This is a genomic window from Aeromonas simiae (genome assembly GCF_000820125.1).
GTDB lineage: Bacteria > Pseudomonadota > Gammaproteobacteria > Enterobacterales > Aeromonadaceae > Aeromonas > Aeromonas simiae.
This window is the reverse complement of record NZ_CDBY01000027.1, coordinates 1-55,421: the sequence shown is the minus strand read 5'-3', so window position 1 is coordinate 55,421 and position 55,421 is coordinate 1. Positions and strand designations below refer to the sequence as shown.

Sequence of the window (55,421 nt, the reverse complement as noted above, 5' to 3'; positions counted from 1 at the left end):
TCCCCGCTCAGCCCCGCCCCCACCAGCACCAGCAACGGGCCGCTCAGACGTGGCGCCAGCAGGCGCGCCTCGCGCACCGAAAGCTGTGGCAGCACGGTCACGCTAAAGCCTGCCTCGCGGGCCGCCATGGCCGCGAGCGCCAACTCGAGGGGCGGCAGGCGGCCGGCTCCGGCCAGGGTGAGCGGCAATCCCTTGTCCTGGGCAATCAAGCGGCGGGCAAAATAGATCTCGAGAAAATGCAGGGCGAAGGCGTGCAGGGCGGCCCCGTCGGGTCGCGCCTGATGCTGTGCCAGCCGCGCCAGCCAGGGGCCCAGCACCTGACGGCGCAGCAGGGGTAAGGGGTAGCTGGCGGTCAGCTCGCCGAGCAGGGACTCGAGACGGCGCTGGTTGAGCGCCAGCAGGGCCGCATCGAGCGCCTCCACCCGAGCCTGCCAGTGATCCCCCGCCAACGCATCGGGCGGCGTCTCCTGCTCGAGCAGGGAGCGCACCTGGCCGATGCTGACCCCCAGCTCCAGCCAGGCCAAGATACGGCGAATGAGGGCGATGTCCTGCTCGCTATAGAGGCGGTGCCCCTTGTCGGTGCGGGCCGGCTCCACCAGGCCATAGCGGCGCTGCCAGGCACGCAGGGTGACCGGGTTGACCCCGGTCAGGCGGGCCACTTCGCGGATGGGATAGAGAAGGGGCTCGCTCACAGGCTGTACCTCAATTTCAGGGTCTCCGGGTGCGGGTTCAGATAGACCTGCTGCTCCAGATAGGGGTTGGGGTGTTCGCGCAGGTAGTGGCGAATGAGGGTGAGCGGCACCAGCAGCGGCAGCAGGCCGACCCGATACTTGTGGATGGTCTCGGCCAGCTCCTGCCGTTGCCCCACCGTGAGCCTGCGCTTGAAGTAGCCCTGCAGGTGCTGCAGCACATTGCTGTGCCCCTTGCGATTGGCGCGCCGGGTGAGCGCCGCCATCAGGCCCTGGATGTACTCATCGGCCACCGTTGCCAAGGCGCGCTCCTTGAGGCTGCCGAGCAGCCGCCCGAGGGCGCGGTAGGCCTCGGGATCGTGGGAGAGCACTAGGTATTTGTAGCGGGAGTGGAAGGCGATGAGGCGCGCCGCGCTGAGCCCGCCCCCCATTAACTGCTGCCAGTCGTGGTAGGCAAACACCCGCAGCACGAAGTTCTCGCGCAGTATGGGGTCATTGAGGCGCCCCTCCTCCTCCACCGGCAGCAGGGGGTGGGCCTCCATCAGGGCGCGGGCATAGAACCCCACCCCCTCCTTGGCCGCCCCTTGCGCGCCACCATAGACCTTGACCCGCTCCATGCCGCAGCTCGGCGATTTGGCGCAGAGGATGTAGCCCGAGATGAAGTGAAGCTCGCGCACCTTCTGCTCGCTAAAGGCGATGAGCTGATCGGTCACATCAAAGGCGCCGTTGCTTGCCTCGGCGCGCAACTGACCATCGCGCCTGACCAACCGAATGGTGGGGCGCGGCGCCCCCAGCCCGATCGCCATCTCGGGGCAGACCGGGTGGAAGTCGAAGTGCTCGGCCAGCTCCCGCTCGCAAAATACCGAGCGCTTGTGGCCACCGTCATAGCGAACCGGTGCGCCCAGCAGGCAGGCGCTGATCCCGACCTTAATCTTGTACATAGCCATCCTCCTTGTACAACTGATAATTGTTATAGCACTTGTACAAGAAAATGAAAGCTGTACAACTTTTCCTGCGGCAAACAAAAAAGCCCATGGCTGGGCCATGGGCTAGATGCAGACAGTGAGCCTTAATCCGGTACGCGACATCACGCCCGATCCGGTGATAACCCCTGTGGCGACAGGTGCAGCCGACGCTCTCGCTCAACTAAGGCCACGGGGGGGCCGCCGCGTCGAACGCCGTGATGCTGCGCCCCACCAGATTAAAGGGCAACACCGATTAGCGGAACACCACCTCACCGATCTCTACTCGTACCAGCGGAGTGCCGGTCAGGCCGGCCGGGCGAGCCAGCTCGACAAGGCGGGTCGCACGGGACTCCCCTTTGCGCAGGTAGGTCTCAGGCATGCGCGTCTCTGCAATCCAAAAACGCGCCGGCTCACGCGCCCACTGGCGGCCATCCTGGCTGAACAAGGTGATCCAACCACTGACCTGAATGGCGCTGCGATCACCCAGATTGGTCGCGGTAAAAGAGAGCGCCAGCGTGTCACTCCCGGTCACCTTGTCCAGCGCGAGGCGGATACCGTCGCGGGTCGCCTGCCCCAGCAGCTCGGGATGCGCCTTCGCTTGCTCGGTCAACACAGGCGCAGCAGCAACCGATGGGCTCCCGGTCGCAGAGGGCTGAGCAACCGGCTCAGCCGGCTTGACCACCAGATATTCCCAGGTGTGATCGTCGTTAAGCTGCACCTGGGTGCCATCGGGCAGGGTCACCTGGGTCAACGGAGCGGCCAGCGTCAGCATCGGCACCAGCAGCAATAAAGGTAGGATGTACATCGTCTTCACCTCTCCACAAAGCGGGCGCGCAGTATAACAGGGGAGCCCTTCACAGCACGCCCAATTCGGGGCTGTCATCGATGCGGTGCAGATCCAGGGTGACCAAATCAAAGCCACACATCTGCAATGCCGACATCAACTCATGCTGGCGGTCAAACGCCATGGCCCTTTCGCTATCGGGCAGGCGCACCCGACACAGCAGGGTCTGGCGATCGGCGAGGGTGTGAAAGAAGACCCTGGCATCGGGCATGCCGAGATCTTTGAGCATCTGCTCGGCCAAATCGACCATGCGCAGCCGATCCCCATCGATCTCTTCATCACTGGAGAAGCGCAGGCTCAGGCAGTCCGGCTCATTGCTGCCCCAGACGCCGAGCCGGTGCTGATGAAAGCCATAACAAAAATCGCGCGTGGTCATCCCGGCCTTGGCAAACAACCACCACGAGTCGAGGGGGGCTCGCCAAAGAAGTGCCGGTAGAGGGCCAGATCATCGATGGAGCCGGGCACCAATAGGGGCCATTTTGACCACTCCGGGTGCTCACTGCGGATCTGCAGCACCTTTTCGATGGGATTGAGGGGATCGTGCTTTTCACGGCCATGGGTCGAGAAGTAGAGCACCTCATCCGATTGCACGACCAGATGTGGGATGCCGTAATGGGCGCAGTAACGCTTGGCTCTGGAGACATCCCGCCGCGGCAAGGTCGGGTTATCGACCGTGATGGCCTGAATGGTGACACCGGCCTGGCGGCACAGCTCCACCGTATAACAAGACTCCATACGCCCGGAAAAAGAGACCAGCAGGGGGCCCCGCTCCCGCATCACCGCCAGCAGTTGTTTCTCACGCTCCCGGGTGGCGTGATCGCGCCCCTGATGCAGCGGAATAATATTGTTGCTCATTCCTTGTTCCTCACAGCAGTCCCGCCTCTTTCAGGGCCTGCCGGCATTGAACTTCACTTTCGAAGAGGATACCCCGCATCCCGATCCGCTCGGCAGCCGCCACATTAGCGGGGCTGTCATCGATGAAGGTGCACTCCCCGGCCTGGAGATCGTGCGCCACCAGCAGATAGCGGTAGATATCGGGCTCTGGCTTCATCATGCGCACCCGCGCCGACACCACCTTGCCACTGAAAAAATGCCAGAAGTTGCCATGTTGCTCCAGATAATCGATGCTGGCATGCCCCATGTTGGAGAGGGCAATCAGCCGCTCACCCCTGGCGTGCAACTCGCCGAGCAGGGCAACCATGGCCGGATCGGGGACTAACGATGGGGGCACCGCATTGAGAATGGCCAGGTTATCTGCCGCACTGAGGCGGGTTCGCGCCTCGGCGCGCTGCGCCATGGTGTGCAGTGAGAGAGTGCCGCGATCCACGTCCAGCCAATCTGGATGATCAAACAAGCGCCGCGCCAGCTCCTCGGCCCCCTGGGGTCCACGCACCCGGCTCACTATGCTCACCGGATCCCAACTGACGATGACGCGCCCCAGATCGAAAATCAGCGCCATACTCTTCCCCCATCGTGGATGCAGGCATCCATCATGCGACGAATCGTACACGCCAGCCAGCCATACCTCCCCTTTCTTTGATCCGAATGAGCTTGAACCTACTTTTTACTTGCAACCCTGCGCTAAATTCCGTAATGCTAAGCGTTCCATCTATCTGGAGTGACTCATGAATAACGTATTCCTCTTTGGTTTCTTCCCCTTTACCCGGCCCCAGTGAGGGTGGCTGCGTATCGTTCTTGCACCGAGACCAAAGACGAATCGAGCCTCCCCCTGCGGAGGCTCTATTTTTATGACCGTAATGAAGCAGCACGACCGGCCGGCGGCCGGCATAAGACAGGGAACAAGCAATGGTAATGCTCGAGCATATAAGAGAAGAGATCACTCAGCTGGATGAGGAACTGCTGGGATTACTGGCCCGCCGCAAGACCCTCAGTATCGAAGTTGCCAAGGCCAAGCAGGTCAATTCACGTCCCATTCGTGATCAGCAGCGCGAGCAGGAGTTGCTGGTGGCGCTGATCCAAAAAGGACGCCCACTCGGGCTCGATGCCCACTATGTCACCCGCATCTACCACACCATCATCGAAGATTCGGTGCTCTCCCAGCAGGCCTACCTGCAAGGGCTGCTCAACCCGAGCCAGCAGGAGCCGATGACCAGCGTCGCCTACCTGGGCCCGCGCGGCTCTTACTCAAGCCTGGCCGCCCGTAAATACCTGGCGCGCTACAAGGATCAGGTCATTGAGGTTAACTGCCACAACTTTCGCGAGGTGCTCGACGCCGTCGAGTCGGGCCGCGCCGCCTACGGGGTGCTGCCCATCGAAAACACCAGTTCGGGCTCCATCAACGAAGTCTATGACGTGATGCAGCACACCAGCCTCTCCATCGTCGGCGAGCTCACCTACCCCATCGAGCACTGCATCCTCAGCGCCGTGCCGACCGAGCTGGCTCAGATCAAGACCTTCTACGCTCATCCGCAAGTGTTCCAGCAGTGCTCCCATTACCTCGGCAAGCTGGAGGGGGTGCGCCACGAGATCTGCGACTCCTCCTCCAGCGCCATGATGAAGGCACGCGAACTGGCCAGCCCGGATGTGGCCGCCATCGGCAGCGCGGCCGGCGGCGAGCTCTACGGTTTGCAGGTAGTGGCCACTCACCTCGCCAACCAGAAAGAGAACTACAGCCGCTTCATCGTGGTGGCGCGCAAGCCCATCGAGGTGGCGCCGCAGATCCCGGCCAAGACCACGCTGATCATGTCCACCTCCCAGCAGGCGGGCTCCCTGGTCGAAGCACTGCTGGTGCTGCGCAACCACCACATCAACATGACCAAGCTCGAGTCGCGTCCGGTGCAGGGCAACCCGTGGGAAGAGATGTTCTATCTGGATGTCTCGGCCAACCTGCAAAGCTCCGACATGCAGGACGCCTTGGTGGAGCTGACCAAGATCACCCGCTACATCAAGGTGCTTGGCTGCTACCCGAGCGAAGACGTCAAGCCGACCGACATCCCGCCGGTGCTGCTCGGCAGCTGAGCAAACCGGCAATAAAAAAGGCGGGGAAACCCCGCCTTTTTCATGTCTGTCTATCAGTAGCCGTAGGCCATCTGGTTGATGTTGTAGAGATCGCGGGTATCGAGTTCCATCTCGGTGGCATAGGTGTTGCCATTGGGGTAACTGCGCACCACCCTGGCCCCGCGCACTATCCCCTCGACCGACACATCGAGCGCGTTGGAAACCTGGGTCAGGTCCTTGTAACGGGAGTGGGCGGTCACTTGCTGCCCATTGAGGGATTCCGCCAGCTCGCGATAGGCATCCATCTTGGAGGCGCGGATCGCTTGTAGCATCTTCTCATCCTGACTCGGCCCCGGCTGGATGTTGATCACCGCGTAACCCACCGCCCGCAGCACAGGAAAATCATCCGGCTCTTGGTTGGTGAAGTTGGTCACCCGGTTGTTGCTGCAACCGGCCAGCAGGGTCAGCAGCAGCAGGCTCAAGATCGCTTTCATCTCATCTTCCTCAATAGGCCGGATTCACCAGCCGGCCGCTCGGGCCGACGATGGCACTGCGATAGATGTAGCCGCGATTGGGCGACGCCCGGCCAAACGAGTTGCTGGCGCCGCTCAGGTATTGCTGGGGCACCAACACCTGGGCCGTGGTCTCGACCATCTTGGTGCGCAGATCCATGATGCGGGCATTGACCAGTACCCCGGCCTTGTTGCGACTGAAGGTCCCCACCAGGATGCGGGAGATCGGCAGACGGGTGGCCAAATCTTTATAGTTGCGGCTAAGCACGAAATCCCCCTGCGGGGTCACCTTGATGGCGCCGGTGAGCTTGAAGTCCACCACCACCTGGCCACGGCGATTGAGCTCGTAGATGAAGCTCTCTTGCAGTTGTAGCCCCGTCCAGTTGGTGTCTTGCAGGGTGTCGAGATCGACAAACGAGGCAACCGCAATCGGCTCGCTCAGGGTGCTCGGCGAGCGTTTTTCCATCATCTGCTCGGTCATGCGCGCCGCCAGCCAGTTGAGCTCCATGCCAGGAGCCGCCTGCCGTGGATCGCCCTGCTTGCGATCGATGGGCTCCGACGCACAGCCGGATAAGAAGAGGGCCAAAGCCAACGCTAGCATCACAGGTTTCATGAACATCCATCCTCAGGAACGCTTGTCTGGTTATCGGGCGGCGTGCCGATTCCTGAAGGGGGAAGCGCAATTTTAGAAACAGGCATGACTCTTGCTTTCTTTCTGCACAATCGAGCCAAGGAGATCGCCACGCAGCCATTGCGTCAAGATCCCGCCACCCGGACTATCAAGCAAGGTCATCATCATGAAACTGCCACTGCTGCTCGCCCTGCTGCTCGCCCTGCCGGCCCAAGCCGCCTGGATCCAGGCCAGGGGCAGCGCCGCCATCCTCAACGGCGATGAGGCTTATGCCCGCGAACAGGCGATCCGCGATGCCCTGCGCCAAGCCCTGCTCGACAGCGGCGCCTCGGTGTCGAGCCTGCAACGGCTGGAAAATGGCAGCATCACCCAAGATCGCTTCCAGATCCGCTCCGGCGGCGAAATTCGTCAATACCGGCTGCTGCGCGAAGAGGTGCGCGACAACCGCCTCTTCATCACCCTGCGGGCCGATATCCGAGCCGAGCAGCAGCTCTGCCCGACCCAGCGCTATGCCAAGGATCTGACGCTGGTGCGGCTGCACCTGCGCTACCCCGATCAAGCCAGCTATGGCGCCCTTGATGATCTCTCCCCGACCCTGTCACGCCGCCTGTTTGAGAAGCTGGCCGGTAACAGCCAGGCGGTGGTGGCCCGGCGCTGGCTCGATGAGAATCTGCGGCTCGACCCCCTCTATCTGCGTCAGGGCGATGGCCGCGATGGGGAGGAGCTCAAGGCGCTGAGCCTGCGCACCGACAGCCAGTATCTGGTGCTCGGCAGCATCGATGACATCTCGGTCGAGCCCCAGGGCAACCGCTTCACCTCCTGGTATGAGGACCCTCTGCGCCACTTTCGCATGCAGCTCTACCTGTTTGATGGCATCAACGGCACCCTGATCAGCCGCAAGGAGTATCAGGGGGCGGCCCTCTGGTCATTTGGCAAGCAGGAGCGGGTCGGCACGACAGACAGCCGTTTCTGGACGTCGGGTTACGGCCAGGAGGTCGATCATCTGCTCGGCCGCGCGGCGCAAGATCTGACCGGTGAACTGGCCTGTGTGCAGGTCACGGCCAGGGTGGTGGCCAGCAACGAGCGTGGCCCCCATATCAATCTGGGGCGCCGTAACGGCATCAAGCTGGGGGATCAATTCCGCATCCAGCATCGCGCCGATTTCGTCGACAGCAATGGGGATGCACGAGCACTGCGTAACCCGGCCGCCGGCCTGTTCGACGTGGTACAGGTGTTTGATGATGGCGCCATCCTGAGCAGCCAGAACCGTTATGAGCCATTTAACGTACAGATCGGCGATCTGGCCATATTGGAATAGAAATCAAGCCTTTAAATGCGTGCTCCATCTTGTATAATGCAGCCGTGCACCGCTCCCGTAGCTCAGTAGGATAGAGCGGCCCCCTCCTAAGGGGCAGGCCACAGGTTCGACTCCTGTCGGGAGCGCCATCTACAGCAAAGGGCCGGCACCATCATGGTGTCGGCCCTTTGTGCTTTAGCATTGTGATTCCATCAGAAAATGTCCCCTAGCTGTTCTGAGTTCACTTCTAGGGAAAAAGCGCAGAAGTCTGTGATGCTAGGAGGATTCACGCTAAGGTGGTATAAAAAACACCGGCTTTAAGCCGGTGTCAGGTGATGACTAGATCTGTACAGCCAACCCCATATACCCAAGGTGGGCACACTCTCAGATCATATCCATATAATTCCAGTTTGGGGATATGCCAAAATATAACCAAATAATTAATACGTATATAATAATTGTAATTAATCAGCATAATAAGATATTTTTAATGTAACAACATCTTTATCTCCACTGAATACAACCTGAGTTTCTCCACCAGCCATTGAACTAATTAATTTCATTGAATTATCCACTGAGAGATCATAACTTAAATATATTTCACTAGAATTTTCACTAGTGTTACCTTTAGAAGTTAAAATTTTTTCTTTTTTACTTTCAAATAGTGATAAAATATTTTCATACGTTGGCAATAAAGTTCGCCACCCGTCCTCATTTCTTTTATTAAAATAAAACTCTCTATAAGCAGATTTCAAGTCACCATTATAGATACAGTTGTCATGCCTTTCATAATCTACATTATCGTCATCTGCAATATAGCACTCTATCTTACCTATATTATATTTAAGATTACTTTTTATTTTAGAATCTACCATATCTATTTTTGATGTGTATACCACCCCCCACCCATTATTATCAAAAACCAAATCACCACCTATTTTTATGGCAAAATGATATAGCGGTTCACATTCCTTATTTTTACGCTCAACATTGCCAGCTCTAACAATGAAGTCTACCTCATCATTTTTTACATTCAGATATTCACCATTATCACCAGTATTTTTTTTGACGTACTCAATACTAGCTATATCATCAGCCTTTCTTTTAATTGGCAAGTCGGAACGTATGCTAACAACGCATACGTCAGGAATGGTGAGTTTATTACCAGCTAAATATATCTTATTATTAATCTGAGCCTCTTTCAGTGCACTCAGCTTACTTTCATTCGTAGCTGCCAATGAATTGGCTTCATTTGAATTATGCTCTGTTATTTTTTTGAAATGGTATTCATCCGAGTAAGATAAACACGGAAAAAATAAAACAGATAAAAGCAAAAATCTCATCATTATTTTTAACAACCTATTAAAACTAGTGTGCTATATCATCAATATATCTCTGCCAGGGGAAGTCATCTACTTCAACTCTTCAGATAGTACTGTCGCAATGGACTTTATGCGATATAGAATAGAACATATATAGATGTTCTCATTCGTGATATATAGACAGGAAATTCTTGCATTTATCACCAACAGCGTAATCGCCCCCCATCAACCACTTTGAGGTGAAAAACTCAAGAAAAATACAACTACAGCTATTCCCACGCACAAATGAATTACATATTATTGAATAACGTCAATAAGACACCGGTTTGAGGCCGGTGCCAGGCTAAAAATATACCTAAAAAATCTATATTACTGATATTAAATGGTGGCTATATATAACATAATATATCACCCACAAAAATAAACTCATGGAAATAATAATTTTAAAAAACTAATTCTTTCATTTGTTTTTTCTATCAGACAGCTTTTATATATAGTTCCATAGCCAGTCCCTGTCATTGATTCATATGTTTCTAAATCACAACCAGTATCTCTCATTTTAATCCATGCCTGCTGATTTTTTTTAAGGTAAAATGATATAGGTTTAACATCTGCCCCCTCACCATGAATATCAATCAAATCTAATTCTTTCATCTTCTTATTATAAATGTTATTCAATTCACGATCTGAGCGCTTATAAACATTGGAAATACATTCATACATTTCCCCTTCTGTATTTCTATCTGAACACTCCTCAGAAAATACAGAAAAAGAAACTATTACTGATAATAAAACAATTATTTTATCCATGACGCCCTCGCATTAAATCTCTCTCTAGGAACATTAAATATGTCGATCCAAACTTTTCTATTCTTCATTAAATTCTTAAATGCGGAATAGTCATTAGACTCTAAACAATCAACTAATGATGGGATTATATAATCCCTTGACTTAGAGTGATTATCTCCTCGAAATGTTAAATCTACCAAAACCTCTTGTACGTTAATAGGTAGTTTCTCCCATACAATTTTACCTATCGGGGCAAGGATTTCACGAGATCCTCGAGCCCCCTCCATCGTACGCTTTGTTGTACTTTCACGGTTGGAATATATAGACAAAAATAAAAAATGCTGTTGTTTTCTAGTTAAAACTTGCTCCTTCTCTGGAACATGTTCATTTACTAGCTTAAGATGTTCTTTAGCTAGATTTCGTTTTTTACCTGCAGCACCAATAAGCCACAACGACATATTATCTGATAATGGCATAGCCTGTTCACCTACCGATGTTAACAAACTAGAAATAAAGCCCTCTGTTTGCTGACCTACATCCAAACCCCGTCCATAAGTAATCCCTGACTGACCAATGACGCTACCATCTTTGTACATAGGTATATGAGGGATCCGTGAAAAATATATACTTGTATCGACGTCATTCCCTTCAGCATCAAATGTTAGCTGCCCTTTAGGAACAGTAAGCCATCTCAAATCCATTTCATCATCGGACACTGAAGGTATTGCCAATTCAAAAAACCACCCAGGATAAAAATTACAGACAGTACTCATCAGATTTAACTTGGTGGCACTCTGCATCCACTCCAGCTTATCGATACGCTGTTTTTCATGATCCACTAATTGATCAAACTCAGGTAACCCCAGCGCAACCTTTAATTTATCCAGCCATGTGTAGGCCGTCGACGATGACTTCTCATACCACTCGCTGGGGTGCTTGACGATCAGCTTTTGCAGCTGTTCCTTATGCTTGGGGTTGCGCAGCGCGGCACGAATTTCGGCGCTACTGAGCTTGCCGTCTTTATTCGTGTCAAAACTGTTCACCAGATCATTAAAAAAGGAGGGAGGGGCATCCGGATCGAGATAACCATCGGAGCCGCTTCCATCGACTTTCTTAAAACCAATTTTCAACCAGTCGTGCTGGCTCAGCAGCTCGACCTCAGCCTTCTTGACATATTTCCCCGCCCCAATGCCGACCCATTCAAGCTGAGCACTGTCTTTCTCTATCTGGGGAGATTCCACGAGTGCGGTCTGGCTCTTCGCCTGTGTCGCGACCCACTGTGTTTTTCCGTCCTGGGTTTGCTTCTCATGCAAGAGAAGATCGGCAGGCACCTTGGCATAGCGCGTCCCGCCCACCGTCTTTGCCTTGTTTGCCAGCACATCGTCCAATCGCGGGTCTTGCGTGAAGACTTCAAGATGCACCTGATGCTTGCTCTGCTTGCCCCCCATCAAGGAGCCCGGAGTTTCCACCAGCCCGAGATAACCTATGGTCTCCCCGGCGCTGATCGCCACGGGTTTTGGCAATACATAGAGCTGCCCCAGTTGGGTCGGGGCCTTGTCCACTACTTTGATGAAGCGATCTTCCACACACACCCAGGCCACCCCACGTAGGGAGGGAGCATCATCCCCGGCCGGGGTGATATAGCTGCATCTGGCCATCTTGCGTGCCTCGTTGCCGATCCAGTGAAACTCGAGTCGGTGGGCATCATACGTCACCCGGGTGCCCGCCGGCAGTGAGACGCACTTTTTTCCAGCCATCCATTGCCTTGCCGGGGACATGGTAGGATCGGCTCGCCCCATCATGTCCTGGGTCAACTCTGCCTCGATCTGGTCATAGAGCCAGCTCGGTTTCTGGGGCTTGATGCACTCCACCGCCTCAGGGCTATTGGCAATCCACACCTCACAGCCTTGGCCTATCACCACCCCGGCTTGCTCACCCTTTTGCTGCAAGGCGGCAGGCAGCGCGCTCTTGATGGTGACTCTGACAAAGTCATACTCCTTGCCCCCCACCGAACCTCTCTTCGTCTGCCCCCCACTGCACAATGCCAGCTCGGTGCCGGCCGGCAGGGTTATCTTGGGCAAGGCGGCATCGGCGCTACGCTGCTCAACATCGGGATTCGCATGGGGAACGGAATTGCGTGCATTCCACCCCTTCTTCAGCACTAGCGTCTCACCGCTCTGATAGTGGCGCCAGGGCAGCAGGTGCATGTAGAGGGAGTAGAAGGTGAACTCATTCGTGGCCTGGGTCTCGGGATTGATCTCGCAGTACTCATGCTCCACTAGGCAAAAACAGTTGGAGTAGCGCAATGACTCCCCCTGAAATGTGGAGGTGAGGTAATCCTCCAGCATACGAAATGCCACCACCTTGCCAGATTACGGTTGCTATTCCTCCTTATTCCGAAAGAATGTACATTTCGGAATAATGGCGATAAGACACCAGTTTGAGGCCGGTGTCAGGTGATAACTAGAGCTGTACAAGCTTTACATTCATACGCATGGAATAACAGACAATATTTTTCCATTCTGTATGACAGAGATCTCTCCTTTATCTGGTGATACATTATAACTCGTATTCTTATTCTTAAAGATAAATGTTTCACCTATCAATGAAAAATTATTAATAGATAACTCTTTTTCCTTTTTACCATAAACATATGTTATATCTCCTGAAAATGGAGAGTAGCATAAATTCAGATTTTTTCCTGATCTTGTCTTGCAATAATAAAAAACACGATCGTCTCTGTCACAGATTTTGCTTCCTGTGTTTTCTGATAACTCATCTATTTCTATATATCGCATTTCATTATATAGCTTAGATATATTACTATTTTTTTTCTCAGAAGGAATACTCATTATTTTTCTTATTATTGCGGCATCCTCACTTGCAACCCCGTCAAAATCAACGAGAAAAAAACCATTATTTTTTATTTCGCCGATACCACTTACTCGCTCCTCACCTGAGCTTGTTAAAATAGATGCACTACCTATATAATAAAGTTTATTAGCAACATCAAAATAATATACCTCTCTCATTTTAGGTCTATCGGCAGTGACTAATATTTTTATAAGTCCATTATCATTTAATCTTTCACATGAGCTGTTTCCAGATGTAAATGGAACTGTAAAAGACAGCTGAGCCTCCTCATTGTATTTTATCGAGAGAATACTAATCGGCTCACCATTTTCAATATTTGTATCAACTTTATAAATAAAGTTATCTGAACAACCCTCAACAGCATATGTCCATGTAGATACAAGACTAAAAACAACCCATATAAAAATCATCGATAACCTATTCATCAACAGACTCCAAAGCCTTTTTCGCTTTTCTAACTATTGAACCATCTTTATTTAATTTATACCATTTAGAATCTTTAATTTCACTTTGAGAAAAATCAAACTTTGAAAATTTAAGTTTAGAGAAGTCTACATTACTACAATTTATACTTTTGCTTAATCTCAGCAGTGATTCATTTCGATCTTTTACATGATTAAAACCGCCATTGACAGCAATAGTTACCTTTAAGAAATCGTTGCTTTTGGTAAATTTCCTTATGTCTCCCCATGCAGAGCCTGAAACCCAATACCACACAGCAGAATACACTGCATGATGAATATTAGATGCGAGCATCTCAACCTTATCATTATCAATAGGCAATAGATTAATTGAAGATAGATATTTTTCGTAATTTTTTTTATGCGTTATCTGTATAATTCCTCGGCCATGATAGAAACTCCCTCCACCATAGCTATTCCACTCCGGTGGGATGCTACCGTCTCTATATTTATATTCTTCCGTAGTTAGAAAAAAGTCAGTTTCAACAAGACATTGAGCCAGAAAATGAATTTTATCAAGACATGTAGAGACACCATAGAATTTCATTGCTGAATTAAGCTCTTTGAGAAAGACATCAGCGGAAACACCCGAGATACCAGCATATGAGGACCGAGAAAATAATTTTTTCACGGAGGCTTTCCCTTCAATTGCAATTTCTAGGTGTTTCAGTTCAATATCTCTACCACACAAACACTGATTACCAGTCTGCGGTAAGAATATTGACGAGTGAAAATACCAAACATTCTTATCAATATTTAACTTGGCAGCACTCTGCATCCACTCCAGCTGATCGACACGCTGTTTTTCATGATCCACCAATTGATCAAACTCAGGTAACCCCAGCGCAACCTTTAATTTATCCAGCCATGTGTAGGCCGTCGACGATGACTTCTCATACCACTCGCTGGGGTGCTTGACGATCAGCTTTTGCAGCTGTTCCTTATGCTTGGGGTTGCGCAGCGCGGCACGAATTTCGGCGCTACTGAGCTTGCCGTCTTTATTCGTGTCAAAACTTTTCACCAGATCATTAAAAAAGGAGGGAGGGGCATCCGGATCGAGATAACCATCGGAGCCGCTTCCATCGACTTTCTTAAAACCAATTTTCAACCAGTCGTGTTGGCTCAGCAGCTCAACCTCAGCCTTCTTGACATATTTCCCCGCCCCAATGCCGACCCATTCAAGCTGAGCACTGTCTTTCTCTATCTGGGGAGATTCCACGAGTGCGGCCTGGCTCTTCGCCTGCGTCGCGACCCACTGTGTTTTTCCGTCCTGGGTTTGCTTCTCATGCAAGAGAAGATCGGCAGGCACCTTGGCATAGCGCGTCCCGCCCACCGTCTTTGCCTTGTTTGCCAGCACATCGTCCAATCGCGGGTCTTGCGTGAAGACTTCAAGATGCACCTGATGCTTGCTCTGCTTGCCACCCATCAAGGAGCCCGGAGTTTCCACCAGCCCGAGATAACCTATGGTCTCCCCGGCGCTGATCGCCACCGGTTTTGGCAATACATAGAGCTGCCCCAGCCGGGTCGGGGCCTTGTCCACTACTTTGATGAAGCGATCTTCCACACACACCCAGGCCACCCCACGTAGGGAGGGAGCATCATCCCCGGCCGGGGTGATATAGCTGCATCTGGCCATCTTGCGTGCCTCGTTGCCGATCCAGTGAAACTCGAGTCGGTGGGCATCATACGTCACCCGGGTGCCCGCCGGCAGTGAGACGCACTTTTTTCCAGCCATCCATTGCCTTGCCGGGGACATGGTGGGATCGGCTCGCCCCATCATGTCCTGGGTCAATTCTGCCTCGATCTGGTCATAGAGCCAGCTCGGCGTCTGGGGCTTGATGCACTCCACCGCCTCAGGGCTATTGGCAATCCACACCTCACAGCCTTGGCCTATCACCACCCCGGCTTGCTCACCCTTTTGCTGCAAGGCGGCAGGCAGCGCGCTCTTGATGGTGACTCTGACAAACTCATACTCCTTGCCCCCCACCGAACCTCTCTTCGTCTGCCCCCCACCGCACAACGCCAGCTCGGTGCCGGCCGGCAGGGTTATCTTGGGCAAGGCGGCATCGGCGCTACGCTGCTCGGCATCGGGATTCGCATGGGGAACGGAATTGCGTGCATTCCACCCCTTCTTCAGCACTAGCGTCTCACCGCTCTGATAGTGGCGCCAGGGCAGCAGGTGCATGTAGAGGGAGTAGAAGGTGAACTCATTCTTGGCCTGGGTCTCGGGATTGATCTCGCAGTACTCATGCTCCACCAGGCAAAAACAGTTGGAGTAGCGCAATGACTCCCCCTGAAATGTGGAGGTGAGGTAATCCTCCAGCATACGAAATGCCACCACCTTGCCGTCGGCGATGGCCCGCACCGGATGCTTGTCCTTGCACCAAGGGGCACTCTTGTCGCTGATGTGAATGCCGCCGTGCCACTTGTTATGGTTGCCAAGCAGATAGTGACCTGAGTCCTCACTATCGATAAGTGCCGCCAATGCCTTGGCATCCTTGAACTCTTCTCCTGACGCAGTGAGGATGGGAAATGCGAATTTCATGGGGCTCCTTATTCAGAAAAGAGGTAGAACGCAGCAGGCTTCTCTTCTTTCAAGAGTGCCTCCATCGCCTGTTCGGTCGGGATCACCTTGGTCGGCTCCACCTGCTCGGGGGCCTTGACCACCTCCACTCCCTTGGGCTGAAGGGGCGACTTGCCGGCCCAGCCTGAGCCGCTGCCCGGGCCGCCACCGGCGTTAAGCTTGATGGCTGGGCCGACTAACTTGACCCCGCTCGGATCGACCTTGACGAAGCTGCCGCCCCCCTTGAGGGTGATCTCGGAACCCGCCTCCAGCACCAGTTTGTCGCCCACCTTGATGTGCACCTCGCGCCCCGCTTCCACCAGCAGGGACTGGCCGAGCTTCTGGTGCATGCTGGCATCGACGCTGAGCGAGTGGTCACCCTTGATGTGATCGCGCTTCTCGCCCTCCACCGTCAGGTGGTCGCTCCCCTTGATGCGAGTCACTCGCTCATTGTCGATGTCGCGGTGCTCGTCGTGCTTGATGTGCCAGGCGGCATCGTTCTCGATGAGCAGGTTCAGGTCTTTCTGACCGTGGATGTAAATCTCTTCCTGGCCGGCCTGATCTTCAAAGCGCAGCTCGTTGAAACCCTCGCCCTGATGAGTTTCGGTGCGCAGCACGGTGCGGGTCTTGTTGGCAGGCAGCTCGTAAGGGGGCCGGTTGGTGGCGTGATAGGTGCGCCCGGTGACGATGGGCTGATCGGGGTCGCCTTCCAAAAACGAGACGATCACCTCGTGGCCGATGCGCGGGATGGCCATCATGCCGTACTGACCGCCAGCCCAGCCCTGGCTCACCCGCACCCAGCAGGAGCTCTGGTCGTTAGAACTGCCATAGCGATCCCACGGAAATTGCAGCTTCACCCGGCCGTGCTCGTCGCAGTAGATCTCTTCGCCCTCGGGGCCCACCACGATGGCGATCTGCGGGCCGTCCACCATCGGCTTGTGGGGCGGCAGAGCGCGCCAGGTGGTCGACCCCTTCACCACCGTAAAGGCGTTGTGGTAGACGGTCGGGCCGCCGCCGCCCTCCTCCTCCAGCGCCTGGGGCTGCTCGCCCCGATGGCGGATCTGCACCACCTGCCAGTCGATGTTGAGCGCCCCGTTCGGGTGCTCGCTTAAGCTGAACGTCTGGCCCGGCAGCAGGGCGGCGGCGTTGGACTCCCCCTCCCCACTCACCGCATCGCGGCGCAGGGCATCGAGCCGGTAACCGCTAAAGGCCTTGCCGCTGGCGTCCTGCTTGAAACGGCCGGGGTAGTCGAAGTGCTGGTAGTTATCGCGCTGATGGTCGAGCTCTGCCCCCTGCTTTTTGTGGGAGAGGGCGTAAGCCGGGGTCTTGAAGCTGTAGTCCTTGAGCTCAACGTCGGAGGGGCGCACCGATTCGCGATAGCGAAACTTGCGCACAAAGGCGCCCTGAGAGAGCCCTTGGTTGGCGAGGTTGAAAAACAACTCGGGCCCGGCGCTCAGCGCTGCGGCGTCATCGGCAAACACGATGCGATGCTGGCCGGCTTCAAACTCGTGGAAGTAGAACAGCCCCTCTTCGGCGGCGAGGCGGTTCACAAACTCCAGGTCGGTTTCCCGGTACTGGACGCAGTACTCGCGCTGGGCGTGCTCGTGCTTCAGGGCAAAGGCGTAGTCAGTGATGCCAGCCTCTTGCAGCAAGATGCTAATGATCTCCTGCGGGCTCAGGCTTTGGAAGATGCGGGCGTTGTGGCGCAGGCCCAATCGCCACAGGGCCGGTTTGACCTCGGCCACGTAACGGGTGCGGCGAAAGCCGCTGTCGCCTTGCGCAAACTGGCTCACCACCCCGCACACCCGGCGTTGCAGCTCGCCGTTGAACCACACCAGCAGCTCGCACGGCTGATCGAGCACGGCGGCAAAGTCGATGTCGCTCTGCTGGCTGGCCAGCTCCAGGGTCAAGGTAAAGGGGGTGTTGAGCCCCTCTTCAAGGTCAAAGGCGGCGACGGCGAAGGTGGTGTCGGGCAGCGAGCCCACCTTGACCGTGAATTGTAATCCCGTGCTGTTGGCCATCTTGTACCTTCTCCATAGCGACCGCATGCCCGCGGCGTCTGTCTTGTCTCGATGATGAGGTAAGGGCGCTCCGGCACGCCCTTAGCTCATGACCGACCCAGGCGGAGACTAGCCAGCCTTGCCGCTGCCACTGCCGATCACGACGCCCCCGCAGCCGACGGCGCTGCCGGTGACGGCAATGGGTTTGCCATTGACCAGTACCGAGCCGACACCGCCTGCAATACTGCGCAGATGGGTCGGATTCTTGGGTTTGTCATGGGGGGCGAGGGGATCGCCCTGACGGGCCACCGGTTTATTGTCGAGAAAGACGTTGGGGCTGGCGGCGATGACGGGAGAGGGGTGGAATCCGTCATGATCGGTGCCGATATCGCCGAGCAGTACAATGGCAGGACACATGGTGTTCTCCTCGCAGGAATGAATGAGGGCAAGCACAGGCGAAAGCACGCGCCATGCCAACTAAAAAATGACAATTTTTCTTTTATATTCAATACATTGAGTGCAGCCACCCGATAAGCATGGCCGGCTTGCGCAATTCATTGCGCAAAACCGGCGTATTCACCAGCAAATGTTGCTCAGACAGGGTGATAACCTGTCCACGGCGGCACTTTTTGCCTAAGGCAGCATGATCAGCTATCGCCGCGCCGCTGCTGCAACTGATAGAGTCGCACCTCCAGCGCCCTGAGCTCATCCTCCAGCCCCTTGAGCTCAGCGGCATTGACCGGCTCCGAGGCCGCCTTGCGCCGCTCCAGCACACTGAGTCGCTGAGAGAGAGGCACGCCGCTCATCAGGCTCTTTTGCACCTCGAACAGCTCCCCCTTGAGGTAGGAGATAGTCACCGTCTTGCGCTGGCGCTCCAACTCGTGCAGCTGGGCCAGCAGGCCATCGACGCCGCTGCGAGCCCGTTGGTAGTCGGGTTGCCGCTCACTGCCCCGGTACTGGGCCAGACGCTCCTGCCACTCACGCTCCATCGCCTTGACGGCCATCGAATCGGGGTAGAGGGTCTGGAGCGTGCCCCTGAGTTCATCACCATATTGCAGCCAATAGAGCGGGGAAGCCTGTCCGATGCGTTCGAGCTGCGCCTGGTAGCGGGTCACCAGCTCCCCTTCCATCTCTTGCAGTGAGCGCTCACCGAGGGCGATGCGTACCTGGCGGATATCCTCATAGCCGGGCGCCTTGGGCGGCACATCGACCGGCTGTTGCAATCTGGCCACGGCCCGGCTCTTCTCCTGCTCCATCTGTTGCCAGCCCCAGAAGGCGGCCACCGGCAAGGCGCAGGCCAGCAGGCCACAGGCAAACCAGAACCAGGCCGGCTTCTGCTTGCGGCGCGGCTCTATCTTGAGCACGGTCGGCTTCATCTGCCCCTTCTCGCGACCAATCAAGATGCTGCCCTGCGGCAAGGGGGCCGGCTCACTCTGGCTCTCCAGATCCGATTTGAAGAAGACCATGGGGGGCACCTGCATCTCCTCTTTCTGCTCCCCCTTCTCCTCGGAGACGATGACGATCTCGGTCTCATCGAACAGGTGGGTATACCCCTCGATGAAGTGAGTCAGGTTTTCGATACGGGGAATGCGGCTGAGGCCGGAGTGGTGCAGCTTCTCGCTGATGAGTTGCAGCGCCCGCTCGCAGCGGTAGATCAGTCGCTTATCGTCATGGCTGATGGAGTATTGGCGCACCACATCGCTGATGCGGGCGATGAACCAGTCGATCATCTCGACCCGGGCCCGCTCCTGATGCACCGGGGGCCAGAAGGCATCCCACTGGGTCACGATCAGGTTGGCCAGAAACTCACACCCCTCGGTAAAACCGGTGAGGCCGTTGAGGCGCGAGCGCGCCAGGGTGAAGTAGAGGGCGGTCTGCAAATCGACCCCCTGCACCTCGAAGATCCGGCTAGCAAGCCGGTGGATCAGCGCCCAATCCACCTCGGGACGGGAGGCATGACTGAGTTTGTTGATTTCGCTGCGCAGCGCCTCGTACTCGGGCAACATGCGCGGATCCCGGCCTACCTTGAAGGCCTGCTGTGTCTCTTTCATCATCGGTTCCAATCAGGCGGGGCGCGCCAAGCACGCCCCGCACATATCAATAGAGGGAGTCAGGCAGACGGAACTGGCTGAACAGGCCGCCAGCGAACGGGTTATTGCTCGCGTCGGTATGCACGCGATAGGTCATGGCCCCTTGGTCCACCGGGAAGCGCACATCGAACGTGGCCTCATTGACCTGGGTCAGTACCCCCTTGTGCATCAGGCGGAACATGGCCCAGGGGCCGACAAACCCTTCACTGCGCGGTGAGTGCTCACGGTTGGCGGGCACCAGGGTGACCTTGCTCTCCGCCCCTTCCCGCATGGTGTTGGGCCATACCAGCGGGATCTTGTTGCGCCGCCCATGGGCGTACTCGAGCAACTGACCGTCGAGGTTGAGCACGCTGCGCCGCTTGTTGGCGGTCAGCTCTACCGGCTCGATGGTAAATTGCACCTCCAGATTGCCTTGCGGGTTGAAGAAGGTCTGACGAATGCGCGCCGCCCGATCCAGCTGCTTCACCAGCTCGGTCTGCACGGGTGAGCGGCCACCCCCTTCCAGCATGCCCCCTTCCACCATGGGCTTGAGGTTGCTCTGATAGAAGCTGTCGAGGATGCCGCCAGGGGCGAAGAAGCGCTCCATGTCAGAGAGCGGGGCATCCTTGCGGGCCCCCGGCTCAAACGGATAGCGCCCCGCCAACTGGGCATTGAAAGGCGCAACCACCTTCTCCTGCCACTCCTGGTTGAGTGACGACATGGCCAAGTCCACCACCAGCTGAGCACTCTGCTCGGCGATCTGCCCGACCCAGCGATCGAGCGGGGCCGGCAGGCTGCGCGCGTATTGCTGCAAGGCAAACACCGGATCGGCGTACTTATTGCCAAGGCGCAGCTGCACCGCCTTGAGGGCCGACAACCCCGGATCGGTGGCGTTCACGATGAGCTCGACGTAGTGATACAAATCGGTGAGCTTCTGGTTCACCTCCTGAATGAGCGGCGCCTGCTCCCCCTGACCTTGCAGCGCGTTATTGACCGCCATGAAGGGGCGGCCAATCCGGGCCGACAGCCCCTGAATCGCATCCCCTTCGGCATCGGAGATCTTGCGGATCCGGGTGTTGTCATCGAGGGTGGCGAGCACCCGCTGGAACGGCTGATCGTTGCCGATGATGGCCGCCAGCACATCGAGTGCCTGCTCGGGGGTGGTGAGTGGCTGCACATCCAGGTTGGACATCACCTTCTGCCACTGATTCACATAGTCGGTAACGTAGCGATCATTGACCTGACGGGTGATCTCCTTGCGATCCGCATCGCTCAGCTGGCTCAGCTTGCGCTGGCCAAGCACCCAGGAGTCCATGGCGGTGAGATCGACCAGCGCCTTATCCTGTTTAACAAAAAAGTCATTAAACCCGGCCCAGGTGAGCAGTCGCGGCACACTTCCTGCCGTCTCGCTGCGCAGGGTAAACACGGTTCCAAAGGTGGGGCCGACCTCATCGCGGATCGCCAGATCCGGCGGCAGGGTTTCACCGGCCTTGACCACCAGGCTCTGATAGACGCGCTGGAACATGGGCAGCTTGCCGAGCTCACGCTGCGCCCCATAAATGGGCTCGCGGAACGGGGCAAACGCCTGAATGGCATCCTGATCACGCAAGTTGCGGCTGGCGTTCCAGTCGGTGTGCTCCAGGGCATAGCTCAGGTGCTCCATCAGCTGCTCCTGCACCGCCCCCTGGCCGGGGAACGCCTGCTGCCAGCGGGTGGCCATGAACTGCTCCACCAGCTCTTTGTTGCGGCCCGACGTATCGTCGAGCATGCGCATGATGCGCAGGATGGCCAGCTTCTGCTCACTGCCGGCCGGTGCCGAGTTGAGATCATCGAGCAGCCCCTGCATCACGGCGGGCAAGAAGCGCAAGCGCAGCAGTTGCAGATAAGAGCCCTCCACGTAGGGGCCAATCTCGCGCCCCTGGTACAGACCGAGATCGGCCAGCAGGGGCGCCCGCTCACGGTAGTTACCAAACGAAAGCGTGGCTTCGCGGATAAGGTTCAGGCGCGGCAGCTGGCTATAACCAAACCCCTGCTCACCGACCAGCTCATTGGTACCGGTGAAAGCCTGCGCCTTGGTCAGCACGTTGTGCCCCGCCACCTCGTTGACCCGATAGAAGTAATGCCATCCCGCCACCAGCAGTGCCGAACACAGACTCAGCGCCCCAACGCCAAGCGCCATGCGGCGGCGGCGATAAAGGGTGTGCAGCCGGTTTTCGCCGGCCAAGTGGGCCTCGGGGAAGATGACATCGGCAAACAGGCGGCGCACGAAGAAGGTGGTCGACTCACCGCGCAGCGCCGAGTGGATCGGCTCAGGCAGCTGATAGCGCTGGGCCGCCGCCTGGGTGAAGGCATCGAAAGGCACCCCCTGCTGGTAGACAGAGCCGACATAGAGACCGCGCATCAGCAACGGCTTGCCCTCGCCGGCGTCGAGCACCTCGCTCAGCAGCTCGGCCACATGCTCACGCAGACCCGCCAACTGCCGTACAAAGGTAAACAGGGCGCTACGCTGGGTGGCATCGAGACGCTCGAGCATCATCTGGGGCAAATTGCCATTGAAATGGGCCAGCCATTGATCCCAGAAGGCATCCAGCTCCCCTTGCCAACCACGCCCTTCACTCCCCTCCTGGCTGAAGGTCACCCCCAGCACCGCTTCGCGGGTCTCCTTGTCGAGCTGTTGGTAGGCCACGTCAAAACCGCGCAGCATGTCGAGCTTGGTCAGGGTCACATAGACCGGCAGCCGGGTGTTCATGGTCAGGCTGACATCCTGCAAGCGGGCGCGCATCAACTGGGCATAGGCCTTGCGTTCGGCCACGCCGGCCTGGGCCAGCCAGGCGAGATCGACGGTCAATACCAGACCGTTGAGGGGCTGACGGCGGCGATGCTCGCTGAGCCAGCGCAGCAGATGCAGCCACAGCCGCTCATGGCTGCGTTCATGGGCCTCGCGATCCAGCTCGGGTTCGAGCAGGGCACCACGCGGATCGATCACCACCGCCTGCTCACCCACCCAGCAGTCCACCCAGCGCGGATCGGTGTGATCGCGCAGCGCGGCATCGAGGCGCGGGTTGATCTTGTTGGCCGGGTTAGCGCGATGGATAAGGCTGCTCTTACCGCTGCCCCCAAGGCCGAGAACCAGATACCAGGGCATGGCATAGAGCGCATTCTTGCCGAGCTGATCGCGCAGGGCCTGCAACCAGCTGTCCAGGAAATGCTGCTGACCATCGACCAGCGGCTTGACCGGATCGGCCTCGTTTTGTTCCAGTTCGCTGCGCTCCGCCTTGAGCTGCTGCATCTTCTTCCACATCCGCCATGACAAGATGCCGAGGATCAACCACAGCCACAGCAGGGTGAACACCACTCGGGTCCACAAGGGCTTGAGCGGCATGCTCTCGCCCACTTGCAAGACAGGGCCGAGCCACAAGACCAGAAACAGGATCAGCACCCACAGCACGATGCCCAGCATGGCCCACGAGGGCTTGAGCTTGGCCAGGTTTTGCCTGATGAAGGTAAAAATGGTTTTAAACATAAGTGTCGCTTTAACTCCGACGTTCTCAGTTAGACCAGGAGGTCGCGTGACGCTCCAGGCGGCTGACCAGCCCGGGCTCCCATTGGGCAAGGGCCAGACGTTGGGCCTCCTGCCACAGGTGTTGGTAATGCTGGGCGGCGAGGCTCTTCATCCCCTCCTCCGCCAGCAGATCGGCGCCCGCCAACTGGGCATAGAAACGGGCCCGCGGCTCCTTGAGCCGCTGCAATTGCGTATCGAGCAGGCCCAGCGCCGCCGCCACGCCCTGCTCACGGCACAGCAAGACGAGCTGGGTGGCCAGCGAATCCCCCCCTTCCTCACTGCGCGCCGGCTGCAACCAGCTGGCGCTCTCGGTGGGAAGAAAGGGGGTGCCGTCGCTGAAGGTCAGCTCGCGCAGTGCCGGCAACCGGGCCAGAAAAGCGCCGAGCTCCTCCTTGATGGCATCGGCCACCGCCCCGTGCCCGAGCCGCCCCGCCGCCATGGCCGAGAACATGTGCCCCTCGAACCAGTAAGGCGCCAGGGTCAGGCTCTGCTCGATGCGCCCCCACAGGGCGGCATCGGGCTGAGCCAGACCGGCGCGGTACTCATCCACCATGTCCGGTGACATGGGGGCAAGCTGGGTGCGCTGCGCTTTGTGGGCCAGCGGCGCAGCCGTGATGCTGCTCCAGATGGCGTTACGGCGCAGGCGATAGCCCACAGGGGATTCAGGCTGCTTCTCGATCAGCAGATCCGCCATCTTGAGCTGGGTCTGACGCCAGCCCCGCTCGCTCGAGGTATCGAGGGCCACACCGCCATCGCTGGCGGCCGCCTGGGTCACACTGCTCACCGGCGGGGCGCTGGTGGGCGCCGCATCGGCCTTGGCCTGCTCCTCCTGGCGACGCTGGGCACGGCGCAAACCGCTCAGCAGATCCCCAAGCACCGCCTCCTTGTCCGGGGCAATGGCCAGCCAGCGCTGTTCAACGGCCTCGGCCAGCACGAGCAGTTGAGCCAGCTCGCCTGCCGAGCTTCCTTCGCTGACCCGCTCCATCACCCCTTCGAAGCGTTTGATGATCTGTGCCATCACCCGCTGCTTTTGCAGTGCGCTGGCGGGGAAGGCCTGCTCCCAGTAAGCGCCGAGCCAGCAATCCAGCAACATCAGAGCGGTGGCAAACGGGGTGGCCTTGGCCGGGTGTTGCAAGCAGCGCAGCAGTTGGGCCAGCACCCGCATGTCTTTGGTGCGGGTCTCAAGCAGCGTCAGGCAATCGCCCGCCACCTTGCCCAGATCCACCTGGCTGTGGGCCAGTGAGCCGAGCTTGACCAGCTCGGTCTCGACCCCCTCCCACAGGGGATCGTCGGCAGGAACAGGGGCTCGAATCTGCGCCTCTGCAAGCGGGGTGAGCAGTCGCTGACACCAGGGGTGGGAATGAGTCATCTCGCCCCCTACCAACGACACTGCTGACGCAGTGGCTTCAGCGCCGCAGAGAGACCAAAGAGATCGAAGCGCAATAACGGCCCCCCCTCCCCTTGCAAGGTGAGCTCACGCCCCGCACGCCAGCGCTTGAGTTCATCGATCGCCGGCAGGCCGCGGCCAAACTCGAGCAGCATGCCGCTATCGCGCACAAACCAGTTGCCCGATACCGGGGCGCCGTCGAGCTCGGCCACCACCCCCTCGCCGATCCAGCTGGCATCGAGACGCACCCGTAACTGGGTGATGTCGTTGATGCAACCGATGGCCAGGGTGGCTCCCCGCTGCGCCGGTCGCGTCAGCAACAAGTCGCCCGACTCGCGCTGCTCGAGCAAAAACGCCGGGGCCCCTTCGACGCGCCCCTCCTCCTGCGCGGCGATCTCCAACCAGGCGGGAGAGCGGAGCGCCGCCTCGGGGGCCGGAGGAACGGCCCCGATGGCGTCATAGCAGGACAGCCGCACCAGCGGCGCGGCCTCGGTGCGACACTGTTGCCAGCGCGCCGGCCAGTCAGGCTCTGCGCTGGCGGCCCCTGCCAGCAGCAGGGGAATCATAGTGAGCAGGCTCATCAGTTCACCTCCAGCTTCTGGCACTTGTGATCGAGGGTGCGCTTAGGGATGTTGAGGCTCTGCGCCACCAGCATGCGGTTGCCCCGAAAGTGGCGCAGCCGCGCCTCAATGACCGAGGCCTCGTACTGCTGCATCGCCTGGCGCAGATCGCGGATATGGTAGAAATCATCGTGTTGCCTCCCCGGCTCGCTGCACACCCGCGCCTTGAGTTCGGCAGGCAGTGCCTCGAGTCGGATCTCCTGCCCGCTCTGGGTATGAACGCAAGCCACCTCGAGCAGGTTCTTGAGCTCGCGTACGTTGCCCGGAAAGTCATAGCCCACCAGCTGCTTGAGAAAACTGCGCTGCAGCGGCCCAACGGGCTTGCCCTCCTGGGCGGCAAACTGGGCGATGAAGTGCTCGCACAAGAGGTGCACATCATCGGGCCGCTCGCGCAGCGGAGTGACCATCAACAGGCACTGGCACAGGCGGTGGTAGAGGTCCTGACGAAAACGTCCCTCCTCCACGTGCTGCTCCAGCGGCTGATGCGTGGCTGCCACCAGGCGAAAATCGGAGTGGAGCTCTTTTTCTCCACCGAGCGGGCGAAAACTGCGGGTCTCCAGCACCCGCAGCAGCTTGGCTTGCATCGTCTGGGGCATGTCGCCCACCTCATCGAGGAACAGGGTGCCGCCGTTGGCCTGCGCCACCAGCCCGAGCTTGTTGCTCTGGGCTCCGGAGAAGGCCCCCTTCTGGTAGCCAAACAGCTCGCTCTCGATCAGATTCTCCGGGATGGCGGCGCAGTTGATGGCGATAAACGGCTGGTCGGCCCGATCCGAGCACTGATGGATGAGACGGGCCACCACCTCCTTGCCCGACCCGGTCTCCCCTTGCACCAACACACTCAGGCGGTGACCGGCGGCCTGACCAATCTGCTCACGCAAGCGGCGCACGGCGCCCGACTGGCCGATGAACTGGCTGGCCAGCAGGGCATCCTGCTGGCGCCGTAGCTCACCCTCCCCCTTGATCTGACGCAGTGAGTCGCGCAGCGCGCTCTCACCTCGGCGCGAACGCCCCAGATCACGGATAAGGTCGAGCTGGCCGGCAAACACCCTGGTCAGCAGCCCCAGCTCATCGCCCTCGCTCCAGCGCTGCAACTGAGGGGCGATATCAAACAGGGCCAGCACGGCCACCGTTTTGCCATCCTGCCCCTGCAGCGGCACGGCATGCAGGCCACAGTGCTGGCAGAAGTTAGCCAGCATGGTGCGAAAATGCGGGTGCTCGATGCGGGCGCCACCGTAGAGTGAATCCCAACTGCGGGCCTGCCCCTTGTGCAGCACGAAGGCGAGCGGGTGGCTAAAATCATCCACCCCCAGCGTCAGCTCCACCTGTTGCTCCCTCATCCAGCCACGGCACGCCAGCTCCCGTCCGCTCACATCGACCATGGCCAGCAGCGCCCCCTGCGGTTGCCACCCCTTCTTGAGGGTGGCAAGCAGCCAATCACCCAACGCCTGCTCATCGCGGGCCCGGGTCAAAGAGAGGGCAAATTCGAGGGCCTGCTCCATGCTCAGCCCTCCACCTCGGCCACAAACTCGCCCTCTTCCACCCTAAAGCTCACCCGGCTGATGGTCTGCCCAGCGGAGAGGCGTTGCAGCAACTGCAAAGAGACCGGTGGCAGCAAGGCGCCATCGATGACCGACTCCAGCATCCGGGCCCCGTTCTCGCTGCGGTTGGCGCGGCGCAGGATCTCCTCGCTCACCTCATCGCCCAGCACCACCTCGGCGCCGAAGCGGCTCTCAAGCAAAGAGACCAGGCGCTCAAGCTTGCCGCGGACGATGGCCACCATGGTGTCGTGGCCCAGCGGCAGGTAGGGGATCACCTCCATGCGCGCCAGCAGTGCCGGCTTGAAGAAGGCCGCCAGCTCCGGATAGAGCGCATCGAGCAGCTCGTCACGACGCTCGGCGTAGTCGACGATGGTCTGGTAACCGAGGTTGGAGGTGAGGAAGAACACCACGTTCTTGCAGTCGATGATGCGCCCCTCGCCATCGGCCAGTTCGCCCTTATCAAAGGCCTGGTAGAAGAGGTTGAGCACATCCGGGTGGGCTTTTTCCACCTCGTCGAGCAGCACCACAGAGTAGGGTTTCTGACGGATGGCCTCGGTCAGCACCCCACCCTCGCCAAAGCCGACATAGCCGGGGGGCGAGCCGATGAGGCGCGAGACGGTGTGCTTTTCCTGGTATTCGGACATGTTGATGGTGGTCAGGTACTGGCGGCCACCGAACATCAGATCGGCGATCTGCAACACGGTCTCGGTCTTGCCGACCCCGCTCGGCCCCACCAGCAGGAAGGCCCCCAGCGGACGGCCGGGACGGCGCAGATCGGCGCGGGCGGTCAGCAGATGGCGGTGCAGATGCTCCACGGCCAGCTCCTGCCCCTTGATGGAGGCGCCGAGGTACTCGGGCAAGCGGGTCACGACATCCAGCTCCCCCTGGGAGATGCGATTGAGCGGCACCCCGGTCCACTCGGCGATGACGGCGGCAATCTGCCCCTTGTCCACGTGGGGGGAGACCAGGATGGAGTCCTGCTGCAAGGCAGACAGCTCGGCTTCAAGCACTGCCAGCTCCTCGGTGGTGGCGGCGGCATCGAACTCCGGCTGGGTCTCTTCGGCCAGCAGGGCGGCGCGCAGGGCGATGATGCGCTGCACCAGCTCCTGTTGCTGTTGCCAGGCGGCCTCCAGCTCTCCCAGCGTGGCGCGGTCGCCCTCTTGGGCCCCATTGAGTTCGGCCAGCCGCTCGTCGTTTTCACCCAGACCAATCAGGCTCTGGCGCGTCAACTGGCGGATCTCCAGCTCACGCTGGCGCAGGGTGTTGTGCAGGCGGCTCACGGCGCGCGGCGGCGTGGTGAGGTTGATGGCCACCCGGGCACAGGCGGTATCGAGCACGTCGATCGCCTTGTCCGGCAACTGACGGCCGGAGATATAGCGGGCCGAGAGGTGGGCCGCCGATTGCAAAGCCTCCTCGTCGATGAGCACCCCGTGGGCCTGCTCGTAGATGCCGCGCAGACCGCGCAGGATCACGGTGGCCTCGTCGGCATCGGGCTCCCCTACCTTGACCAGCTGGAAGCGGCGGGAAAGGGCCGCGTCCTTCTCGACGTATTTCTTGTACTCACTCCAGGTGGTGGCGGCGATGGTGCGCAGCTCGCCACGCGCCAGCGCCGGCTTGATGAGGTTGGAGACATCCAGACCACCGGCCTGATTGCCGGCCCCGATCAGGGTGTGGGCTTCGTCGATGAACAGGATGATGGGACGGCTCGACTCCTTGACCTCCTGCATCACCCCCTTGAAGCGCTTCTCGAACTCCCCCTTGACCGAAGCGCCGGCCTGCATGGCACCGAGATCGAGTGAAAGCAGCTCCACCTCGCGCAGCTTCTCGGGCACCTGGCCCGCCACGATACGCAGCGCCAGCCCCTCGATGAGGGCGCTCTTGCCCACCCCGGCCTCACCCACGACGATGGGGTTGTTCTTGCGATGGCGGGAGAGGATGTCGATCATTAGGTCGATCTCGTGATCCCGGCACAATACCGGATCGAGCTGCTCCTGGCGGGCCTGTTCGGTGACGTTCTGGGTGAAACGGCCGAGCAGGGTGGCGTCCGTGGCCAGCGCCCCCGCCCCTTGACCACCGGCCTGGGGGCTCACCTCAGTCTCTGCCGACTCCTTGACCCACTCATCAAACTGCTGGCGCACCAGTTCACGATTGACCTTGGCCAGCCGATTCACCACGACGCCCGGCAGATAGCGGGTCGGGGTCATCAACAACACCAGCAGCATGACGCCACTGCGCAACTGGCCGTGGCGCAGCTCGGCGGAGGCGAGCAGCCAGCTGTCTTGCAGCCATTCGACCAGCAGCGGTGAGAAGGAGGGATAGCCTTGATCGAAGCCACGCTCGGCTTCGCTCGGTTGCAGCAGGGTACGCAGTTCATCGACATCAAGCTCGGCACGCTTGAAGATCTGGCGCACGTCGCACAGGGGGGTATCGAGCATCTTGAGCAGCAGGTGCTCAATGCGGATCTCGGCGCCCTGATGGTTGACACACAAGGCAGCAGCCTCTTCCAGCATGTGGCGGCAGATGGGGTTGAGCCGCTCAACCAGTACCGGCAGTTCAATTCGAATCAAGGGTGCTCTCCTCTTATTTTAATAATTCGCCCAGTTGACGCAGTACGTCCTGGGTCTGGTTATCAAGCTGGTGGTGATAAAGGCCAAAGATGACGGCCAGCGTCACACCGGCCAGCAGGCACAGGGTGCGCAGTGAAATCTGCTTGCTCAATCGGTAGCGGGCGGCCTGGCGACCTAGATCGAGGTGGAAGGCCAGCGGCGCGCGCTCGGCCTGCGGGTAGAGGGTGCGATGCAGTTGATGCACCAGCCGCTCGAACTCCTCGCGCCCGTTGCTCATCACCCGGTAGCGCCCCTCGAAGCCGAGGCACAGGCACAGATAGATGAACTCCAGAATGTCGCGGTAGCGCTGCGGCTCCTCCTGCAGACGCGAGAGCAGCACAAACACCTTCTCGCCGCCCCAGGTCTCATTGTGAAAACGCGCCAGCAGGGAGTGCTCCGACCATTCGCTCTGGCTGCCCCACTCACGCCCCATCACGGCTTCGTCGATGAAGGTGCACAGGATGTAGCGAAACGAGAGCAGCACGCCGTTCTCATAGCCATGGGCGGCCAGCTCCTGCTCGATCGCCTGGATCTCGGTCACCACCCGCTGGTAGAGATCGCTCACCTGCTCGTGGCTCGAGAGCTGGCGCACCCGCAGCACCATGCCAAGCAGCGGAGTGACGGCGTCAATCATGGGATTGATGCTGTGGCCGCGCAGCCGGAACCAGTAATCGGAATCCAAATCGAGTTGAGCGGCATGGTCATAGAGCAGATCGCTCAGGGGCTCGTGTCTCGCGATGTCAGTCATCATCGGTTACCTCTTCTCACTGGCTGCGGATGGCCCAGAGCTGCATGTCGAGCTCGGGGAAGTCGCCGGCGATGTGGAACGCCAGGGTGTTGCTTTGGGCCAGCATCTGCCAGGCCGGGCTCTGCCTGTCGAGCTGGAAGTAGCTGTACCCGGCGTGATAGGGCAGTTGGCGCGGAGCCACCGGCAGCGGCAACAGCGGAATACCCGGCAGTTGCAGGCTGATCAGCTCGCGGATCTTGTCGCTTGAGGCGATCTTGGTCTGCTGCAACAGCTGCTTGCGCAGCTGCTCCTGCGGCATGCGGGCACGCACCGCCAGCACGAAGTCGGCGCTGTGCATCAGCTCGCTGTCCCCCACCACGGCCACCATGACGCCGAATTGGTGCTTGCGCAGTTGCAGCGACACGGCTCGTGGCGACAGCACAGTGCTGAGCGCCTGGCGCAGGGCCAGCATCACCGGCTCGAAACTCACCTGCTGATCGTCATGGCGATAGGCCGGGAACGCCGGAGGCAGACGCGACTCGTCGGTGAAGGTCATCAGCTCACCACACAGCTGCACCAGCGCCTCATGCAGCCGCTCGGGATGCAGGGTGCCGAGGCGGGCCAGGTGTGAGAGCTGGGGCTGGGCGCGGTTGAGCAGTTGCAGCATCATGAACTCGGCCACGTCGGCCACCCCCTGCTGCCCCGGTGCGGCGATGCGCTGGGAGAGGCTGCGCGCACGCTCCCCCACCAGACCGGCGGTCTCTTCGAGAAAGCGCTTGAGGGTCGCAATGGCGGAGACGTTGATGCTGCACGTCATGAAGTTAGGGTCGAGCAGCAGCCCGCCATCCGGACGCTTGTCCTGAATACGGGCGATGGCGATAGAGGCGTAGGCACTGCGATCGTCGCGCTCAAGCATGAGGCGCAGGCTCACCCGGCCCAGCTCCAGCGCCGAGACATCGCCCCCCTCGGAGTGCAGATCGCGGATATCGTGGCGGTGGCTCTGCAAGCGGGTCGCCACCTGCTGCCCAGCCTCCCCGACCTCATGCACCCCGCTCACCGCAAGCGGCAGCGCCAGATAGACCTTCTGGTTGGCCAGGGCGGCGTCGGTGATCTCAAGCGGCGGCGGCAGCAGATCATCGGTCGGCAGATTGAAGACGGTACCATCGGGCATCACGCCGCTGGCCGAGACCAGCGCGATGCGGCCAAAGCCCAGATAGTCCTCGTTGATGGTGAGCGACTGCAACCCATAGAGGTAGTCGCCGAGCGCGCTCAAGCGCGCGTGCAGCATGTAGTCCGTGTGTCTTTGTTGTTGCTGGAAGTGCTGGGGCTTGATAAACAGCCCCTCACGCCAGATAACCCGATTTCGGCTCGACATAGTTATTCTTCTTCTTTTTGCAGTTCGACTTCATCCAGGCGCAGGTGCACCAGAATGTGATACGCCCTTCCCGTGCTTCTGACTTTGATCACCTTGCGCCACTCGGCGCTGTTGGGATCGGCATAGCGGGCAATCACGGCGATATAGCGGGTCTTCTCGTCCAGTTTGACCGGCGGCAAATACTTGAACTGGCCCGGCAGCAGGGTGTAATCCTGATGATCGAGGTAGTTCTTGCCGAGGCTCTTCTCCACATCGGCCGTCACCTGGTCGTAGTCGGTGGCGAGCAGCTTGGAGTCCTCCGCCAACACCACCACCTGGAACTCGATGGGGGCCGCCTCTCCGCTCTCATTGGGATTCACGTCCGGCTCGGCCAGCAGACTCAACCCCAGGGTGGAGGGCTGGCTGTCATTGCTGCCGACCTGGATATCCGGATTCATGGCCACATCGGCCATCTTGCCGAGCGTGGTGCAACCGGTCAGCGCCAGCAGCAACACACCGGGCAGCAGGATGCGTATCATCCGTTTTGCCCCTGCTCTGCACGCACCGCCCGGTCATAGGCCTGGGCGTAGACCTGATGGAACAGCTTCTCGAAGCCCTGCTGGCGGGTCGAGGTGAGCTCGCGGTAGTAGTGCTGGTACATGTTCCAGGCCCACCCCTCATCCATCGCCTCTTGGGTGCCACTGCGGCGATAGTGTTCGAAACGGCCAAGCAGCGCCTCGGGCGAGAAGGCCTCGAGGATGCTGCCGAGGGCCGCGGCGATCGCCTGCTGGTTGGCGCTGTGGTGAACCCGCACGTTGCGCAGTACCTCCGCCACGGCGGACGGCGCCGAGAGGTGCACCGGGCTCTTACCGTCGGCAAACAGCAGCGGCAAGGTATCGGCGTAATCCAGGCCCAGACGCAGCGGGTTGTCCTCGATGGGACGCAGGTGCTTGTCGGCCAGCGCCGCCTGCTCGCTTTGCAGGGTCAACAGCCCCTCCACCATGGCCCGCAGGGTTTTGCCCATCTCTTCGAGCATGGCGTGCGCCTGCAAGGTGTCGCGTGAGTGCAGATTCTGGCCAAGGCCGCGCATCAGCGGGGTCAGTGCCACATGATCCATCTCCTCCTGTCCAGGCAGGGGGGCGTAACGATGGTCGACGGTCGGCATGTCGATAAATTCCTGATCCATGGTGTCCTCAAGGGCAGAGAAAGGGGAAAGGGGGGGCAAGGTGGCGGGCTCCGCCACGTCATCCGGTTGCAGCAGCGCGTTGTCGCGGCGCTCCTGTTGCAAGGCACGGAGGGGGTCAGCCGGCTCAAGCTCGGACAGGTGGCTCTCGGGGGGACGAGCCTCACCATCGAGCCAGTCATTGAGCTCGTCACCCGGCTGGGTGCCGAGCACCTGAGTGACGCTCGGCTCCGCCTGTACCCGCCCCAGATAGACCCGCAGCCGGAACGGCCCGACCACCAGCTCATCGCCTTGCTCCAAATGAACCTTGCGAGCGCGCCCTATCGGGGAGGTCGCGCCGTTGATGAAGGTCTGGCCACTCAGATCGCACAGGCAAAAATGGCCATCTTGCAGCTCGATGCGGGCATGGGCGGGTAACACGGCGCCAAGGCGATCCTTAAGCTGCCAGTCATCCTGCGCGGAGGCACCCAACGTGCCGCCCTGTTCGTCGAACTGATATTGCACCTGGATGCCCCCCTCCAGTTGTTCGCTGTTGAGGACTACCAGAGAGAGTTGTTGGTTAACCGCGTTCACGCTTACTCCTGCACACAAATCGTCACGAAGGGGTCGGCCGGCGGCTGCCCCAGAAAACTACACCAGCCGAGCCGGCTGCTCTGCTCATCACCGAGCCGCACCCCCCGCGCCTGCCCCTCTCCCATCCCCAGGCGTAAATCCCAGGCAAGCTGGTCACGCAAGATGAAGGAGACGAAGCGCACCAACGGCTGAAAGAACTCCCCGTCAGGGAGAAACCCCAAAAACCGGGTAAAACTGAGGTCATTGATCCGCAGCAGAAACTTGCCCGCACAATCATTGACCCGCTCACCGATCACCATGTCACCGCCCAGGGTGGCGTTCGCCAGCCCCAGTCGGTTTTGCTGCTCCGGATCCACCGGTACCCGTCGGCTCTGCCAGGCCAGCACCTCCACCTCATCGAGATCGAAACAGTGGGCCACCAGCCCCGCCACCACCTCGGGAGAGCGGCTGGGGCTCGCCAACAAGCCGGCATACGAGAGCATCTTGGCGCGGTTGACCGGCAGACTCTCACGCACCACGTCGTTACCCAGCCCCACCAGGGCGAACATCAGGCGAGAAAAGCCGTCTTCCCCTTCGTCTTGAAAACGGACGTGGTAGCGGTATTTGCGCCAGGCGCGGTGTAGCAGGGTCAGCAGGCGGTGGTGAAAGAAATCGAGGAAGAGCCCCAGCTTGGGCTCCCCTTGCGCGTACTCCCAGGCCAGCTCATCGAGGTAATAACCAGGCATCGGCGACTGGCTGCCGTGCAGCCCGAGAAACGCCACCTCAAGCTGGTGTCGCCCCTCCTCATCCTCTGCCACACCGAGCACGTCGCTGGTCGGAAAGCCGAGCGAGGCGGTCGCCTTAAAGCGGATCCGCTCCTGCTCGGGTTGATGATCGAGCGCCCCTTCCTGATCGACCCCCTCCAGCCGGCTGATAAGCTCGACCAGCTGGAAGAAGTTGAACCGCGGGGCCCCGCTATCACCAATCACATCACGGAGTGCTGACCAATCTGTACCGGCCATCGGTAGCGCTCCTTATTGTCGGCATTGATCACCTCAAGCAGGTGAAACGAGTTGACGCTGGCATAGAGAGAGAAGAAATGGGCCAGCACAGTGCTGAACAGATAGAGCTCCCCCTCGCTGCCAAAGGCGCTCTGGCGCATGGTGAGGCGCGAGCGCAGACCACGAACCGGCATGCCACGCACCAGCCGATCCACCGGCTCAGTCTCGATGGTCTCGATCCCGGCCAGCCGCTTGCGCGAGGCCTGCTCGGCCTGCTTGTCGTGCAGCGCAGGAAAATCGTAGGTGCGCAGGATCTGCACCAGCGCATCACGACGCAGCAAGGAGACATAGTTGAGCGAGAGATTGGAGATAAGGGTCCAATGCAAACTGCCATCGAGCGCGGGACGCAGTGGCGGGGTCGGGCGGGTCAGATTCTTGAAGGTGGCAAACGAGGGGGAACTGCCGGTCGGCACACAAATCGCCCCCACCCGTAACCGGGCGGCACGGGAGCGGTTGGTGCAAGTCATGGTGACGGAAATAGACTCGTCCAGGTCGAGTACCTGGGTCTCATCACCGCGCACAAACGAGAGGGCATGTTCAAAGCCGTCCCCGTTGACCGCCTCACGGACCCGCATCCGGTAATAGAGAGCCTGGCGCCCCTTGGCCCGCTCAATCTGGTGCTGGAAGCTCTCAAACGGCTGATAGAGACGGGCGGCCCCACGCGAGCGGCCAAGTTTGCCCTCAACCCACCCCTCGACCTTGTCAACCGAGAAGATCTCGAAGCTGTCGGCATGACGGTAGCTGGCCTTGAGCGGGTATTCGACCTGGCGGCCGTCCAGATTGATGGGCTCCCCATCATGGCGAAACAGGTTGATCGCCGGCACACAGTTGAGCCGGAACGAATCGTCGCGGATCTTGAGCTCGGCCGGCAGCGGCCTATCGAAGCAAAAATGGAGGCGGAACTCACTCAGCGGCAGCGGCTGGCTTGGCCAGTCGCCCCCCAGATCGAAAAAGAGGAAACTTTCGGGGAAGCAGAAGAACTCCTGCAAGATGCGGTAGCCGGAATAGACATTGCCCGGATAGGGCAACAGCGCATCCTCGCGGGCAAAGCCGACCGGCTTGAGGGCCGTGGCCTCCTGACGAAAGCGCTGGCCGTTCACCTCCAGCTCGATATGGGAGAGCTTGCTCGAGAGCCAGAAGTAAAGTTCATAGGCGGTGTAGCTGTCTCCGCCCAGATAGAAACGCAGTTTGTCGAGCTGCAACTCGGCCAAGGTCAGCGGGCCGTGCAGCGCGACATCCAGGGTAATCGTCGATAGATCGTTGCCACTTTGCGCCTTGATACTGCGAATGTCCGCAGGATAGACCCAGGCATCGTGACAGGTCTGAAAATGGCAGGTCACCTCGTCTTCGGGCTGGCTGTCGAACTGACAGCCTTGCGGCACCATGGCCGGCAAAGAGATGGCTCCTGGTATGACCGAAAACTGCATGATGGTCATGCTCGGTACCGGCCGCAGATAGTTGGGCCAGAGCATGCCGAGCAGGCCATGGGTCAGCTCGGGGAATTCGTCTTCAATTTTGGCCCGCAAGCTGCCGGTCAGGAAGGCAAAGCCCTCCAGCAGACGCTCAACATCAGGGTCGGTCGTCTGTTCGGACAGGAAGCGGGTCAGTTCAGGGTAGGCGTCGGCAAACGAGCGCCCCTGCAAGCGCAGGTAAGCCAACTCATCCCTGAAGTAGTGTTCCAACGACATAGATCATCACACCATTCGGTAGTGGCGGTGGCTGTCCATATGGATGTTGAAGGAGGCCACCTGTTCGATATGTTCCAGACGGACATGAGCCGTGACCTGGAACGACATTTCGAGCGGATTGGCCTGCTCGTCAGGCGAGCGGACCTCCACATGCACGATGCGGGGCTCGTAGCGACGGATGCACTGGCGGATGGCTTCGCGGATACGCCCACGAATGTCCGCCCCTGCCTGGGTGGCGTCGTTGAGATCGACCACCCCCAGTTCGGGAGCACTACGGCAACTACCGGGACGGGTATTGAGCACCTGGTCAAGCTGACGCTTGACCGACTCAACCAGTACCTCGACATCGGCACCGGGAGAGGGGGGACTCCCCTCTCCACGGATTCGATCGAACAGGCTGGCCGCACTCCCTCTATCCCAGGATGAGAGAGACGGCATGGCCTCTTACTCCTTGTCCAGACGACCGACCAAAGAGAGCTCGAAGCTGGCGCCCATGTACTTGAAGTGAGGACGAACCGACATGGCGACTTGGTACCAGCCCGGCTCACCTTCCACGTCCAGCACCTTGATCTGGGCGGCGCGCAGCGGGCGACGGCTACGTACGTCAGCCGGCGGGTTCTCCTGATCGGCCACGAACTGCTTGATCCAGGAGTTAAGCTCGCGCTCGAGATCCTGACGCTCCTTCCAAGAGCCGATCTGTTCGCGCTGCAACACCTTCACGTAGTGAGCCAAACGGTTGATGATGAACATGTAGGGCAGCTGGGTGCCGAGCTTGTAGTTGGTCTCGGCCTCCTTGCCTTCCTTGGTGTTCGGGAAGATCTTCGGCTTTTGTACCGAGTTGGCGGAGAAGAACGCGGCGTTGTCGCTGTCCTTGCGCATGGTCAGGGTGATGAAACCCTCTTCGGCCATCTCGTACTCGCGACGGTCAGTGATGAGTACCTCGGTCGGGATCTTGGCCTGCAGCTGGCCCATGGCCTCGTAGACATGCACCGGCAGATCGGTGATGGCACCACCGCTTTGCGGGCCGATGATGTTCGGGCACCAGCGGTACTTGGCAAAGCTGTCGGTCAGGGAGGAGCCCATCAGGTAGGCCGTGTTGCCCCACAGGTAGTGCTCGTGGTCGGCGCTGATGTTTTCCTTGTAGTTGAAGCCCTTGATCGGGTTTTCAACCGGATCGTACGGCAGACGGGCGAGGAAGCGCGGAGCGGTAAGACCGAGATAGCGAGCATCTTCCGACTCACGCAGGGAGCGCCACTTGGTGTAGGCAGGGCCTTCGAAGACCGACTTGAGATCCTTGATGGAGGGCAGGTCGGTGAAGCTGTCCACCCCGAAGAAGGTGGGGGCAACCGAAGAGATGAAGGGGGCATGGGCCATGGCACCGACGGCGCTGACATACTGCATCAGCTTGATATCGGGGGAGCTCTGGGTCATGGCGTAGTCGCCGATCACGGCGCCAACCGGCTGACCACCGAACTGGCCGTAGCCACTGGAATAGACGTGCTTGTAGAAACCGGATTGGGTAATTTCGGGAGCGAACTCAAAGTCTTCCAGCAACTCTTCCTTGGTGGCATGAAGCACCTGGATCTTGATGTTCTCACGAAAATCGGTGCGATCGACCAAGAGCTTGAGGGAGCGCCAGGAGGACTCCAGCTCCTGCAGCTCCTTGGCGTGCAGGATGACGTCCATCTGCTGGCTCAGCTTCTTGTCGAGCTCGACAATCATGCTGTCGACCAGCGCCTTGTTGACCGGCTCGGCGGCGCTGCCGCTGTCGAGAATGTTGGCCACCAGGGCAGCAATCCCCTGCTTGGCAACGCTGTAACCCTCATCCACCGGCGTGATGCGCGCCTGCGCCATGATTTCGTCCAGCAGGGAGGAGGAGGCAGCAGCCCCCGCTTGTACTTGTTCTTCAACCACAGACATATTCAGTTCTCTTCTCGTCAATCAGACCGATCACTCGGCGGGCTTCACCAGATCCAGCTCCTTGAGCAACTGCTCACGGGCTTCGGCGCTGGACAGCAGATCTTGCAGGCGATTACGGAAGGCCGGAATGTTGCCAAGCGGCCCCTTGAGCGCAACCAGTGCTTCACGCAGTTCCAGCAGCTTGCGCAGCTCGGGAACCTGTTGGGCAACGTTATCGGGCGAGAAATCGGCGAGTGAGCCAAAGCTCAGCGTGACCGGCAACTCATCCTGAGCGCCCTCTTCCTCAAGGCGGTTCGGCACGTTGAAGTTCAGCTCGAGGCCGGACTCCTTCATGACGGAAGAGAAGTTGTTCTTGTCGACAGAGACAGTCTGACGCTCCTCGATGGGCGTCTCCTCAGTGCGACCTTTCATGTTGCCAACCACCATCAGGGTCAGCGGCAGTTCGACTTCAGACTGCTGCCCACCAGTGGCAGGAACATATTTGATGTTGATACGTTCTTTCGGCGCAACGCTAACGCCATCAATACCTTTTCCCATGCTCAAATACCAATGTCCAAGGCCGATAGAGGCCAACACTATAAAAGCCAGGCGCACTCACTCCACCTGTCACATATGACAAACGGCTCGTTCAAAGCAGTTCGTTAATGCCACATAGCCTAGCGATGCAATACCTGGGGTACAACATACCCATAGCCGCAAAAAGCCCACGCGACCGGGACATGAACCTTTGTTTATTTTGAATACAACCCGATTGTTCAGCCAATTCTTACGATGGCTTGAACTTTATTCATCATTATTTAGAAATGATATACAAACCAAAACACAAGGGTCAACAATATCAACCAAAACAAATCCAACTTATCAAAAATCACATTAAAATCAATAAATTACCGCCAACAACCAAGAAAGATAAATTATGTAACAAATATTCAAAAAAATTAAATTAACATAATGAAATATATATACACACTCACAAACACCTTATTTTATCTGCCCTGCGGCTCATTTTTAAATCAATACAACAGCTACAGAGCGCTAAACAGCTACGTCAACCTGTCAGATCTGACAGGTTTGCTGAAAAATAACAAATTAATGTCTAACAACTAATCACAATGAAGGTATAAACGAGGCATAAATTAATTTTTTTTAGGAAAATTCATCTCCGAATAAATCCTATTCTGACCTCATAAAGCTATATTACTGAACAATATCTGCCTGATATCTGCTCACGGTTCCGATGAAAACATCTCTTTGGCACGTCAAATCACTCGAGTCAATAACCCAATCAGTGATGTGTCGTTTGGGTGGATGGATATTTATCTCTGCAAGCTAACGTGCAGACAGCGCCGGGGGTGATCCGAGCGAAGGGGTAGCCCTCTTTGGGCATCAGGCAGGGCATATGCCTTGGTCAGGATAGCGCGGGCGACAACCCCATCACCCGTGACGATTGTGGTGAAGCCCGTTATCCATGACGCTGTGGAAAGTGGGCGGATCGCGGTTCATCGAGGCTGAGTGTCGAGCCCTTGGTGATGGGATGAAGCGCCTTGCCCATGATGCTGATGTGAAGGGATGACGCAGCTCAGAGCTCCATCCCCCAGTGGGTTCATGCAAGCCGCATCGATTGCCCCCTTCCATGTCCGCGATGACATGACACCGAAAATAAAACGCCTCTACCAAGGCAGAGGCGCGTTATTGACGGGCATTATTTCCAGTTGGGGTTGGCTTGCACCTGTTGCATCAGTGTCGCCTGGTGGGCCTTGTCGGGTTTGCCAAGCCAGGTGTAGCGGGCAAACCTGGAGGGGGTCTCGCGGGCGGCATCGCTCTCGGGCAGATCGATGAGCACGCCCCAGATCTGCTTGCCCTTGTCATCGATAAGCAGCTGTACGAAGTGGTTGGCACAATCATGGGGCTTGCACAAAGAGCCGGTGCGATAGGCCCCTCCCTTGGCGGCCTCCAGCGGCGTACTCACGCCGTTGCCGCTGCGCACCCACTGAGGGAGCTTCACTCCGGCGGTCGCCTGCTGCCACAGCGGCCGATACTCCGCCGACTGCAACAGATCCGAGGTATAGGTGTCAGTTGCGCTGGCCACCATGCTCACCGCGCCCAGCATGAGGGCGATGGCCCACTCTTTTGTCTTGCTCATGTTCTCACCTTTTGGTTGCTTAGCCTGCTTCCCATGGCGCCGGTTATCGGCCCGACGCTCCGAGGAAGAGCCTCACCATAGTGGCTCCTCCTTCAGGTGTCGATAGCATCCCACTCCTCGTCCGTCAGGTGGCGACCAGCCGCTCGAGATCGCTGCGCCCGATGCGCTTGGTATCGACCTTGACGTAGATGGAGTGCTCGGCGCCCGCCAGCAGCACATCGCTCACCCCTTCGCAGGCACGAATGCGCTGCTCGAGGGCGGCATCGGCACTCACCCCTTCCGGCAACACGATGCGCAGGCTGCTCACATAGGGCGGCTCACTCATGGTCAGGCTCAGGGCAAACCAGGCCAGCGCCAGGGCAGCGCAACCGGCAAACACCAGGGCCGCCCCACCCTGTCCATAGAGAAAGCCCCCCAGGCTGCCACCGATGGCCACCCCGAGAAACTGACTGGTGGAGTAGACCCCCATGGCGGTGCCCTTGTAACCGGGGGGGGACTCCTTGCTGATGAGGGACGGCAGCAGCGCCTCCATCACGTTGAAACCGATGAAAAACAGCTGCAAACCGGCGAGCAGGCCCCACAACTGGCTACCCGATTGCCACAAGGTCAGCTCGGCGGCCAGCATCACCAGCACGCAGATCTGGAACACCCGCCGCATCTGGCGGCGCTTCTCGGCATAGATGATGAAGGGCACCACGCTGACAAAGGCGATCAGCATGGTGACCAGATAGGCCTGCCACTGGCTCTCGCGGGGCAGGCCCGCCTGCACCAGCAGCGGCGGCAGCGCCACGAAGCTCGACATCAAGAGGGTGTGCACGCAGAGGATACCGACATTGAGCTTGAGCAGGCGAGGATTGCGCAGCACGGCGCGAAAGCTGCCGCGCACCATGGCCGACTCGCGGTTGAGCAGATGGGCCGCCGGTGCCGGCACCACCCAGAGCACCAGCGCCAGCGCCGCCAGCGCCAGCAGGGCGATGAGCCAGAAGAGACCACTGAGCCCCACCGCCCGGGTGATCAGCGGGCCGGTCACCATGGCCACGGCGAAGGTGATGCCAAAACTCACCCCGATAAAGGCCATCGCCTTGGTGCGGTTCTGCTCGCGGGTAAGATCCGAGAGCAGCGCCATCACGGCGGCCGAGATGGCCCCGCTTCCTTGCAGGGCGCGCCCGGCGATGACGCCCCAGATGGAGTGGCTGGTGGCCGCCAGCACGCTGCCGGCGGCAAACAGCAGCAGGCCGGCGCCGATGAGCGGCTTTCTGCCGATGCGATCGGAGAGCAAGCCGAACGGGATCTGAAACAGGGCCTGAGTCAGGCCATAGATGCCGATGGCTACTCCAATCAAGGGTTCTGAGGCGCCGGCCAGGCTCATGCCGTAAGTGGTGAGCACCGGCAGCACCATAAACATGCCGAGCATGCGCAAGGAGAAGACGGCGCCGAGCGCCCAGGTGGCGCGCCGCTCAGAGCCGGCCATGGTGAAATCGTTCATAACGGCCTCTTGTATGAGGAAGGCTGGCGCTGCGCGCCGGGAAACGAATCGAGAAAAGCGTTTGAAAACATCAGAGGCAACAGAGCCGGGAAGTTCCCGGCTCTGGATTCTACGCGATATGCAATCAAGGCAACATGCTGACCCGCATTGGGGTGGCTTCTGGCTGGCCATCATCACGCTCAGGCAGGTGGATGATGGGCAGGAGCACCGCCTCAGGCTCAGGGCAGCATGCTCACCAATACCGGCGCGGCGTCCGGCTGGAAGTCCACCGACATCATCACGCTCAGGCAAGTAATGGTGACGATGGAAAACAGGAACAGCTTGCGCGCCCACAGGGAGTCATCCACCGCCTGCTTGTAACCCGACAAGGCCATCCCCAGCCACCAGACGCTCACGGCGCCGGCGACGATGAGGTACTTGTAGCCGGCGTAACCGCCGAGAAACAGCATCAAGGTCGGCACCATGAAGGCCAGGATGTAGAGGGTGATATGGTGCTTGGCCACCGAAATGCCCTTCACCACCGGCAGCACAGGGATGTTGGCCGCCTGGTAATCCTTGAAGCGGAAGATGGCGATGGCATAGGAGTGGGGCATCTGCCACAGGCTGAAGATCGCCAGCAGGATCAAGGCTCCCGAGTCGAACTGACCGCTGACGGCGCAGTAGCCGATGACCGGCGGCGCCGCGCCAGAGAGGCTGCCGACCAGGGTGCCATAGACAGAGTGACGCTTCATGTAGAGGCTGTAGACCCCCACATAGACCAGGAAGCCCAGCACCGCCAGCAGGGCAGCCAACGGATTGGCCGCCCAATAGAGCAGTGCAATGCCCGCAATGCCGAGCGCCGTGGCGTACCACAGGGTGACGCCGGGCGCGATCAGCCCCTGCACCAAGGCACGGTTCTTGGTGCGCTCCATGATCCGGTCTATGTCGCGGTCAATGTAGTTGTTGAACACGCAACCGGAGGCGACCACCAGGGAGACCCCCACCATGGTCAGGATGAACAGGGGCAGATCCAGGCTCCCCTTGGAGGCCAGCAGAAAACCGCCGATCACCGAGATGAGGTTGCCGAAGATTATGCCCGGCTTGGTCACTTGCAGGTATTGCTTCATATCACTGCCTACCCGCTCAGTGGACCATCATGTTGATGTTGAGGTTGTACATGATCCACAGGGAACCGACGACCACGATGGCAATGATGAGCACGGTGAACACCAGGGCGGTCAGGTTCCAGCGCTCCTCGGACGAGGTGTTCATGTGCAGGAAGTAGACCAGATGCACGAAGATCTGCACCACCGCCATGCCGACCACCGTCATCAGGGTCGCGCTGTGGGAGAAGCTGCCGTCCATCACCATCCAGAATGGGATCGCCGTCAGGATGATGGAGAGCACGAACCCCACCAGATAGGACTGGGCGCTGCCGTGGCTGGCGCCGTGATTGTCAACGGAATGACTCATTACATTGCCCCCATCAGGTAGACCACGGTGAAGACGCAGATCCACACCACGTCGAGGAAGTGCCAGAACAGGCTCAGGCACATCAGGCGGGAACGGTTACGATCGGTCAGCCCCTTCTTGGCCACCAGCACCATCATCACCACGATCCAGATAAGACCGCTGGTCACGTGGATACCGTGGGTACCCACCAGGGTGAAGAAGGCCGACAGGAAGGCACTGCGATCCGGCCCGAAGCCCTCGGCAATCAGGTGGTGGAATTCATAGATTTCCATCCCGATAAAGCCGGCACCGAACAGGAAAGTGACCAGCAGCCAGCCGTTGACGGCGCCGAGGCGGTTCTTGTTCATGCCGAGCATGGCGAAACCGAAGGTGATACTGCTCAGCAGCAGCAGCATGGTCTCGACCAGCACGAACGGCAGCTCGAAGATATCCTTGCCGCTCGGGCCGCCGGCGGTGCCGTTGACCAGGACTGCATAGGTTGCAAACAAGCATGCAAACAGAATGCAGTCGCTCATCAGGTAGATCCAGAAACCGAACACCTTGTTGGCGCCGGCATCGTGGTGCTCATGGTCATGGGCACCTGCATGAGTGTGATGAAGAACGTCAGTCGCCATTGCGTTACGCCACCTTGTTGATGTTGGCAAAATGCTGCGCTTCGATGCGCTCGATCTCGTCAACCTGGACGTAGTAGTCCACGTCGTCGTTGAAGCTGTGAATGATCCAGGTGGCAATCATGCCGACGAAGCCGACGATGGCCAGCCACCAGATATGCCAGATCATGGCAAAGCCGAGTACGGTACTGAAGGCGGCGATGATGACGCCGGCACCGGTGTTTTTCGGCATGTGGATCGGGGCATAGTGCTCCGGCTTCTTGTAGGCGCTGCCGTCCTGCTTGGCCTCCCAGAAGGCATCCAGTCCCTTCACCTGCGGCTCGATGGCGAAGTTATAGAAGGGGGGCGGCGAAGAGGTAGCCCACTCCAGGGTGCGGCCACCCCAGGGATCGCCGGTCAGATCGCGGTTCTGCTCGCGGTCGCGGATGCTGACCACGATCTGGATCGCCTGGCACAGCACACCCAGGGCAATCAGGGCCGCACCACAGGCCGCCACCACCAGCCAGGGGTGGAAGGCCGGGTCGATCTGCTGGCTGACACGACGGGTCATGCCCATGAAGCCCAGCACATAGAGCGGCATGAAGGCCACGAAGAAACCGACTATCCAGCACCAGAAGGCCCGCTTGCCCCAGGTGTCGTTGAGGGTGAAGCCAAACGCCTTGGGGAACCAGTAGGTGATACCGGCAAAGCAGCCAAACACCACGGCACCGATGATGACGTTGTGGAAGTGGGCGATGAGGAACAGGCTGTTGTGCAGCACGAAGTTGGCCGCCGGCACCGACAGCAGTACCCCGGTCATCCCCCCTATGGTGAAGGTGATGATGAAGCCGACGGTCCACAGCATGGGGGAGCTGAACTCGATGCGACCACGGTACATGGTGAACAGCCAGTTGAAGATCTTCACCCCGGTCGGGATGGAGATGATCATGGTGGTGATGCCGAAGAAGGCATTCACGTTGGCGCCCGAGCCCATGGTGAAGAAGTGGTGCAGCCAGACGATGAAGGAGAGCACGGTAATGGCGATGGTCGCCCACACCAGGGAGGTGTAACCGAACAGCTTCTTCTTGCTGAAGGTGGCGACCACCTCGGAGAAGACACCGAACACCGGCAGCACCAGGATGTACACCTCGGGGTGACCCCAGGCCCAGATCAGGTTCACGTACATCATCATGTTGCCACCCATGTCATTGGTAAAGAAATGGGTACCGAGGTAGCGGTCTGCGGTGAGCAGGGCGATGGTGACGGTCAGGATCGGGAAGGAGGCGATGATCAGGATGTTGGCGCACAGGGCGGTCCATGTGAAGACCGGCAGGCGCATCATGGTCATGCCGGGGGCACGCATCTTGATGATGGTGGCAAAGAAGTTGACGCCGGTCAGCAGGGTACCGAGGCCCGAAATCTGCAAACTCCAGATCCAGTAGTCGACCCCGACCCCAGGGCTGAACTCCAGACCCGAGAGGGGCGGATAGGCCAGCCAGCCGGTCTGGGCAAACTCACCGACCCCGAGGGAGATATTGATCAGCACCACGGCGGCAGCGGTAAACCAGAAGCTCACGTTGTTGAGGAACGGGAAGGCCACGTCACGGGCCCCGATCTGCAGCGGCACGACGATGTTCATCAGGCCGATCACCAGCGGCATGGCCACAAAGAAGATCATGATGACGCCGTGGGCGGTGAAGATCTGGTCATAGTGATGGGCATTCAGGTAGCCTTCGCTGCCTGCGGAGGCCATGACCTGCTGGCCGCGCATCATCACCGCGTCGGCGAAACCGCGCAGCAGCATGACCATCCCTAAGATGAGATACATGACCCCGAGGCGCTTGTGATCCACCGAGGTGAGCCACTCTTTCCACAGGTACTGCCACTTTCCGTAGTAGGTGATGAGCCCGGTAATGGCCAGACCACCCAGCATGATGCAGGCGATCGTGACCATGATGATGGGCTCATGGTACGGGATGGCGTCGAGCGTCAATTTTCCAAACATCAGTTATTCCTCGAAACCCGCTTTCACTGTTTGTCAGCCGGCATGTGGCCGGCGTGATCCATATGCTCGTCCCCGGCCATGGCGTCATGCTGCATGTCGTCATGGTTCATGGACGGCGCTTCATGGTCTGCACCATGGGCCTGGCTGGCCTCTTGCTTCATCACGGCTGCGTCGTGCTGCATGCCCGCGTGCTCGCCCTGTTTCATGTCACCCATGAACTTGTTGATCACGTTGACGAACAGCGCCGGATCAGCGCTGGAGAAGTACTCCACCGGGTGGTACTCGCTCGGCTTGGCCAGCGTCTCGAACTCCTCCATGGTGGCAAGCAGCTTGGGCGACTGTTTGACCTTGGCAACCCAGGCGTCGAAACCGGCCTGATCGGCGGTGGCGATGGCCTTGAACTTCATGCCCGAGAAACCGGCGCCGCTGTAGCTGCTGGAGATGCCGTCATACTGGCCCGGCTCGTTGGCGATGAGGTGCAACTTGGTCTGCATGCCGGTCATGGCGTAGATCTGCCCGCCCAGACGCGGGATGAAAAACGAGTTCATCACGGTGTCGGAGGTGATGCGGAAGTTGACCGGGGTGTTGGCCGGGAAGGCCAGCTCGTTGACCGAAGCGATGCCGAGCTCGGGATAGACGAACAGCCACTTCCAGTCCAGCGAGATGACATCCACCTGGATCGGTTTGACGTCGGAGTCGAGCGGCTTGTAAGGGTCCAGCTCGTGGGAGGTCTTCCAGGTGATGGTCGCCAGGATGACGATGATGATGATCGGCACGGTCCAGACGACCGCCTCAATCTTGTTGGAGTGTGCCCAGTCCGGGGCATAGGTGGCGTTGGTATTGGAAGCCCGATAACGAAGAGCGAACACCACCGCCATGATGATGACCGGGATCACCACGATCAACATCAGGCCCAGCGCCGTCAATATCAGGGACTTCTGCTCCACCCCAATCTGCCCCTTGGGGCTCATCAGGGCCATGTCACATCCGCTCAACAGACCCGTGGTCACGAGCAGTAGCAAGGCACCCAGGCCCCTCGCCCAATTAAAAGCTCTCATGCCGCATCCTCACTTCCCAAGGCGTTAGTTGTAATAAAAATGCGGCATTTTATTGCAACTGAATGACATGTGAACAACATGAAAAATTAATCACTAAAATGTAGGACGCTTGGCACTCTATTGTTTGCCAAATGCGACACCCTCATCTCATCCATGCTTCTTTTGTGGTTAACCTTGAAACTGTCTGAAATTTAAACGCTTGTTACAAACTTGATCTAAAAAATGCCGATATCCCCATCACCAGACGACGCCAAAACAGACTGACAAAGGGGAATAAAAGACTCAATTTAATCCTTAATTAATCAAAGATCTCAATTGTTTAGGGCGTTACTTTCCCGCTGTTACCCGCCTGTTACCCGTAGCAACAAAAAAGCCCGCCAGATGGCGGGCTGAGTGGTTGGGTAGGCTCACGCCCCCTTGGGGTCCTCACCAAAGCGGTTGGCGCCGCGCTCCCCTTCACTCACCATGAAGTAGAGGAATGCCAGCACCCCCACCAGGGGAATGAGGTTAATGAGCAGCCACCAGCCGCTGCGGTTGGTGTCGTGCAGACGGCGCACCGCGACGGCCAGACCGGGAACCAAGACGGCCAGCGAATAGAGATGGCTCAGCAGCATGTTGCCGATCAGCGCACCGACCACCGCCAAAGCCAGGGCTACCAGTATGTTGAACAGGATGAACATCCAGTACTCCTTGCGCCGGGCGCGACCGCGAAACACAGCGTACTGCTTCAACACGCCGAGATACCACTCCATCTTGCTCTCCTCATCATGCTTGGAAAGCCCCAGCCTAGCGTACCCCATGGGCCACAGTCGATCGGAGCCTTCCCAACCTGACCCCGGCCCCAGTCACGCCAGTTGTGGGACGGGTTCCAGCATGGCCAGCAGCTCGGCGGTCTTGGCCTCCATCAGGGCGCGATCGCCGCGCGACTCCACATTGAGCCGGATCAGCGGCTCGGTATTGGAGCTGCGCAGATTGAAGCGCCAGTGGCCAAAGCTCATGGAGAGGCCGTCGGTACGGTCGACCGACCAGGCCTCGGCCCCATAGGCGCGCTCGATGGCGGCGAGCACACCGGCACTGTTCTCCAGCTTGCGATTGATCTCCCCCGAAGCCGGGAAGGCCGCCATCTGCTCGGCCAGCATCGCCTTAAGGGGCAGACCACGGCGAGAGACCAGCTCCACCACCAGCAACCAGGGGATCATGCCGCTGTCGCAGTAGGCAAAATCGCGAAAGTAGTGGTGGGCGCTCATCTCGCCGCCATAAATGGCGTCCTCCTCGCGCATCCGCTCCTTGATGAAGGCGTGGCCGGTCTTGGAGAGCACGGGCACGCCGCCGCCGCCGCGCACTATCTCCTCGGTGTTCCAGCACAGGCGCGGATCGTGGATGATGCGCGCCCCCGGCTCCTTGAGCAGAAAGGCCTCGGCCAGCAACCCGACGATGTAGTAGCCCTCGATGAAGTTCCCCGCGTCATCGAACAGGAAGCAGCGATCGAAATCCCCGTCAAACGCGATGCCCAGATCGGCCCCCAGCTCCAACACGGCGCGGCGGGTCTGCTCGCGGCACTCGGGCAACAGCGGGTTGGGGATGCCGTGGGGAAAGTCCCCGTCCGGCTCGCCGAGCAGGCTGTGGATGTCAAGGGGGGCTCCCCGCTCGCGCAGGCGTCTGGCCAGCGTCTCCACCACGTGGCCGGCGGCCCCGTTGCCGCTGTTGATCACCAGCTTGAGCGGTCTGAGGGTCGCAAGATCGATGTAACCGAGCAGGTGATCCACATAGGCGTCGAGCACGTTGAGCGTGTGATAGCACCCCTGGCGCGGCGCCGGCGCGAACTCGCCACTCTCGGCCAGGGCGCGGATCGCATCGAGCCCGCTGTCACCGCTGATGGGGCGCGACTGCTCGCGCACCAGCTTCATGCCGTTGTAGTCGATGGGGTTGTGGCTGGCGGTCACCTCGATGCCGCCGTCGAGCCCTAGGTGGAAGGTGGCAAAATAGACCTCCTCGGTGCCGGCCAGCCCCAGATCGTGCACATCGGCTCCCCCCTCCATCAGGCCACGGGCCAGCGCCGCCTTGAGCGCGGCACTGCTGTGGCGGGCATCGCCCCCCACGACCACGCCGCGTGGCTGCAACAGCTGGGCATAGGCGCGGCCGATGCGGTAGGCCACCTCTTCGTCCAGCTCCTCGCCGAGCCGGCCCCGGATGTCATAGGCCTTGAAACAGGTCATGCTGCGAAACATCTCTTCCTCCCGGCCTCAGGTTCGGCCATAGCGATCGTTAAAACGGATGATGTCGTCATCCCCGAAGTAGCCGCCGGACTGCACCTCGATAAGGTGCAGCGGGATCCGGCCCGGGTTCTCCAGCGAGTGGACGGCGCCGATGGGGATGTAGACCGACTGGTTCTCACCAATGAGGCGCACCTCCTCGCCCAGAGTGACCCTGGCGGTGCCGCTCACCACCACCCAGTGCTCGGCCCTGTGGTGGTGCATCTGCAGCGAGAGCTGCTCCCCCGGCTTGACCGTGATGTGCTTGACCTGGTAGCGCCCCCCTTGATCGATGGTGTCAATCTTGCCCCATGGCCGGTAGTGCTCGCGGTGCTCGTGAAACTCGCGGCGCCCGCTCTGCTTGAGCCGCTCCACCACCTGCTTCACCTCCTGCACCTGATCCCGGTGCGCCACCAGCACCGCATCCTTGGTCTGGATCACGATGAGATCGTCCACCCCGACTAGGGTCACTAGGCCGCTGTCCGCATGGACATAGCTGTTGTGGCTCCCTTGCAGCAGCACGTCGCCGCGCGCCACGTTGCCGGCCCCGTCCTTCTCGCTGATCTCCCACAGGGACGACCAGGAGCCCACGTCGCACCAGCCCGCCTCCATCGGTACCATCAGGGCGCACTCGGTGTGCTCCATCACCGCGTAGTCGATGGAGTCGGAGGGGCAGGCGCCAAAGGCCGACCCGTCGACCCGCACAAAGTCGAGATCGCGCGTGGTGCCAACCATGGCGGCGCGGCAGGCCGCCGCGATGGCGGGGGCAAAGCGCGTCAGCTCTTCTAGGTAGTGGCTGGCGCGCATCAGGAACATGCCGCTGTTCCAGGCGTACTCGCCGCAGGCCAGGTACGCCTCGGCGCGGGCCCGATCCGGCTTCTCGACAAACTGCCTGACCCGGTAGCCGGCGCCGATCTGCTCGCCCCGGCGCAGGTAGCCATAGCCGGTCTCGGGGCCGGTCGGCACTATGCCGAAGGTGACCAGATGACCGCTGGCGGCCAGCGGCATGGCGGCGCGCACCGACTGGCTGAAGGCCTGCGGATCGGTGATGACGTGATCGGCAGCCAGCACCAGCAGCAGCGGGTCCTCGCCGCTCTCGATGGCGGCCAGGGCGGCCAGAGCGATGGCCGGCGCCGTGTTGCGCCCGACCGGCTCGAGGATGATGTTGCCCGCGAGCTGACCCAGCTCACGCAGCTGCTCGGCCACCACGAAGCGGTGCTCCTCGTTGCAGATCACCAGCGGCGCGGCGCACGGCAGGCCGTGCAGGCGCCGCAAGGTCTCTTGCAACATGGTATGTTCACCGCACAGGCGCAGGAACTGCTTGGGGTAGGCACCTCGAGAGAGGGGCCAGAGCCGGGAGCCGGAGCCGCCGGCCATGATTACCGGAAGAATTGTCATAGGCATTCACTGTCAGTGTTGAAAACGGATCCCTGTTCAGGCGCGCTGGCGCCGCAGCAGCAGGGCCTCGCCCCGGCGCTGCGCCCACTGGCGGCAGGCGCGGCACAGGGGCAGCTCGATGTATTCGCAGGCCAGCCCCGGCAGCAGCACCGCCAGCAGCAGGATCAGCAGATCGCTGCCGCTCCCCTTCAGCCCGAGCGCCCCTTGCAGTTGCACCAGGGCGAAGATGACCGGCACGTGCAGCAGATAGACGCTAAAACTCACCCGCCCCAGCCAGCGCAGCGGCCGGTTGCCGAGCAGCGCATCCGAGAGCGGGGTGCGCCAGGCAAACAGCAGCAGCAGCAGCGCCACCAGCAGGAAGAAGGGGTGATGCAGGTAGAAAGTCTGCTGCGCCACCCCGACCAGCCCGGCCAGGGCGCAGGCCAGCACCAGCAGCATGCCGAGCTGCAACCCCATCAGGGTGCGCGGCGAAGGGTGCAGCCGCCGTTGCAGCGCCCGCAGCAGCAGGGCGGCGGCGCTGCCGGCGAGAAAGAAGTGGAGCTTGGCGGGCAGCAAGATGCCGGGCCAGTAGTCGCGACTTAACATCAGGCCGACGCAGAGCAGCGCCAGCAGCAGCGGCCCCCGCCACTGGCCGGCCAGCCACTGCTGCCAGCCGCCCCACAGCACGGCAAACAGCAGGTAGTACTGGATCTCGGGGGGGATCGACCAGAACACCCCCTCGGAGCCGAGAAACAGCAGGTGGCGCAGCAGGTTCTGGCCGTCGATGCGAAACACAAACGCCCCGTCCAGCCACCGATAGAGGCAAAAGCAGAGCAGCAGGGTGAGCCAGTAGGCCGGCACGATGCGTGCAAAGCGCGCCACCAGGTAGCCCAGCAGGGCCGGCGCCGTGCAGGGGCGCCAGGCGTAGAGGTAGGCCATCAGAAAGCCGCTCAGGGTGAAAAAGCCCGCCACCCCCACGGGCCCGAACGGAAAGCGCGCCCCCGGAAAGAGCTGGAGGTAGTGAAATGGACTCTCTGGCGCCACGTAGAAGGTGAAGTGGACAAACACCACCAACAGGGCGGCGATGGCGCGCAGCCCGTCCAGGCTTGGCAGGCTCTCCGGCATCTGCGGGGTGGCCGTCATCTCAGGCCCTCCCCAGCTTGCGTTGCAGATAGACCAAGGCGGTGCGGCGCCGGGTGCCCTTGCCAAAGCACTTCTCGGCCAGGGCGCCGAGCAGGGTGCGCCAGCTCATGGTCTGCGGCAGAGAGGCGGTGGAGACCAGCCGCCCCTCCTGCAACCAGTCATAGACGGCGTCGCGCCACGGGGTCTGGCGCAGCACGGCCCAGAAGTGCTCGGCGTAGTCGATGTCGCAAAAGCGCCACGGCTTGGTGAAGCTGGCGTAGTGGATGATGGCCGGGCTCGCCCGCGCCGCCCGATACTCCGCCAGCAGCGGCGAGTCGACCCGGGCTAGGAAGCTGTGGTACTCGCCGCCCCCGGTGAGCAGGTTCCAGCGCTGGGGCAGCGCGGCGATATCGCCGACGAAGAGGGCGTTGATCACATCCTGATCCGGCATCCAGTAGCGGTTGCGCCCGGCCAGCTCCAGCATCTGCGGCAGCCGCCCCAGGGCGCGCAGGCGGGCCAGATCGAGCACCATAACCCCGGACTGGAAGTAGCACTCGGGATCGGGCAGGCCAAGCACCTCGCCAAAGTAGCGGCGCACCGGCAGGCTGCCGGTCTCGCGGTTGGTCAGGCCGCTGGTGCGCACCAGGGCGTGCATCATGACGTCGCGGGCGGCGGCCAGGGCGCAGCCTTGCAGATCCGTGTCGTAGAGATCGCACAGGTCGCCGAGCACGATGAGATCCGAGTCAAGGTAGAGGGCGCGCTCGGCCTGGGGCAGCAGATCCGGGATCGCCAGCCGGTAGTAAATAGCCCGGTTGTAGATGGTGTGGACGTGCAGCTCCATGGCGGCGAAGTAGTCGGAGACATCGACAAAATGCAGCTCGTTGCCGGGGTGCGCGGCCATCAGCTCGTCGAGCCGCTGGCGCGCCGGGGCGCCGAGCCCCTCGTGCAGCACGTGAAACGCAAACCCGTAGCGCTCGCTCTTGGCCAGCAGGGCGCTCTTGATGACGCAGGCGCCAAAGGGGGCGTAGTGGTCATCGAAGGCGATGAAGATGGGGATGAGGGGCTGGCGCATCGTCATACTCCGACCAGGTAGCGGCTGCGGGTCTTGGTGGTCAGCTTGACCAGGTAAATCAGGGCCATGGAGGCCAGCATGCTGAGGACGAAATGGGGCAGCGACACCAGCAGCAGGCGGGCATCCATGTCGATGGGAGGCAGCCGCTTGGTCAGCTCGCCCAGCACCATCATGAAGTAGTGGTGCACGAAGTAGATGCCGAAGCTGTACTCCGCCACCCGGCTCAGCAGGGTGCGCGGGAACCAGAGGCTGCGGCGCTGCTCAACCCGGCGCAGCAGCATCAGGGTCAGCACGCACATCACCACCTTCTGCGCCGCGTTGACGTTGAGGCGCAGCGCCCCCTCGCGCAGCAGCTCCTGGATGGAGAAGGCCACCGGGATGGGGTGGCGCAGCTCCCACAGCACCAGGGCCGCCAGCAGCAGCGCCAGCACGCCGATGAGGCGGGTCGAGGCGAGCCAAGGGTGGTCGCGGTGGCGGCAGACCCAGATCCCGAGCAGGTAGAAGCCGCTGAAGTGGAGCAGGCTCCACAAAGGGTTGAGGTTGTACTGGGGACGGAAAGTGAAGAGGGTCACCAGCAGGGCCAGGGCGGTCACGGCGCCGAGCGCCGGGCTCGCCACCAGCCGGTGGAACAGGGGCGAGCAGAGAAACAGCAGGCAGACGAAGGGGACGAACCAGAGCGGCCCGATATGAAAACCGGTGAGCAGCGACCAGATCACGAAGGGGATCGGCTTGTCGATCACCGCCGCCGGCACATAGTCCACCGGCAGCCCCCCGTGGTGCAGCTGGGTGAGGCGCCAGAGGATCCCCGGCAGCGACACCACTAGGTAGGGGAGCAGCACGTGCAGCGCTTTTTTCTTCATGAACCCCTGCCACTGGTAGCGCGGCGCCAGATAGGCAAACAGGAAGCCGGAGATGAACACGAACAGGGCGGTGCCGTTGAACAGCAGGCTTTGCAGCAGGCGCGCCGTGGGGGTGGAAAAGTCCAGGGTCTGGGTCAGCGAGTGCCAGACGATGATGTAGACCATGGCCAGGCCACGGTACCAGTGCATGTAATCGAGCCTCATCGGAAAGCTCCTCCTTGTCTGAACACCCCGAGCAGGGTGGAGTCGACGCCGGTGTGACGGCGGCAGGCGAGAATGCAGGCCAGGTTGAGCAGCAGCGACACCCCGGCCGAGACGATGGCCACCCCCTCGAGCGAGCCGAGCCGCGCCGCCAGCAGTTGCAGCCCCAGGCTCAGCAGGGCAAACCAGGCCGACAGGATCAGGGTCAGCCGCTCGAAGCCGGCCATCTGCAAGAAAAAGGCGGTCACCCCGGCCATGGCATTGCACAGCTGGGCCAAGGCGAGCCAAGAGAGCAGCGCCCCCTGCCCGGCGTAGCGCGGCGAGAAGCAGGCCAGCACCTCGTTGCCAAACAGAGCCAGCGGCACAAACAGCAGCAGGGAGGCGCCCCCCGCCAGCAGGGCCGAGAGCCCCACCAGCCGCTGGGTGGTGGCAAAGTCGCGAGTCTCGAAGGCGCGCGCCAGACGCGGGCCGACCACGATGTGAATGGCCACCAGCAGGAAGGTGAGCAGGTTGGAGGTGCGCTCGGCGGCAAAATAGGCCCCCGAGTCATCCAGCCCGAAGCTGCCCGAGACGATCAGGGTGCCGGCCTGGGTCAGGATCGGGCCGGTCAGCACTATGCCCCAGAAGGCGCAGGAGCGCCGGTGCAGGCGGGCCCCCTCGCCGCGCCAGACCCAGCTTAAGTGCGGCGCCAGCAGGCGCAGCTGATAGGCGAGGCAGGGCAGCAGCAGCAGGCTCATCAGCAGCAATAGCTGGCTGGTGGTGGCGGCCTTGCCCCCCAGCCAAAGCAGGCCGAGGGCGGCGATCACCAGCGCCCGCCACAGGGCGTCGCGCGGCGCCAGCGCCGCCAGCATCCGCTCCTTGACCCGCAGCGCCACGCTGAGCAGCTCGCCGGCAGAAAAGAGCAGGCAAAACAGCACGATGAGCCCCAGGCCGCGCGCGTCGGTCTTGCCGGCAAACAGCCAGAGGGCACCGGCCAGGGTGCACAGCAGCAGGCAGAGCCCCCCCGCCAGCAGCGACCAGCTCAACTGGCGGTCGGCCGCCCGCTCGCCGCTCGCCACCAACTGCTCGTGGTAGAACTTGATCATCGCCACCGGCTGGCCATAGCTCAGGGCAAACGAGCAGAGCAACGAGAAGGCGATGACGGCGCCAAACAGGCCGTACTCGGCCGGGCTGAGCAGCCAGGCCGCGATCAGGGTCGTCAGGTAGCCCAGGCCGGCGTTGGCTATCTTGATGCCGGCCGGCAGCAGCCCCCCCACCAGCAGCCGCTGCCAGGGACGGCGCGGCACGGCGCCGAGATCGGGTGCCTGGGTCATGCCCCCTCCCCGCCGCGCCGATCGCGCAGGCAGAGCCAGAAGAAACGCCCCATCTCCAGGGTGTAGCGGCGCAGCAGGCGGCGCGGCTCGCCGAGCAGGCGATAGAGCCACTCGCAGCGCAGCTGCTGCACCCAGCGCGGCGCTCGTGGCACCCGGCCGCTGAGAAAGTCGAGCAGCGCCCCCACCCCCACCAGCAGCTTCACGTCGAGCACATCGCGGTGCGCCAGCAGCCACTGCTCCTGGCGCGGGTTGCCGAGCGCCAGCAGCAGCACGTCGGGGCGCGCCCCGTTGATGCGCGCCAGCAGCGCCGCCTCGTCA

47 protein-coding genes and 1 tRNA gene are annotated in these 55,421 nt (G+C 60.1%); 3 read left to right on the top strand and 45 right to left on the bottom strand.

Going from position 1 to position 55,421, the window contains the following annotated elements:
• The 6 genes from BN1134_RS03910 to BN1134_RS03890 form a co-directional block, all read right to left on the bottom strand.
• The coding region (locus tag BN1134_RS03910) for a MerR family transcriptional regulator (protein ID WP_052449416.1) at nucleotides 1-692 on the bottom strand (692 nt) is incomplete at its 3' end.
• Nucleotides 689-1,630 carry a YbgA family protein gene (locus BN1134_RS03905; RefSeq protein WP_042045358.1) on the bottom strand — a complete coding sequence of 314 codons (942 nt, stop codon included), beginning with the start codon at nucleotides 1,628-1,630 and terminating at the stop codon, nucleotides 689-691. The genes BN1134_RS03910 and BN1134_RS03905, both read right to left, overlap by 4 nt.
• A gap of 277 nt (nucleotides 1,631-1,907) precedes the next feature.
• Nucleotides 1,908-2,459 carry a DUF3157 family protein gene (locus tag BN1134_RS03900; RefSeq protein WP_156991650.1) on the bottom strand — a complete coding sequence of 184 codons (552 nt, stop codon included), beginning with the start codon at nucleotides 2,457-2,459 and terminating at the stop codon, nucleotides 1,908-1,910.
• Nucleotides 2,460-2,508: 49 nt separating this feature from the next.
• The gene (locus tag BN1134_RS18820; RefSeq protein WP_052449415.1) at nucleotides 2,509-2,874 is read right to left on the bottom strand and encodes an adenine nucleotide alpha-hydrolase family protein; all 366 of its coding nucleotides are present in this window, start codon (nucleotides 2,872-2,874) and stop codon (nucleotides 2,509-2,511) included.
• Nucleotides 2,871-3,353, bottom strand: coding sequence for an adenine nucleotide alpha-hydrolase family protein (locus BN1134_RS18815; RefSeq protein WP_052449414.1), 483 nt, complete (start codon nucleotides 3,351-3,353; stop codon nucleotides 2,871-2,873). The genes BN1134_RS18820 and BN1134_RS18815 overlap by 4 nt, the downstream gene beginning before the upstream one ends.
• Before the next feature lie 10 nt (nucleotides 3,354-3,363).
• Nucleotides 3,364-3,957 carry an HAD family hydrolase gene (locus tag BN1134_RS03890; protein WP_042045356.1) on the bottom strand — a complete coding sequence of 198 codons (594 nt, stop codon included), beginning with the start codon at nucleotides 3,955-3,957 and terminating at the stop codon, nucleotides 3,364-3,366.
• A gap of 347 nt (nucleotides 3,958-4,304) precedes the next feature.
• Between BN1134_RS03890 and BN1134_RS03885 the strand changes: the two genes are divergently transcribed.
• Nucleotides 4,305-5,477: a chorismate mutase gene (locus BN1134_RS03885; protein ID WP_042045354.1), complete on the top strand. Its 1,173-nt coding sequence runs from the start codon at nucleotides 4,305-4,307 to the stop codon at nucleotides 5,475-5,477.
• 53 nt (nucleotides 5,478-5,530) lie between these two features.
• On the opposite strand, the gene BN1134_RS03880 is transcribed toward BN1134_RS03885, so the two are convergent.
• Nucleotides 5,531-5,950 carry an LPP20 family lipoprotein gene (locus BN1134_RS03880; RefSeq protein WP_042045353.1) on the bottom strand — a complete coding sequence of 140 codons (420 nt, stop codon included), beginning with the start codon at nucleotides 5,948-5,950 and terminating at the stop codon, nucleotides 5,531-5,533.
• Between the two features lie 10 nt (nucleotides 5,951-5,960).
• Nucleotides 5,961-6,581 (bottom strand): FlgO family outer membrane protein, encoded by a 621-nt coding sequence (locus tag BN1134_RS03875; RefSeq protein ID WP_042045352.1) that lies wholly within the window; start codon nucleotides 6,579-6,581, stop codon nucleotides 5,961-5,963.
• A 184-nt stretch (nucleotides 6,582-6,765) separates the two neighbouring features.
• Between BN1134_RS03875 and BN1134_RS03870 the strand changes: the two genes are divergently transcribed.
• Together BN1134_RS03870 and BN1134_RS03865 are read left to right on the top strand one after the other, a co-directional pair.
• Nucleotides 6,766-7,917 (top strand): flagella assembly protein FlgT, encoded by a 1,152-nt coding sequence (locus BN1134_RS03870; RefSeq protein ID WP_042045351.1) that lies wholly within the window; start codon nucleotides 6,766-6,768, stop codon nucleotides 7,915-7,917.
• 51 nt (nucleotides 7,918-7,968) lie between these two features.
• Nucleotides 7,969-8,045: transfer RNA gene (locus tag BN1134_RS03865), tRNA-Arg, on the top strand.
• A gap of 315 nt (nucleotides 8,046-8,360) precedes the next feature.
• Here the strand turns inward: BN1134_RS03865 and BN1134_RS19580 are convergent.
• The 37 genes from BN1134_RS19580 to BN1134_RS03695 all read right to left on the bottom strand — a co-directional run.
• Nucleotides 8,361-9,242 (bottom strand): hypothetical protein, encoded by an 882-nt coding sequence (locus BN1134_RS19580; RefSeq protein ID WP_156991649.1) that lies wholly within the window; start codon nucleotides 9,240-9,242, stop codon nucleotides 8,361-8,363.
• 402 nt (nucleotides 9,243-9,644) lie between these two features.
• Nucleotides 9,645-10,028 carry a lysozyme inhibitor LprI family protein gene (locus BN1134_RS19120; RefSeq protein ID WP_084214701.1) on the bottom strand — a complete coding sequence of 128 codons (384 nt, stop codon included), beginning with the start codon at nucleotides 10,026-10,028 and terminating at the stop codon, nucleotides 9,645-9,647.
• Entirely contained in the window at nucleotides 10,016-12,355 is a 2,340-nt protein-coding gene (locus BN1134_RS18810; protein WP_052449413.1) for a lysozyme family protein, read from the bottom strand. Before BN1134_RS18810 ends, BN1134_RS19120 begins: the two co-directional genes overlap by 13 nt.
• Nucleotides 12,356-12,493: 138 nt before the next feature.
• A complete protein-coding gene (locus BN1134_RS19575) occupies nucleotides 12,494-13,306 on the bottom strand; it encodes a hypothetical protein (protein WP_156991648.1) in 813 nt (270 codons plus the stop codon).
• A complete protein-coding gene (locus tag BN1134_RS03855; RefSeq protein WP_042045350.1) occupies nucleotides 13,299-15,887 on the bottom strand; it encodes a hypothetical protein in 2,589 nt (862 codons plus the stop codon). Before BN1134_RS03855 ends, BN1134_RS19575 begins: the two co-directional genes overlap by 8 nt.
• A gap of 8 nt (nucleotides 15,888-15,895) precedes the next feature.
• On the bottom strand, nucleotides 15,896-17,926 hold the full coding sequence (locus BN1134_RS03850) for a type VI secretion system Vgr family protein (RefSeq protein ID WP_042045349.1): 2,031 nt from the start codon (nucleotides 17,924-17,926) through the stop codon (nucleotides 15,896-15,898).
• Nucleotides 17,927-18,034: 108 nt separating this feature from the next.
• On the bottom strand, nucleotides 18,035-18,322 hold the full coding sequence (locus BN1134_RS03845; RefSeq protein ID WP_042045348.1) for a type VI secretion system PAAR protein: 288 nt from the start codon (nucleotides 18,320-18,322) through the stop codon (nucleotides 18,035-18,037).
• A 230-nt stretch (nucleotides 18,323-18,552) separates the two neighbouring features.
• Complete coding sequence (locus BN1134_RS03840; protein ID WP_042045346.1) at nucleotides 18,553-19,956, bottom strand: VasL domain-containing protein; 1,404 nt, start codon at nucleotides 19,954-19,956, stop codon at nucleotides 18,553-18,555.
• 46 nt (nucleotides 19,957-20,002) lie between these two features.
• Nucleotides 20,003-23,497: a type VI secretion system membrane subunit TssM gene (tssM, locus tag BN1134_RS03835; RefSeq protein ID WP_042045344.1), complete on the bottom strand. Its 3,495-nt coding sequence runs from the start codon at nucleotides 23,495-23,497 to the stop codon at nucleotides 20,003-20,005.
• Nucleotides 23,498-23,522: 25 nt separating this feature from the next.
• Nucleotides 23,523-24,905: a type VI secretion system protein TssA gene (gene tssA / locus BN1134_RS03830; protein ID WP_042045343.1), complete on the bottom strand. Its 1,383-nt coding sequence runs from the start codon at nucleotides 24,903-24,905 to the stop codon at nucleotides 23,523-23,525.
• Between the two features lie 8 nt (nucleotides 24,906-24,913).
• The gene (gene vasI, locus BN1134_RS03825) at nucleotides 24,914-25,504 is read right to left on the bottom strand and encodes a type VI secretion system-associated protein VasI (protein ID WP_042045342.1); all 591 of its coding nucleotides are present in this window, start codon (nucleotides 25,502-25,504) and stop codon (nucleotides 24,914-24,916) included.
• A complete protein-coding gene (locus BN1134_RS03820) occupies nucleotides 25,504-27,042 on the bottom strand; it encodes a sigma-54 interaction domain-containing protein (RefSeq protein WP_042045341.1) in 1,539 nt (512 codons plus the stop codon). The genes vasI and BN1134_RS03820 overlap by 1 nt, the downstream gene beginning before the upstream one ends.
• Nucleotides 27,043-27,044: 2 nt before the next feature.
• Nucleotides 27,045-29,648 carry a type VI secretion system ATPase TssH gene (gene tssH, locus BN1134_RS03815; RefSeq protein WP_042045340.1) on the bottom strand — a complete coding sequence of 868 codons (2,604 nt, stop codon included), beginning with the start codon at nucleotides 29,646-29,648 and terminating at the stop codon, nucleotides 27,045-27,047.
• Between the two features lie 13 nt (nucleotides 29,649-29,661).
• Nucleotides 29,662-30,438, bottom strand: a complete 777-nt coding sequence (gene icmH / locus BN1134_RS03810; protein WP_042045339.1) for a type IVB secretion system protein IcmH/DotU — start codon at nucleotides 30,436-30,438, stop codon at nucleotides 29,662-29,664.
• A 13-nt stretch (nucleotides 30,439-30,451) separates the two neighbouring features.
• Nucleotides 30,452-31,789, bottom strand: coding sequence for a type VI secretion system baseplate subunit TssK (tssK, locus tag BN1134_RS03805; RefSeq protein WP_042045337.1), 1,338 nt, complete (start codon nucleotides 31,787-31,789; stop codon nucleotides 30,452-30,454).
• A gap of 2 nt (nucleotides 31,790-31,791) precedes the next feature.
• Nucleotides 31,792-32,307, bottom strand: coding sequence for a type VI secretion system lipoprotein TssJ (gene tssJ, locus BN1134_RS03800; protein WP_042045336.1), 516 nt, complete (start codon nucleotides 32,305-32,307; stop codon nucleotides 31,792-31,794).
• On the bottom strand, nucleotides 32,304-33,524 hold the full coding sequence (gene tagH, locus BN1134_RS03795; RefSeq protein WP_042045335.1) for a type VI secretion system-associated FHA domain protein TagH: 1,221 nt from the start codon (nucleotides 33,522-33,524) through the stop codon (nucleotides 32,304-32,306). The genes tssJ and tagH overlap by 4 nt, the downstream gene beginning before the upstream one ends.
• A 2-nt stretch (nucleotides 33,525-33,526) precedes the next feature.
• Nucleotides 33,527-34,525, bottom strand: coding sequence for a type VI secretion system baseplate subunit TssG (gene tssG, locus BN1134_RS03790; RefSeq protein ID WP_042045334.1), 999 nt, complete (start codon nucleotides 34,523-34,525; stop codon nucleotides 33,527-33,529).
• On the bottom strand, nucleotides 34,489-36,252 hold the full coding sequence (gene tssF / locus BN1134_RS03785) for a type VI secretion system baseplate subunit TssF (protein ID WP_042045333.1): 1,764 nt from the start codon (nucleotides 36,250-36,252) through the stop codon (nucleotides 34,489-34,491). The genes tssG and tssF overlap by 37 nt, the downstream gene beginning before the upstream one ends.
• A gap of 6 nt (nucleotides 36,253-36,258) precedes the next feature.
• Nucleotides 36,259-36,690: a type VI secretion system baseplate subunit TssE gene (tssE, locus tag BN1134_RS19115; protein ID WP_084214700.1), complete on the bottom strand. Its 432-nt coding sequence runs from the start codon at nucleotides 36,688-36,690 to the stop codon at nucleotides 36,259-36,261.
• 6 nt (nucleotides 36,691-36,696) lie between these two features.
• Entirely contained in the window at nucleotides 36,697-38,172 is a 1,476-nt protein-coding gene (tssC, locus tag BN1134_RS03775; protein ID WP_042045331.1) for a type VI secretion system contractile sheath large subunit, read from the bottom strand.
• A 30-nt stretch (nucleotides 38,173-38,202) separates the two neighbouring features.
• Complete coding sequence (gene tssB / locus BN1134_RS03770) at nucleotides 38,203-38,709, bottom strand: type VI secretion system contractile sheath small subunit (protein ID WP_042045330.1); 507 nt, start codon at nucleotides 38,707-38,709, stop codon at nucleotides 38,203-38,205.
• A gap of 1,165 nt (nucleotides 38,710-39,874) precedes the next feature.
• Nucleotides 39,875-40,315: an inhibitor of vertebrate lysozyme family protein gene (locus BN1134_RS03765; RefSeq protein WP_042045329.1), complete on the bottom strand. Its 441-nt coding sequence runs from the start codon at nucleotides 40,313-40,315 to the stop codon at nucleotides 39,875-39,877.
• A 124-nt stretch (nucleotides 40,316-40,439) separates the two neighbouring features.
• On the bottom strand, nucleotides 40,440-41,801 hold the full coding sequence (locus BN1134_RS03760; RefSeq protein WP_042045328.1) for an MFS transporter: 1,362 nt from the start codon (nucleotides 41,799-41,801) through the stop codon (nucleotides 40,440-40,442).
• A gap of 218 nt (nucleotides 41,802-42,019) precedes the next feature.
• Entirely contained in the window at nucleotides 42,020-42,907 is an 888-nt protein-coding gene (gene cyoE / locus BN1134_RS03755) for a heme o synthase (protein WP_042045327.1), read from the bottom strand.
• A 16-nt stretch (nucleotides 42,908-42,923) separates the two neighbouring features.
• The gene (locus tag BN1134_RS03750; protein WP_042045326.1) at nucleotides 42,924-43,253 is read right to left on the bottom strand and encodes a cytochrome o ubiquinol oxidase subunit IV; all 330 of its coding nucleotides are present in this window, start codon (nucleotides 43,251-43,253) and stop codon (nucleotides 42,924-42,926) included.
• Entirely contained in the window at nucleotides 43,253-43,867 is a 615-nt protein-coding gene (locus BN1134_RS03745) for a cytochrome o ubiquinol oxidase subunit III (protein WP_042045325.1), read from the bottom strand. The genes BN1134_RS03750 and BN1134_RS03745 overlap by 1 nt, the downstream gene beginning before the upstream one ends.
• Before the next feature lie 4 nt (nucleotides 43,868-43,871).
• Nucleotides 43,872-45,848 carry a cytochrome o ubiquinol oxidase subunit I gene (gene cyoB, locus BN1134_RS03740; RefSeq protein ID WP_042045324.1) on the bottom strand — a complete coding sequence of 659 codons (1,977 nt, stop codon included), beginning with the start codon at nucleotides 45,846-45,848 and terminating at the stop codon, nucleotides 43,872-43,874.
• Between the two features lie 23 nt (nucleotides 45,849-45,871).
• A complete protein-coding gene (cyoA, locus tag BN1134_RS03735) occupies nucleotides 45,872-46,906 on the bottom strand; it encodes a cytochrome o ubiquinol oxidase subunit II (protein ID WP_084214699.1) in 1,035 nt (344 codons plus the stop codon).
• A 407-nt stretch (nucleotides 46,907-47,313) separates the two neighbouring features.
• Complete coding sequence (locus BN1134_RS03730) at nucleotides 47,314-47,658, bottom strand: DUF805 domain-containing protein (protein ID WP_042045323.1); 345 nt, start codon at nucleotides 47,656-47,658, stop codon at nucleotides 47,314-47,316.
• A 93-nt stretch (nucleotides 47,659-47,751) separates the two neighbouring features.
• Nucleotides 47,752-49,134 (bottom strand): phosphohexomutase domain-containing protein, encoded by a 1,383-nt coding sequence (locus tag BN1134_RS03725; RefSeq protein ID WP_042045322.1) that lies wholly within the window; start codon nucleotides 49,132-49,134, stop codon nucleotides 47,752-47,754.
• Nucleotides 49,135-49,149: 15 nt separating this feature from the next.
• Nucleotides 49,150-50,556, bottom strand: a complete 1,407-nt coding sequence (locus tag BN1134_RS03720; RefSeq protein ID WP_156991646.1) for a mannose-1-phosphate guanylyltransferase/mannose-6-phosphate isomerase — start codon at nucleotides 50,554-50,556, stop codon at nucleotides 49,150-49,152.
• Nucleotides 50,557-50,592: 36 nt separating this feature from the next.
• Nucleotides 50,593-51,678, bottom strand: a complete 1,086-nt coding sequence (locus tag BN1134_RS03715) for an acyltransferase family protein (protein WP_052449412.1) — start codon at nucleotides 51,676-51,678, stop codon at nucleotides 50,593-50,595.
• 1 nt (nucleotide 51,679) lies between these two features.
• Complete coding sequence (locus BN1134_RS03710) at nucleotides 51,680-52,729, bottom strand: glycosyltransferase family 8 protein (protein WP_042045319.1); 1,050 nt, start codon at nucleotides 52,727-52,729, stop codon at nucleotides 51,680-51,682.
• A gap of 2 nt (nucleotides 52,730-52,731) precedes the next feature.
• Entirely contained in the window at nucleotides 52,732-53,793 is a 1,062-nt protein-coding gene (locus BN1134_RS03705) for an acyltransferase family protein (RefSeq protein WP_042045318.1), read from the bottom strand.
• A complete protein-coding gene (locus BN1134_RS03700; protein ID WP_042045317.1) occupies nucleotides 53,790-55,103 on the bottom strand; it encodes a lipopolysaccharide biosynthesis protein in 1,314 nt (437 codons plus the stop codon). The genes BN1134_RS03705 and BN1134_RS03700 overlap by 4 nt, the downstream gene beginning before the upstream one ends.
• Nucleotides 55,100-55,421 (bottom strand): WecB/TagA/CpsF family glycosyltransferase (locus BN1134_RS03695; RefSeq protein ID WP_042045316.1); only part of this gene is annotated, 322 nt, incomplete at its 5' end. The genes BN1134_RS03700 and BN1134_RS03695, both read right to left, overlap by 4 nt.

Coding starts and splice junctions, on each gene's coding strand:
- BN1134_RS03745 (WP_042045325.1), bottom strand. CDS start 43,867: ATGGCGACTGACGTTCTTCATCACACTCATGCAGGTGCCCATGACCAT.
- BN1134_RS03855 (WP_042045350.1), bottom strand. CDS start 15,887: ATGAAATTCGCATTTCCCATCCTCACTGCGTCAGGAGAAGAGTTCAAG.
- tssJ (WP_042045336.1), bottom strand. CDS start 32,307: ATGATACGCATCCTGCTGCCCGGTGTGTTGCTGCTGGCGCTGACCGGT.
- BN1134_RS03725 (WP_042045322.1), bottom strand. CDS start 49,134: ATGTTTCGCAGCATGACCTGTTTCAAGGCCTATGACATCCGGGGCCGG.
- cyoA (WP_084214699.1), bottom strand. CDS start 46,906: ATGAGAGCTTTTAATTGGGCGAGGGGCCTGGGTGCCTTGCTACTGCTC.
- BN1134_RS18810 (WP_052449413.1), bottom strand. CDS start 12,355: ATGCTGGAGGATTACCTCACCTCCACATTTCAGGGGGAGTCATTGCGC.
- tssE (WP_084214700.1), bottom strand. CDS start 36,690: ATGCCGTCTCTCTCATCCTGGGATAGAGGGAGTGCGGCCAGCCTGTTC.
- BN1134_RS03890 (WP_042045356.1), bottom strand. CDS start 3,957: ATGGCGCTGATTTTCGATCTGGGGCGCGTCATCGTCAGTTGGGATCCG.
- tssB (WP_042045330.1), bottom strand. CDS start 38,709: ATGGGAAAAGGTATTGATGGCGTTAGCGTTGCGCCGAAAGAACGTATC.
- BN1134_RS03875 (WP_042045352.1), bottom strand. CDS start 6,581: ATGAAACCTGTGATGCTAGCGTTGGCTTTGGCCCTCTTCTTATCCGGC.
- BN1134_RS03850 (WP_042045349.1), bottom strand. CDS start 17,926: ATGGCCAACAGCACGGGATTACAATTCACGGTCAAGGTGGGCTCGCTG.
- BN1134_RS18815 (WP_052449414.1), bottom strand. CDS start 3,353: ATGAGCAACAATATTATTCCGCTGCATCAGGGGCGCGATCACGCCACC.
- BN1134_RS03705 (WP_042045318.1), bottom strand. CDS start 53,793: ATGAGGCTCGATTACATGCACTGGTACCGTGGCCTGGCCATGGTCTAC.
- BN1134_RS03885 (WP_042045354.1), top strand. CDS start 4,305: ATGGTAATGCTCGAGCATATAAGAGAAGAGATCACTCAGCTGGATGAG.
- vasI (WP_042045342.1), bottom strand. CDS start 25,504: ATGAGCCTGCTCACTATGATTCCCCTGCTGCTGGCAGGGGCCGCCAGC.
- BN1134_RS03840 (WP_042045346.1), bottom strand. CDS start 19,956: ATGAAAGAGACACAGCAGGCCTTCAAGGTAGGCCGGGATCCGCGCATG.
- BN1134_RS03870 (WP_042045351.1), top strand. CDS start 6,766: ATGAAACTGCCACTGCTGCTCGCCCTGCTGCTCGCCCTGCCGGCCCAA.
- BN1134_RS03750 (WP_042045326.1), bottom strand. CDS start 43,253: ATGAGTCATTCCGTTGACAATCACGGCGCCAGCCACGGCAGCGCCCAG.
- BN1134_RS03880 (WP_042045353.1), bottom strand. CDS start 5,950: ATGAAAGCGATCTTGAGCCTGCTGCTGCTGACCCTGCTGGCCGGTTGC.
- BN1134_RS03765 (WP_042045329.1), bottom strand. CDS start 40,315: ATGAGCAAGACAAAAGAGTGGGCCATCGCCCTCATGCTGGGCGCGGTG.
- BN1134_RS03820 (WP_042045341.1), bottom strand. CDS start 27,042: ATGGAGCAGGCCCTCGAATTTGCCCTCTCTTTGACCCGGGCCCGCGAT.
- BN1134_RS03720 (WP_156991646.1), bottom strand. CDS start 50,556: ATGACAATTCTTCCGGTAATCATGGCCGGCGGCTCCGGCTCCCGGCTC.
- BN1134_RS03710 (WP_042045319.1), bottom strand. CDS start 52,729: ATGCGCCAGCCCCTCATCCCCATCTTCATCGCCTTCGATGACCACTAC.
- tssA (WP_042045343.1), bottom strand. CDS start 24,905: ATGACTCATTCCCACCCCTGGTGTCAGCGACTGCTCACCCCGCTTGCA.
- tssK (WP_042045337.1), bottom strand. CDS start 31,789: ATGTCGAGCCGAAATCGGGTTATCTGGCGTGAGGGGCTGTTTATCAAG.
- tssC (WP_042045331.1), bottom strand. CDS start 38,172: ATGTCTGTGGTTGAAGAACAAGTACAAGCGGGGGCTGCTGCCTCCTCC.
- BN1134_RS03845 (WP_042045348.1), bottom strand. CDS start 18,322: ATGTGTCCTGCCATTGTACTGCTCGGCGATATCGGCACCGATCATGAC.
- BN1134_RS19120 (WP_084214701.1), bottom strand. CDS start 10,028: ATGGATAAAATAATTGTTTTATTATCAGTAATAGTTTCTTTTTCTGTA.
- BN1134_RS03900 (WP_156991650.1), bottom strand. CDS start 2,459: ATGTACATCCTACCTTTATTGCTGCTGGTGCCGATGCTGACGCTGGCC.
- BN1134_RS19575 (WP_156991648.1), bottom strand. CDS start 13,306: ATGAATAGGTTATCGATGATTTTTATATGGGTTGTTTTTAGTCTTGTA.
- tssG (WP_042045334.1), bottom strand. CDS start 34,525: ATGGCCGGTACAGATTGGTCAGCACTCCGTGATGTGATTGGTGATAGC.
- BN1134_RS03905 (WP_042045358.1), bottom strand. CDS start 1,630: ATGTACAAGATTAAGGTCGGGATCAGCGCCTGCCTGCTGGGCGCACCG.
- BN1134_RS18820 (WP_052449415.1), bottom strand. CDS start 2,874: ATGACCACGCGCGATTTTTGTTATGGCTTTCATCAGCACCGGCTCGGC.
- BN1134_RS03715 (WP_052449412.1), bottom strand. CDS start 51,678: ATGACGGCCACCCCGCAGATGCCGGAGAGCCTGCCAAGCCTGGACGGG.
- tssM (WP_042045344.1), bottom strand. CDS start 23,497: ATGTTTAAAACCATTTTTACCTTCATCAGGCAAAACCTGGCCAAGCTC.
- BN1134_RS03760 (WP_042045328.1), bottom strand. CDS start 41,801: ATGAACGATTTCACCATGGCCGGCTCTGAGCGGCGCGCCACCTGGGCG.
- BN1134_RS03700 (WP_042045317.1), bottom strand. CDS start 55,103: ATGACCCAGGCACCCGATCTCGGCGCCGTGCCGCGCCGTCCCTGGCAG.
- icmH (WP_042045339.1), bottom strand. CDS start 30,438: ATGATGACTGACATCGCGAGACACGAGCCCCTGAGCGATCTGCTCTAT.
- BN1134_RS19580 (WP_156991649.1), bottom strand. CDS start 9,242: ATGATGAGATTTTTGCTTTTATCTGTTTTATTTTTTCCGTGTTTATCT.
- cyoE (WP_042045327.1), bottom strand. CDS start 42,907: ATGAAGCAATACCTGCAAGTGACCAAGCCGGGCATAATCTTCGGCAAC.
- tssF (WP_042045333.1), bottom strand. CDS start 36,252: ATGTCGTTGGAACACTACTTCAGGGATGAGTTGGCTTACCTGCGCTTG.
- cyoB (WP_042045324.1), bottom strand. CDS start 45,848: ATGTTTGGAAAATTGACGCTCGACGCCATCCCGTACCATGAGCCCATC.
- BN1134_RS03730 (WP_042045323.1), bottom strand. CDS start 47,658: ATGGAGTGGTATCTCGGCGTGTTGAAGCAGTACGCTGTGTTTCGCGGT.